The organism is Caproiciproducens sp. CPB-2, from assembly GCF_036287215.1.
Classification (GTDB): Bacteria; Bacillota; Clostridia; order Oscillospirales; family Acutalibacteraceae; genus Caproiciproducens.
This window is the reverse complement of sequence record NZ_CP142860.1, coordinates 1779757-1837427: the sequence shown is the minus strand read 5'-3', so window position 1 is coordinate 1837427 and position 57671 is coordinate 1779757. Positions and strand designations below refer to the sequence as shown.

Sequence of the window (57671 nt, the reverse complement as noted above, 5' to 3'; positions counted from 1 at the left end):
TTCAGCGCTTATGTGGAAGACTGCGGTGACGCGGTCCTTCTGGGCGGAAGATACGACAATCTTCTCGGTTACTTTGACTTTCCGATGCCGGCTATCGGGTTCGCGATCAACGTGGACGCGATTTCCAAGATCATGCTGGAACACGGTACGCTCTATTCCGTTATGCCGGCGGACGTTCTGGTTCACGGAGAGACCAATTTTGAAATGGAGGCCCTGAACTATGCTTCCACACTGATTGAAAAGGGTCTGAAATGCGAAAACAGTATCTTTGAGACAAAAGAGAAAGCGCTGGAATATGCGAAAACGCGCGGAATCAGGCGCGTGGACTGTATCGGAGACCGTATTGAGACCATAAATCTGATATAGGGTTGGGAAAAAATGAAACCACTTAGAATCGCCCTTACGAAGGGCAGGCTTGAAAATGATACCGTTGCCTTATTTGAGAAAATCGGCTTTGACTGTTCCGCCGTAAGAAATAAAGGGCGCAAACTGATTCTGCCGGTTTGCGGGAACCGGTTTGAGGTGGTTCTTGCCAAAGCCGCCGATGTCATCACCTATGTGGAGCACGGCGCCTGTGACCTGGGAGTCGTGGGAAAAGATACGATTCTGGAGCATGGAAGCGGCTTTTATGAAGTGCTGGACCTTGGCTTCGGCAGATGCAAATTTGCCCTTGCCGGTCCGAAGAACCGGGATTTTTTCAGCGGATATTCCTCTAAAACCATTGCTACGAAGTACCCGAATGTCGCGAGAAATTATTTTGAAAGCAAAGGAATGGACGTCAGGATCATAAAAATTGAGGGGTCCGTCGAGCTGGCACCGCTTCTGGGCCTTTCCGACGCGATCGTAGACATTGTTGAAACGGGTTCTACCCTGAAAGAAAACGGGCTCGAAGTGATTGAAAGCATCTATGATATTTCCGCGAGGCTGATTGTCAACGCGGCAAGCCTGAAAATCCGAAAAACGGAAATAGAGAGCCTTGCGGAAGAGATGGACCGGGCAAAGGAGGGAACAGCGTGATACAGCTTGTGAGAAAAGGCGGCAGCCGCGATTTTATCAGTCGGCTGAAACAAAGGAATGAGGAGACCGACAGGGAAGTGGAATCGGCCGTCTCGGAAATTATTGAAAATGTACGCCGTCACGGCGATGACGCGGTTTGCGGCTATACCCTGAAATTTGACGGCAGCCTGCCCGAAAAACCAGAAATTTCCGCCGCGGAAATGAAGGAACTTACCGGCCGGTGTGAACCGGATTTTTTGTCCGCGCTCGCCAGAGCCGCGGAGAACATCAGGGATTTTCATTCCCGGCAGAAACAGCAGAGCTGGTTTCAAACCGATGAAAGCGGAGTAATGATGGGGCAGCGCATTCGCGGCCTGTCAAAAGTCGGTATCTATGTGCCGGGCGGAACGGCGGCTTATCCTTCTTCCGTCCTGATGAATGCGATTCCCGCCAAAATTGCCGGAGTAAAAGAAATCATCATGGTGACGCCTCCCGGAAAGGACGGAAAACCCAATCCGGATATCCTGGCGGCGGCGCTGACCGCCGGGGTCGGCCGCGTCTTTCTGGCCGGCGGGGCGCAGGCGGTCGCGGCGCTTGCATTCGGGACCGAAACCATCCCTAAGGTCGATAAAATTGTCGGCCCGGGAAATATTTATGTAGCCACCGCCAAAAAGCAGCTTTACGGCACCGTCGATATCGATATGATCGCCGGCCCGAGCGAAATCCTGATTATCGCGGACGAAACGGCGCATCCGGAATTTCTGGCGGCTGACCTGATGTCGCAGGCCGAACACGACGTGCTTGCCTCCGCTATTCTGCTGACGACTTCAGAGAAAATCGCGGAGCAGACGGTTGCCCAGATTGACCGGCAGCTTCCCCAGCTGTCGCGCAGGGAAATCATTTCCAAATCACTGGACCGTTTTGGCGCGGTGGTGGTATGCGAAAGCATGGAGGAAGCCGTTTCCTTTGCCAACGAGCTGGCGCCGGAGCACCTTGAGGTTTGCGCCGCAAACCCGATGGAATATATCGGAAAAATCGACAACGCCGGTTCCGTTTTTCTCGGCAACTATTCGCCGGAGCCGCTTGGCGACTATTTCGCGGGACCGAACCACGTTTTGCCCACCAGTGGGACCGCGCGCTTTTTCTCCCCGCTTTCGGTGGACAGCTTTATCAAGAAATCCAGCTTTATCTATTATACGGAAGATGCGCTGAAATCGGCGCAGAAGGATATTATTCAGCTCGCAGAGGCCGAGGGCCTGACCGCTCACGCGAATTCGATTAAAGTGAGGCGCTGAAATGGCTTACCAGTTAAATGAAAAAATCAGAGATCTGCGCCCGTATGACCCGATTACCGGCCACTATCCGATTCGTCTGGATGCCAACGAGTCCTTTCTTCCCATTCCAAACCGGATTGCATTGAAAATCATGGAATCGGCGGCGTTTACCGCTTATAACCGGTACCCGGATCCGTTGGCGTCAGAGCTTTGCGAAAGCTTTGCGAAGTTTTATCAGGTCAATCCCGCCCATGTTACGGCCGGAAACGGTTCCGACGAACTGATATCCGTTATCTGCGGCGCCTTTTTAATGAAGGGCGATGCGATGCTGACGGTGTCCCCGGATTTTTCCATGTATCGCTTTTACGCCTCCATTGTGGAAACGAAAAGCATTGTCTACGCCAAAAATCCCGATCTGACCATCGACGTGGATAAGGTGATTGAATTGGCCAATGCAAATGACGTCAGGCTGATTCTCTTCTCCAATCCTTGCAATCCCACTTCGCTTGGGCTGCCGAAAGAAGAAGTCCGGCGGCTGATAACATCGGTAAAGGCGCTGGTGGTGCTTGACGAAGCCTATATGGACTTTTGGGACCAGTCCCTGCTGGACGAGGTGGAGCAATACGACAATCTCATGATTCTGAGAACCTGCTCCAAAGCGTTTGGCATGGCCGCAATCCGGCTCGGATTTGCCGTAGCAAATCCGACACTGACAAATGCGCTGAAAGCGGTCAAATCGCCCTATAACGTGAACTCCCTCACTCAGAAAATCGGTTCCCTTATTTTAAAAGAACCCGATCTAATCCGTTCCGGTATCAACGACATCGTTGCTTCCCGGAATATGCTCTATTCGGAAATGATGCGCATAGAAAAGAACAACAGCGAAAAAATGCATGTGTATCCCACCGCAACAAATTTTGTATTCCTTCAGATTGCCCAGGCGGAGGAAATTTTTCTCGCCTTATTAAAATCAGGGATTGCCGTCCGCTTTATGGGCGATTTTCTGCGGGTGACGGCAGGTACGATGGAAGAAAACAAAGAGTTTATCAAAGTTTTTGAAACAGTGATTCAATAACAAAGGGAGGCGGAAAAATGAGGACGTCGGTACAAAAACGCAAAACCAAGGAAACGGATATTGTTGTTTCGCTTTCACTTGACGGCGGCGAAGTGAGCATTTCAACCGGAATCGGTTTTTTTGACCACATGCTCAATGCCTTTGCCGTACACGGAGGCTTTGGACTCACCATGGAGGCGGTCGGCGATTTGGAGATCGACGGTCATCACACGGTTGAGGATGTCGGCATCGTTTTGGGAAAAGCCTTTGCAGAGGCCCTTGGCGACAAATCGGGGATCGCCCGTTTCGGCACCTTTTTTGTGCCCATGGACGAAGCGCTTGCCTTTGCCTCTGTCGATATCAGCGGAAGGCCGTACCTTGTTTTTCAGGCGGAGTTCGAGCAGGAACGGGTGGGGGAATTCGATACCTGCCTGACGGAAGATTTTATGCGCGCCTTCGCGGTCAACGCCGGAATCACGCTCCACACCCGTATTGAATATGGCAAAAATGCGCACCATGAGATCGAGGGAATGTTCAAGGCCGTTGCCCACGCCATGCGGCTGGCGGCTACAAGAACTTCCTCGGGGGTGCTTTCAACAAAGGGGTCCTTGTAATTTCATCAATAGGAGACGGCTATGGTTATTTTGCCCGCAATCGATATTAAGGACGGCGAATGCGTACGTCTGGTAAAGGGCGATTACAGCACGGCGCATAAAGTGGCGCAGGATGCAGTGTCCACCGCCAGGGTTTTTGAGTCCGCGGGAGCGAAGTGGCTGCATGTTGTCGATCTGAACGGCGCAAAAGCGGCTCATCCCGTGAATTCGGAAATCGTTTTTAAGGTACTGCAGAATTCCGGGCTGAAAATAGAAATCGGCGGCGGAATCAGAAGCATGGAAACGATTGATTTTTATCTTTCCAATGGCGTGTCGAGAGTCATTTTAGGTTCTTCGGCCCTGAACGATCCCCATCTTGTCAAAGAATCTGTTCAGAGCTATGGCGAGCGCATTGCGGTGGGAATCGACGCTTTAAACGGCAAGGCTGCCGCGCAGGGCTGGACGGAAACCTCAGCAGTGGATTATCTTGAGCTTGCCAAAAGGATGGAACAGTACGGCGTAAAGCATATTATCTTTACAGATATTTCCCGGGACGGCACTTTGACCGGCCCGAATCTGGAAATGCTGGACCGGCTGAATCATGCGGTTTCCTGTAATATTATCGCGAGTGGGGGTGTCAGCAGCCTTGTGGATATCGCGGATTTACTGGATTTGAAGCTGTATGGGGCAATCTGTGGAAAAGCCCTGTATACCGGTGCGCTCGATTTGAAAGCAGCGATTGCGCTTTGCGGAAAGGGAAAAACAAATGGAATGTATTGATGGAAAGGATAACACCTTTATAGATCGCTTTTTTCAAAAATCCGATTTGCTTCCGGCGATTGTTCAGGAATACGGAACAAACGAAGTTTTGATGCTGGCCTATATGAATCGGGAGTCCATGAGAAAAACGCTTGAGACGGGATATACTTGGTTTTACAGCCGTTCCCGCCGGGAGCTTTGGAATAAAGGCGCGACCTCCGGACATTTGCAGAAGGTTGTGAGCGTCCACGGCGACTGTGATGACGACACCCTTCTGGTCGTCGTCAGACAGACGGGCGCCGCCTGCCATACGGGCGCGCACAGCTGCTTTTTTAATGAAATCTGGAGGGATAACGATGCTTGACACCTGGCAGGAGCTTTACAGTACCATACAGAGAAGAAAAGAAACTCGTGCGGAAGGGTCCTATACCTGTTACCTGTTTGACAAGGGCCTTGATAAGATCCTGAAAAAATGCGGGGAAGAGTGCAGCGAGGTGATGATCGCCGCCAAAAACGGAGACAATGCCGAAACCGTCCTTGAACTATCGGATCTGCTGTATCATCTGACCGTTTTAATGGTCAACGAAGGCATCTCCCTGGAAGATATTCAGACTGAGCTGGAAAAGCGCAGTGAAAAAACAGGGAATCTGAAAACCTTTCATCAGGTAGATAAAAACAGCTGAAAAGAGCCGGCGCATTTGCGCCGGCTCTTTTCAGCACAGGCAATCGATCAAGCCGCGCCTGCCGCGCGGCACGTTTTCCCGGCGCCCGGCGAGTTTTTAGTATCTTACCATAAGGAGGTCACGCCCAGCTGTAAAAGTCTTTTAAGAACCAGATATCCTTTGCTTCATATTCCGAACCGTTCAGGTAATTCAAAATTCCCGTGTCCGTGTCAAAGGTGAATTTCAGCTTGTAGGAATAAAGGGCCTGATAGGAAAATCCGGCTTGCTTATTGATCGCGTTTGTGCCGTATTTTCCGTCCCCGGCGAGCGGGTGGCCGACGGAAGCAAGGTGCGCGCGAATTTGGTGGGTGCGGCCGGTCAGGAGCTCCACCTCCAGCAGGCTGAAGCTTCCGCGTTCTTCAAGCACCCGGTAGCGCGTTTTGATCGATTTGGTGTCCGCGGCGGGCCTGTGGGAAATATAGACGCGGTTCTGGCTTTCGTTTTTTTGGAGAAAGCCTTCCAGCACCGCTTCTTTCGGATTCATTTTTCCATGGACAATGCAGAGATACAGCTTCTGCATTTCGCGCTTTTTCACTTTTTCATTCATGATGCGGAGGGTTTCCGCGTTCTTCGCCGCCATTACGATGCCGCCGGTGTTCCGGTCGATCCGGTTGATCAGGGCCGGGGCGAACGAATTTTCGTTTTCGGGGCGGTATTCCCCTTTCTCATATAAATAATGCTGAACGCGGGCAATCAGGGAATCAAAATGATAATTTTCGTCCGGGTGTACGATTAATCCCGGCTTTTTATCTAAAATCATGATATTTTCGTCTTCATAAATCACCGTGAGCTTGTTCGGCGCTTTCAGAAAGTCGTATTCCTTTTGCTCCTGCTGAAAAAATTCGTCTTTTAAATACAGGGTGAGAACGTCGCCCTCGTTCAGGCGGGTGGAAATTTCGCACCGCTTCCCGTTCAGCTTGATATCTTTTTTACGGATGCTTTTATACATCATGGATTGGGGGAGGTTGCCGAAGGATTTCGTGAGAAACTTGTCCAGCCTCTGTCCGGCGTCGTTTGCGCCTACGGTTATTTCTTTCATATGGGAAGACTCCTAACTTGATACATTTTCAGTGCTTCCGTCTTTCCAGATTATATCACGGATCAGGCCGCGGCAACAGTCGGAAATACTTTTCAAAAGAGATTTTTTAGTATATAATAGAATGAAATATGCGAGAAGGAGAACGAATTATGATAACACAGCAAAGGGTCATGGAGATTTTGGAAGAGGCCGGGGTTTTGCTGGAGGGGCATTTCAAACTGACCTCCGGCAGGCACAGCAACAAATACCTCCAGTGCGCCAGGATTTTTCGCAATACAAGGTACAGTGAGGAGCTTTGCGCGGCCCTTGCGGAACAGTATTGTCATGATCATGTTCAGATCGTCATCGGACCGGCGATGGGGGCGGTCCAGATGGCTTACGAAGTCAGCCGCGCGCTCCGCTGCGAAAACTTTTTTACAGAGCGCGGCGAGGACGGGAAAATGGCTTTGCGGCGCGGCTTCTCCGTAAACCCCGGGGAAAGGGTGCTTGTGGTGGAAGACGTGGTGACGACCGGCGGCTCGGTCCGTGAGGTGATCGAGTTGGTGAAGGAAGCCAGAGGCGAAGTGGTCGGCGTCGGTTCCATTGTTGACCGGACAGGCGGAAAAATCGATTTCGGCGTTCCCTTTAAGGCGGTCGTTTCCGTTGAAGTGGAGTCCTGGGAACCGGAAGAATGTCCTTTGTGCAAGGCCGGTGCTCCGGCGCCCGTCAAACCGGGCAGCAGAAAAATCTGATGGATGATTGGGGGTCGGGCGGCGTTGGAGCAAAACAAGGAGCGGCGCAGGGAACAGCCGCCGGAAATCAGTAACGAAGCCCAGCCCGTGCACGGCGGCCACAGGGACCGCATGAAAAACAGATTCCTGAAGGATGGGCTTGACGCTTTTGAGCCGCACGCGGTTCTGGAGCTGCTTCTTTTTTACGCAATTCCCCTTAAGGACACCAATCCCATCGGCCATGCGCTCCTGCAGAAATTCGGGTCGCTGTCGGGGGTGTTCGACGCGCCCTATGGAGAACTGATGAAAGTGGAGGGCGTGGGAAAGTCGGCGGCAATGCTGATAAAACTCATTCCGCAGCTGTGCCGCCGCTACCAGGAAAATTTGGATAAAGACAAAAATGTGATTTTCAGTTATAATGAAGCAGGCAGTCTTTTAACCAGCAAATTTATCGGCCGTTCGGACGAGGTCATCGTACTGATGCTCCTCGACAGCAAAAACCGGCTGATTTACTGCGGTGTGGTCAATGAAGGCACTGTCGCCACCGCCAATATTTATATCAAGAAGATTGTCCGGCTTGCGGTGGAGTATAACGCGGCTTACGCGATTCTGTCACATAATCATCCGAGCGGAGACTGTCTGCCGTCAAAACAGGATTTAAGCTCCACACAGTGGGTCTATGAAGCGTTGAACATTGTGGAAGTGAAGCTTATCGATCATATTATCGTGAGCGGAAACGATTATTTTTCAATCGCGAAAAGCGGAATCATGCCGGGAATTTTTGATGTCGGATTTGATACGGAGTAAAAAATGGATTTTAAATTAGTTTCACAATATCAGCCGAAGGGAGACCAGCCCAAGGCGGTTCAGCAGCTTGTTCAGGGATTGCAGACCGGCTACCGCGAGCAGACGCTGCTTGGCGTGACCGGTTCCGGAAAAACCTTTACCATGGCGAATGTCATCGCGCAGATGAACCGTCCCACTTTGGTTCTGGCTCACAACAAAACGCTTGCCGCTCAGCTTTGTTCCGAGTTCCGGGAGTTCTTTCCGGAAAACGCGGTCGAGTATTTTGTATCCTATTATGATTATTATCAGCCGGAAGCCTATATTGCGACGACGGACACCTATATTGAAAAGGATTCCGCGATCAATGATGAAATAGACAAGCTGCGCCATTCGGCTACCTCGGCCCTTTCGGAGCGCCGGGACGTCATCATCGTTGCCAGCGTGTCCTGCATTTACAGCCTGGGCGACCCGATCGATTACCGCACCATGGTGATTTCTCTGCGCCCGGGGATGGAGAAGAGCCGCGACGATTTGCTGCGCAAGCTCGTTGAGCTTCAGTATGAACGGAACGACATCAATTTTATCCGTAATAAATTCCGGGTCCGCGGCGACGTGGTGGAGATTTTTCCCGCTCAGTCGAACGATACGGTGATCCGTGTGGAATTCTTTGGCGACGAAATTGACCGGATCAGTGAAATCAACGCGCTGACGGGGGAACTCAAGGCTGTCTTAAAGCACGTTGCCATTTATCCGGCGTCCCATTACATTGTCCCGCGGGAAAAGATGCAGCGCGCCATCGGCGATCTTGAACGGGAAATGGAAGAACGGGTCGCGTTTTTCAAAGCCAACGGCAAGCTGATTGAGGCGCAGAGAATTCAGGAACGTACCCGGTACGACATGGAAATGCTGGCCGAAATCGGATTCTGCAAAGGGATTGAAAACTATTCGCGCGTTCTGTCCGGACGTGCGCCGGGCAGCTCGCCGTTCACCCTTCTGGATTACTTTCCGAAAGACTTCTTGCTGTTTGTGGACGAGTCCCATGTGACGCTGCCGCAGGTCCGCTCCATGTACGCGGGCGACCGGGCCAGAAAACAGTCGCTGGTCGATTTCGGTTTCCGCCTTCCGTCCGCGTTTGACAACCGTCCGCTGAATTTTGACGAGTTTTACAGCCATGTCAATCAGGCCGTCTTCGTCAGTGCGACGCCGGGCGATCTGGAAAAGGAAAAATCTGCCCAGGTCGTGGAGCAGGTGATCCGTCCGACCGGACTGGTCGACCCAGAGATTATCGTCAAACCGACGGATGGGCAGATTGACGATCTGATTTCCGAAATCAACATGAGAACCGCCGACGGAGAGCGCGTCCTCATTACCACCCTGACCAAAAAAATGGCGGAAGACCTCACCTCCTATCTGGAGGGAATGGGAATCCGCGTCAGATATATGCATCACGATATCGATACCGTGGAACGGATGGAAATTCTCCGTGACCTGCGCCTGGGAGAGTTTGACGTGCTGGTCGGAATCAACCTGCTGCGGGAAGGGCTGGACATTCCGGAGGTTTCGCTGGTAGCGATCCTGGATGCGGACAAAGAGGGCTTCCTGCGTTCCGAGCGTTCGCTGATCCAGACGATCGGCCGCGCCGCGCGCAACGCAAAGGGACAGGTCATTATGTACGCCGATACGGTGACTCCGTCCATGGAATCCGCTATCCGTGAAACGGAACGCCGCCGGTCCATTCAGACCGCGTATAACCGGGAACACGGGATTATTCCAAAAACCATCACGAAAAAGGTTTCCGATATTCTGGAAATCTCCACCCATAAAGAGGACGAGAAGGGAAAGAAACAGAAGCGTCTGAGTCCGATCGAGAGAAAACAGATGATCGAACAGCTCACAAAGGAAATGAAGGCGGCTGCGAAGCTGCTCGAATTCGAGCACGCCGCTTATCTGCGTGACAAAATCAAACAACTGAACGGCGAAAAATAGCCGGCGAAACGCTACGGAGGAAATTATAATCAATGACAGCAAAGAACATTTTTGTTAAGGGCGCAAGGGAACATAATCTGAAAAACATCGATATCGAGATTCCAAGGGACAAACTGATTGTTTTCACGGGACTTTCCGGCTCCGGAAAGTCCTCTCTCGCTTTCGATACCATCTATGCGGAAGGACAGCGCCGCTATGTGGAATCCCTTTCATCCTATGCGCGCCAGTTTCTGGGGCAGATGGAAAAGCCGGATGTGGATTACATTGAGGGGCTTTCTCCGGCCATTTCCATCGATCAGAAGACAACTTCCAAAAATCCCCGTTCCACGGTCGGAACGGTAACGGAGATTTACGACTATCTGCGCCTTTTGTACGCGAGAATCGGAATCCCGCACTGCCCGATCTGTGGACGGGAAATCAAGCAGCAGACCGTTGACCAGATTGTCGACCGCATCCTGAATCTGGAAGAGGGAACAAAGATTCAGGTGCTTGCTCCCGTGGTGCGGGGACGCAAGGGCGAACATACCAAAGAGTTTGACGCCGCGCGCAAAAGCGGCTTTGTCCGCGTGCGTGTGGACGGCAATCTCTATGATCTGTCGGAAACTATTCAGCTTGAAAAAAATAAGAAACATACGATCGAGGTCATTGTCGACAGGCTGGTCATCCACCCCTCGATTCACTCCCGCCTGTCCGATTCCATCGAGACGGCTTCCTCGCTTTCCGGCGGAATTATCGTAATCAATGTCGCCGGGGGAGACGATATCACCTTTTCCCAGAACTACGCCTGCCCGGAGCACGGCATCAGTGTGGAGGAGCTTACTCCGCGCATGTTTTCCTTTAACAATCCGTTCGGCGCTTGCCCAAAATGTACGGGACTGGGTGTCTTTATGAAAATCGATCCCGACCTGATTATTCCGGACAAGTCCCTTTCCATCAGCAAGGGCGGCCTGAAAGCCAGCGGATGGGCGATGGAAGGCAGCACGATCGCCTCCATGTACATGACGGCACTGTCCAAACACTATCATTTTTCTCTGAATACGCCTCTTGGAAAGCTGCCGCCGGAAATCATCGATGTCCTCCTTTACGGTACGAAGGGCGAGAAGATACAGATCGAGCGCAGCAACGAATACGGAAGCGGAATCTATAAAACCGAATTTGAGGGAATCATCAATAATCTTGAGCGGCGTTTCCGTGAAACGCAGAGCAACTGGATCAAAGAGGAAATCGAATCCTATATGAGCGCGATTCCCTGCGATGCCTGCCATGGCAAGCGCCTTTCCCCAATCAGCCTGGCCGTAACCGTGGGCGGCATCAATATCAGCGATTTCTGCGACAAATCGGTCACGCAGGCGCTGGATTTCATCAATCGTCTGGAGCTTTCCGAACGGGACACGATGATTGCGAGCGCTATTTTGAAGGAGATCAGAAGCCGTCTTGGGTTCCTGCAGAGCGTTGGGCTGGAGTACCTTACCCTTTCGCGTTCGTCCGGTACGCTTTCCGGCGGAGAAAGCCAGCGTATCCGTCTGGCCACGCAGATCGGCTCGTCTCTGATGGGAGTCCTTTACATTCTTGACGAACCGAGCATCGGTCTGCACCAGCGCGACAACGATAAGCTCCTTGCCACGCTGAAGCGGCTGCGCGACTTGGGAAACACCGTCATTGTCGTAGAGCACGACGAGGACACCATGCGCGCCTCCGACCATATTGTGGATATCGGCCCGGGCGCGGGCATTCACGGCGGCCACGTGGTATTCAACGGGAGCGTGGACGATATTGTCAACTGTAAGGAATCCATTACCGGACAGTATCTGAGCGGGGTGAAAAGAGTCGAGGTTCCCGCAGAACGCCGCAAGGGCAACGGAAAAAAGCTGAAAATCATCGGTGCGTCGCAAAACAATCTGAAAAATGTGAACGTGGATATCCCGCTTGGGGAATTTGTCTGTGTCACCGGTGTATCCGGTTCCGGAAAATCCTCGCTGATCAATGAAATATTATATAAATACCTGGCGGCGGAACTGAATGGGGCGAAATCCCGTCCCGGTGCTTTTAAAGAGATCAAGGGGATCTCGGAGCTGGACAAGGTGATTGAAATCAACCAGTCTCCCATCGGCAGAACGCCCCGTTCCAACCCCGCTACCTATACCGGTGTCTTTACGGATATCCGCGAGCTGTATGCCTCCACACAGGACGCCAAGCTGCGCGGGTTCAATTCCGGCCGGTTCTCCTTTAATGTGAAGGGCGGCCGCTGCGAGGCCTGCCAGGGCGACGGCATCATCAAAATCGAGATGCATTTCCTTCCGGACGTCTATGTTCCCTGCGACGTCTGCAAAGGGAAACGCTATAACCGTGAAACGCTGGAGATCAAGTATAAAGGCAAAAGCATCTATGATGTGCTGGAGATGACGGTGGAAGAGGGTTTGGAGTTCTTTTCCAGCATCCCGCGCATTGCCCGCAAGCTGCAGACGCTGCAGGACGTCGGACTCGGCTATGTCAAGATCGGCCAGCCGGCGACGACCCTTTCCGGCGGCGAAGCGCAAAGAGTCAAGCTGGCCACAGAGCTTTCCAAGCGCTCCACGGGCAGAACGATTTATATTCTGGATGAGCCTACCACCGGCCTTCATATCGCGGACGTCCACAAGCTGATCGAAGTGCTGCAGAAGCTGGTGGACGGCGGAAACACCGTAGTGGTCATCGAGCATAATCTGGACCTGATCAAAACCGCCGACTATATCATTGACCTTGGTCCGGAGGGCGGGGACGGCGGCGGTGAGGTCATTGCAAAGGGAACCCCGGAGCAGATCGTAAAAGTAAAGGAATCCTATACCGGGAAATATCTGAAAAAATTGCTGTGAGCATAAAAAAGCCTTCCGCGGAGGATGAAAAATCCCCGTGCGGAAGGTTTTTTGTTTTCTATGGATTTATTCCGCGCTGTCTTCCTGCAGTTCCGTCCTTTTTTGATTCCATCTGAAAAAAGACGGCTTTGTTTCCGAAATCAGAATGGAAAGCAGAATCAGCAGGGATCCGGCTAAGATTTTGGGCGTCAGCGCTTCCTGTAAAAAGATAATGCCGAAAACCGAGCCGAACAGAGATTCCAGCGACATAATCAAAGAAGCTCTTGCGGGCGGGGTGTACTTTTGACAGACGGTTTGCAAAACCAGTGCGATCAACGTGCTGAATACGCCGATGTATAAAAGAGACAGGACGGAGTCGGTTCCCAGGCCGGCGGGGAACGTTTCCGTGCAGAGAGCCACTGCCAGGCCAATCACTCCGGTAACGGCAAATTGCGTGTAGGAGAGCAGAATAGGATCATTCTTTTCGGTTAAAATACTGGTACCTACGATCTGTGAAGCAAAAGCGATTCCGCACAGCAGAGAGAGAATATCCCCGATGTTTATGGTGAACCCTGCGTGCAGCGATAAAAGCCCGATTCCGGCAATGCATATTAATGCAGCCGCTATATTGTACAAATCCGGCTTTTTATTGCGCAGCAGCCAATAAAGGAACGGCACCACCACAACATAGACGGCCGTTAAAAACGCATTGTTGCCCGCCGTTGTATATTTTACGCCGGTTGTCTGCAAATAATAGGCGATAAAACTCAGGACCCCGAGGACGGCACCCGACTTGATACAGTCGGCGTCTATTTTTTTCAGCCTTTTGAAGAAAAAAACAGTCATGAGCAAAACGGCGATCCCGAAACGGATCGCAATGATGTAGCTCGTCGGAACGGCGCCGGTAGCGTTTTTTACGACGACAAAAGCGCTGCCCCAGATGATTGTGACGAAAACCAGCCCCAAATCCGCGGCCAGTGCCTGATTTTTAATTTTCAATAATGCCACCTCGTTTTTATGTTCCCGGATATTATAACATTATTCTATTTTTATCGCAACAGAAAAGCGACTGATTCCGGCAGGACACAGCATGAATTTTGTATGTTCATAAATAATTTAGAATATTATTTCTTTGCTAAAGCAGAGGATTGTGATATAATAAAGCTTGATTTTAACCGAGTTTAATATGGAGATGAATAATCGAATGACAGAAATAGAACAGCGTTCCGTTTGTGACGGCGTCAACTTCAGAAGCGTCCGGGATATGAAATTCAAAACGGTGCGCATGTCCGTTAATTTTTTACTGCCCCTTCAAAAAAAAGCTGTGGCTTCCAATGCCATTCTGCCTTTCCTTCTCAGCCGCGCCAGCAGGGAATATCCCGACTTTACAAAACTGGGTGAACGTCTGGCCGAGCTTTACGGAGCGGATCTGAGTGCCGACGTTCAGAAAATCGGCGACGTCCAGATGCTGTCTCTTTATGCTTCTGGAATTGCCGACAGGTATGCTTTGCAGGGGGAGAGCACTTCGACTGAGCTCTCAAAGCTGCTGTGCAGCGTTCTGTTTGACCCGCCGTTTGAAGACGGCCTTTTCCCGAAGGACGGATTTGAGCAGGAACAGCGCCAGACGATTGAACTGATCGACTCTGAATTCAATGACAAGCGTACCTATGCCAGACAGCGCTGTGAAGAAATCATGTGTAAAAACGAGCCGTACGGCATCAGCCGTTATGGCAGCAAGGAAGATATCAGGAATCTGAAGCGTGAGGAACTGACCGGGGTATGGCGCTATCTGATTCAGAACGCAAGGATCGAAATCATGGTTCTGGGCGACTGTGATCCCAAGCCCGTTTATGAAGGGTTTTATAACGCTTTTCAGAAGCTTGGCAAAAGATCCACGGTGGAGTGTCCGACTGTCAATGTCAAAAAAGCGGATCAGGCCAATGAAGTCACCGAAAAAATGGATATTGCCCAGTCCAAGCTCGTTCTCGGCTTCCGCACCGCGGCCTCCCTTCGGGATGAGCAGGTGGAGGCGGTCAAGCTGATGGTTGCCCTTTTTGGCGGCACCCCGAACTCCAAGCTGTTTCTGAATGTCCGCGAAAAGCTCAGCCTTTGCTACTATTGCAGCGCGCTGTACGTTTCCATGAAAGGAATCATGCTTGTACAGAGCGGCGTTGAGACGAAGAATATTGAAAAGGCCAAAGAGGAAATTTTATTCCAGCTGGGAGAAATAAAAAAGGGCAATTTTGACGATAATGAAGTCAATGCGGCAAAACTCAGCATGTGCAACAGTTACCGCTCTCTTTCCGATTCCCTTGGCGGGCTGGAGGCGTGGTACCTGTCGCAGACTTTTGCCAATTATGTTAAACGCCCGGAGGAAGCGGCGGCGCTGATCAGCGCCGTTACGCGTCAGCAGATTATCGACGCCGCTAACAATGTCACTCTTGACACAGTGTATCGCTTGGTCGGAAACGGGGTAGAAAAAGAATGAATGTAATGAAGGAAATCAAAAGCTCACGGATCGGCGACCGGTATTTTGAGATCAACCATTCGTCCGGGCTGAAAATCTTTGTATATCCGAAAGAGAATTACAGCTCCACTTATGCTGTATTTGGCACCAAATACGGTTCTGTGGACACCTGCTTTAAAACTTCGGAAGAAACCGAGCTGAATACGGTCCCCAACGGCATCGCGCATTATCTGGAGCACAAGCTTTTTGAAAGCGAGGATGGGGACGCCTTTGCCCGTTACGCAAAAACGGGGGCTTCCGCAAACGCCTATACTTCTTTTGACAAAACCTGTTACCTGTTTTCCTGTTCGGAAAAAGTATACGAATCGCTGGGAATCCTTCTGGATTTTGTTCAGTCCCCTTATTTTACCGAGCAGACCGTACAGAAGGAGCAGGGCATTATCGGCCAGGAAATCAGGATGTACGACGACGACCCGCAGTGGCGCGTGATGTTCAACCTTCTGCGCGCCATATACCATAAGCATCCGGTCAGGATCGATATTGCCGGAACGGTCGAAAGTATTGCGGAGATTACGCCGGAGTTGCTTTATAAGTGCTATCATACCTTCTATAACCTCAACAATATGGTGCTGTGTGTCGCGGGAAACGTCGACGTTTACAAGGTGCTGGAACTTTGCGATAAAATGCTGAAGCCCTCTAAAAACGTCACCATCGACCGCTTTTTTGAAGAAGAGCCCGAGGGGGTTGTGGAGAGCAGGGTGGAACAGAAGCTTTCCGTGGCCGCCCCGATCTTTCAACTGGGCTTTAAGGAAAAGGCGGGCAAGAACCGCCTGTCTGCCCGCGAAATCGCGGACACGGAAATCCTGCTGGAAATCCTGGCTTCCGACGCGTCCCCGCTGTTCCGCAGGCTGCTGGACGCCGGGCTGATTAATCAGTCCTCCTTCTCCTATGAATATTTTGAGGGACCGGGTTATGCGTCGGTGATCTTTTCCGGGGAATCAAAGGACCCCGATGCCGTTGCGCAGGAGATCAAAAAAGAGGTTGCCGGGCTGCGTGAACACGGACTGGACCCCGCGGCTTTTGAGCGCTCCAAAAAAGCGGTTTACGGCCGTATGGTCTCGTCTTTCAACAGTGTGGACAACATCGCCAATACCATGGCCTCACTGGCGTTTACCGGCCATGAACTGTTTAACTATATCGATACGATTGCTTCGGCGGATATTCAGTCCGTGCAGAACAGGCTCAATGTCCAGCTCAGACCGGAGTATTCCGCACTTTCCATTGTAAGACCGGTTGAAGAATAAGCTTTTCTTTATTCTTACCGCCAGAACATCCCACGCGAAGTTTTGGCCGGGGTCTAATCTGTTTTTGCGCGTGGAGAAATGGTGGAGTATATGTTAAATGTTCAATTTCCGGGACTAGGCATTCACTTTACAATCAATCCGGTTGCATTTTCAATCGGTTCGCTTACCGTCAGATGGTACGGTGTGATTATTGCGGTCGGTTTTTTACTGGCTTTCCTTTATGTGATGGCAAGCTGCAAAAAATTTAATATGGATCAGGACAGGCTCATCGACGCCGTGATTGTCGGTATTATCGGCGGAATCATCGGCGCAAGGGCCTACTATGTCATTTTCGATACCAGCGACCAGTATCTGAGAAATCCGATCAGCGCCCTTTATATCTGGGAGGGAGGACTTGGAATTTACGGCGGAATCATCGGCGGCCTGCTCTGCGGCGCGCTGATCGCCAAGCTGCGCAAAATCAGCGTTCCGGCCATGCTGGACCTGGCCTCGCTCGGCTTCCTGATCGGACAGACGATCGGCCGCTGGGGCAACTTTGTCAATCAGGAGGCGTTTGGCCGCGAAACCACTCTGCCGTGGGGCATGGTCAGCGAAAATACTTCCGCCATTGCGAACGGCCCTGTGCATCCCTGCTTCCTTTATGAATCCTTATGGTGCCTTCTGGGCTTTGTCCTGCTACATATTTTCAGCCGCAGGTTCAGAAGATATGACGGACAGGTTTTTCTTGGCTATTTAATCTGGTACGGCGTCGGCCGGTTCTTTATTGAAGGACTGCGTACGGACAGCCTGATTACCCCGGTTATTCCTCTCAGGGTCTCACAGGTAGTTGCTGTAATAACGGTTTTAACCGGTATCGCATTGTTGATTGTTTTCCGCAACAGAACCGCTCTTACCGGATGCGGTTCCCCGAAAGTCATGGCTCTGAATGCCGTGGTGGATGAAGTACCGGAAGAATTGATTGACGACGATACAAGCACTATTTTTGACACAGACGCTTCTGAAGATACGTCGGACGGCGCGGTACAGGAAGAGCCTGCTGCGTCCGAACCAGTCGCGGAGCCGGAAGAACCCGTTTCAGCTTCTTCCGAGGATACGGCGGAAGAAACCGAGAAATCATGATTTTGGAGGCAGGTTATGGCGAAATACATTGACGGGAAAGCGGTTGCGGCCGAAATTCGGGCTCAGCTGGCCCTTGAAGTTGAGAAAATGGTCCGGTTCGGCGTAACGCCGGGCCTTGCCGTGGTGATTGTCGGAGACGACCCCGCGTCAAGAACGTATGTAAACAATAAAAAAAGGGCCTGCGCTCAGGCGGGAATCTATTCCGAAGAATACGCCCTGCCCGCGTCCGCCTCTCAAAAAGAAATCATGGACCTAGTCGCGAAACTGAACGCTAAAAAAGACATTAACGGTATTTTGGTTCAATCCCCGCTGCCGGACGGATTGGATGAAAAGGCGGTGGTGGAAGCCATTGATCCCGAAAAAGACGTGGACGCTTTCCACCCTTCCAATGTGGGCAGAATCATGATCGGAAACTATCATTTCCTGCCCTGTACTCCCGCGGGGGTCATTGAGCTTCTCCGCCATGAAAAGATCGGGATCGAAGGAAAAAACTGTGTCGTAATCGGGAGAAGCAATATTGTCGGTAAGCCGATGGCCATGCTGCTCCTGCATCATAACGGGACGGTGACCATCTGCCACAGCAGAACCAGAAATCTGAAGGAAGTATGCAGACAGGCCGATATCCTTGTCGCGGCGGTCGGCAAACCGAAATTTGTTACCGCGGATATGGTGAAACCGGGTGCGGTGGTGATCGATGTGGGAATGGACCGCGACGAAAACGGAAAACTGTGCGGAGACGTTGACTTTGCCAATGTGGAGAAAACAGCTTCTTACATAACTCCTGTTCCGGGCGGTGTCGGTCCCATGACGATTGCGATGCTCCTTAAAAATACAGTTGCCGCGGCGAAGCGTCAGAACGGGATGACTCTGTAAAATGCGGAATCCCGGTATACTGCGTCCGGCGGCTGCCAGTTGAGGTACGGAATGGACAACCTTTTAAATCAAATTAATTTTCCGGAAGACTTGCAAAAGCTTTCCCTGGATGAACTTTATGAATTGTGCGATGAAATTCGCGAAAAAATCATTAAGACCGTTTCCAACAACGGAGGACATCTGGCTTCCAACCTGGGGGTCGTTGAATTAACGGTTGCGCTGCACCGTGTTTTCAGTTCCAAGGACGACAGGATTGTCTGGGACGTCGGGCATCAGGCCTATACCCATAAGATTCTGACCGGCAGGCGCGACACCATTTCCACCATTCGGATGCAGGGCGGTCTTTCCGGCTATCCGAACCGCATGGAAAGCAGTTACGACGCTTTTAACGCGGGGCACAGCAGCACCTCTATCTCCGCAGCGCTGGGAATCGCCAACGCAAAGCTTCTTGCTGGAGAGCCAGGCCACGTTATTTCTCTGATCGGCGACGGCGCGCTGACCGGCGGTCTGGCTTATGAAGGCCTGAACAATGCCGGACGCTTCAAGAAGAATTTTATTGTCATTTTGAATGACAATAAAATGTCTATTTCGCGCAATGTCGGTTCCATCGCCCGCTATTTGGCGCACATTCGCACAAAGCCCGGTTATTTCAAGGCAAAGGGCAATATTGAAACCGCGCTGAACCGGCTTCCTCACGTAGGAAAGCCACTGCATCATTTTCTTTCGAAATCAAAGGCTGCTTTAAAGCAGATATTATATAACAGTACCATTTTTGAAGATATGGGCTTTTATTATTACGGGCCGTTTGACGGTCATGATTTGGGAAAGCTGATTGATGTTCTGGAAAATGCCAAGAATATCAACCATCCGGTTTTGCTCCATGTGATTACCCGCAAAGGAAAGGGCTATCCGTATGCGGAGCAGAATCCGGGAGCTTTTCACGGGATATCCAGTTTCGATATTAAGACGGGAAAATCCGCCCCTGCCGGTGAGAATTTTTCCAGTGTTTTCGGCAGCCATCTTTGCGCGCTGGCGGGTAAGGATGAAAAAATCTGCGCGATTACCGCAGCGATGCAGATGGGAACCGGTCTGACGGGTTTTGCGAAGCAGTTTCCCGGCCGTTTTTTCGATGTGGGGATTGCGGAAGAGCATGCGGTAACCTTTGCCGGCGGTCTTGCCGCGGGCGGCATGCTTCCCGTATGCGCGATTTATTCCACGTTTTTACAGCGCGGCTACGATCAGATTATTCATGACGCAGCCATCCAAAGGGTAAAGGTGACGTTTGCCATTGACCGGGCGGGTGTTGTCGGCGACGACGGCGAAACGCATCAGGGTATTTTTGATGCGGCTTTTCTGAGCACCGTTCCCGGGATTACCGTTTATTCTCCGGCTTACTATGACGAGCTTTATTTTTCTTTCCAGCAGGCGCTTTACCAGTGCGAAGGCGTTTCCGCCGTGCGCTATCCGCGCGGAAAGCCAATGTTTAAGCCCTTCGACTTTGAGAGTACCGGGAAAGCTTACGACATTTACGGACAGGATGAGGCGGAGCTGGTGATTGTGACCTACGGCCGTTTGTTTTCCATGGCCTGCAAGGCCGTCACATCGCTGAAAGAGTCCGGGATCCCTGCGAAAATTATCAAGCTGAACCGGATTACTCCGGTGGACAGGGATGCGGTAGCGGAAGCTGCGGCCGCAAAAAAAGTCTTTTTCTTTGAAGAGGGAATCCAGCAGGGAGGAATCGGAGAGCATTTCAGCTATCTGCTGTCCCAGAGCGGGTACCGCGGCGAGTTCCGCTTACGCGCGATCACCAGCTTTGTTCCCCATGCGACAATGCTGCAGTCGCTCAGCGCTCTTGGCCTTGACGACAAGGGAATGGTAAATATGATATTGACGGAGTACAAAAAGTGATAGAGAAAAAAAGACTGGACTGCCTGCTGTTTGACCAGGGTCTTACCGAAAGCAGGGAAAAGGCCAAGGCAATGATCATGATGGGCAATGTCTATATCGATCATCAGAAGTCCGACAAGCCCGGGACCATGCTTCCGGTCGATACGAAAATAGAAATCCGCGGGGAGACCATGCCCTATGTGAGCCGCGGCGGCTGGAAGCTGGAAAAGGCCATGTCTGTTTTCCCGATTGAACTGAAAGAGAAAATCACGATGGATATCGGCGCTTCTACCGGCGGTTTTACGGACTGCATGCTGCAGAACGGCGCGAAAAAGGTCTATTCCATCGACGTCGGCTACGGGCAGCTCGCGTGGAAGCTGCGTACGGACCCAAGGGTCGTGAATCTGGAGCGCACCAATGTCCGTTACCTTACACGGGAGCAGGTGCCGGACGACATCGATTTTTTCAGCGTGGACGTCTCTTTTATTTCCCTTTGCCTGGTCCTTCCCGTCGCAAGGGAGTTCATGGCGGAAAACGCGCAGGCCGTCTGCCTGATCAAGCCCCAATTTGAAGCGGGGCGGGGGAAAGTAGGCAAAAAAGGCGTGGTGCGCGATCGGGCGGTTCACCAGGAAGTGATTGAAAAAATAACCGGCTTTGTGCTGGAACACGGGTTTTCCGTTCTGGGCCTGACTTATTCCCCGGTAAAAGGGCCGGAGGGGAATATTGAGTATTTGGTTTACCTTCAAAAATCGGAGAAACCGGAAAGTGTTCCGTTGAACATAGAAGCATTGGTGGAAGAATCCCATCATACATTAAACGGTGGTGAATAATTTGAAAATAGCGATCATGCCGAATCTAAGCAAGCACAACGCACAGCTTCATACTACGCGGGTAGCGGAAACGCTGCAAAAATTCGGTGCGGAGGTATGCATGCGATTAAACCTGAAAAGCTGTTTTCCAAATTCACACATTGTTTTTTACGATGATTTTGATAAAATGATGTCCGACTGCGACGCTGTCATTGCCGTTGGCGGCGACGGAACCATCATTCACTCTTCCCGGCATGCCGCCGTGGCGGAAAAGCCGATTTTGGGCATCAATGTGGGGCGGCTTGGTTTTGTCGCCGGGCTGGAAACGGACGAGCTTGACAAGCTTAAAAAGCTGATCGACGGGGACTATACCATCGAAAACCGTATGATGCTGGAAATCCAGCTGGTCAATCAGGGGAAAGAGGAAACCCATTTGGCGCTGAACGACGCGGTAATCGCCCGCGGAGCGCTTTCCCGGATCCTGGATATCACCGTTCACTTCAATGATAAAAATGTCTGTGAATACAGGGCGGACGGCCTGATTATTTCCACTCCCACCGGCTCGACCGCGTATTCCCTTTCCGCCGGCGGCCCCGTGATCGACCCGAGCATCAACTGTATTCTGCTTTCGCCGATCTGTCCGCATTCCCTGCTGACAAGGCCGGTTATTTTCGGGCCGGACGCTAAGCTGAGCGTAACGGCGTGTTCCCACTATAAAAGCGAGATTATTTTGTCCGTGGACGGAGACACTTTTATTCGGATTGCGGATAATCAGAAAATTAATTTTTGCCGTTCGGAGCGTATGGTGAGAATTATTAAACTAAAAGACGATAATTTTTATGAGGTAGTGAACGAAAAATTAGCCGAGAGGAGAAATTGAATTGAAAACACGACGACACGCAAAAATCCTTGAATTGATTAACGAATACGCGATTGATACTCAGGAAGAACTGCTGCGCCGCCTGCGCGAAGACGGTTTTGAAGTAACCCAGGCCACCGTTTCCCGCGATATTAAAGAGCTCAGGCTGATCAAGACTCTGTCCCACGACGGAAAATACAGATACTCCACCGGCAGAAGCAACACGGCCGATTACTCCTCTAAATTTTATTCCCTCCTTTCCGATTCTGCAGTGCAGATTGACTACGCATGCAATCTGGTGGTAATCAAATGCCATGCGGGCATGGCGCAGGCTGTTTGTGCGGCAATGGACACCATGCACTGGCAGGGCTCCGTCGGCACTCTGGCCGGGGACGATACCATTTTTATTGCGATGAGGGACGAAGACCATGCACAGCAGCTGGTTGCTGAACTTAAAAAAATGGTTGGGTGATTGCAATGCTTTCTCAGCTTTACATCGAAAATATTGCTGTGATTGAAAAGACCGGGATCGATTTTCACCCCGGCCTGAACGTTCTGACCGGAGAAACCGGAGCCGGAAAATCCATTGTTATTGATTCCATCAACGCAATTTTGGGGGAAAGAACCTCGCGTGAGCTTGTGCGGACCGGGGCTCATTCCGCTTTTGTCACCGCCGTTTTTTCCGACCTTGGGGAACAGGCCGTCCATAAGCTGGCGGAATTCGGCTATGCGCCGGAAGAAGACGGTTCCGTCATGATTCAGCGCGAAATCCATACCGACGGCAAAACCGTGTGCCGAATTAACGGCCGCCCGGCAACCGTATCCGTTTTGAAAGAGATCGGGGTCGTGCTGATCAGCATTCACGGCCAGCACGAGAGCTACGACCTGCTGTCGCCCGATTTACATATCCGGTACATCGACCGCATGGGCGTGCCCGAGGCACTGCTCTCGGAGTATCGCGCCGCTTTCAGCAATATGCAGCATATCAAAAGCGCTTTGGACGCTTTTGATATGGACGAGGCGCAGAAAGCGAGGCAGATTGATCTGCTGACCTATCAGGTCAACGAACTGGAGGCCGCCGGTCTGCGGGCCGGCGAGCAGGAAGAACTGAATAAAACCCGTACCCGCTATTTAAACAGCGAAAAGATTGCCTCGGCGATTCATACGGCGCAATCGGCCCTGAACGGGGAAGAAAGCTTTGACGGAGCTTTGTCCGCTGTTGTTTCGGCTTCGGACGCTCTGTCCGAAACGGAAAAATACCTGCCGGAAATCCATGAGCTTTCCGAAAGAATCAAAAATATCCGCTACGATCTGGAGGACTGCGGCGAAGAGCTCCGCGGTTTTTCCTCGGAACTGGAATATGATCCCGCAGACCTTGAAAGGATAGAGGACAGGCTGGACGTCCTCTATCGCCTTGGCCTGAAATACGGCGGCTCCGTGGAAAATATGATCGGTTTTCTCGAAACATCGAAGGCCCAGCTGGAGGACATCCAGCTTTCGGATGAAAAAATCCTGCAGATGACAAAGGAATATCAAAAGGCGAAGGCGGAAGCGGAAAGACTTGCGAAAAAGATTTCCGGCTGCCGCAGAGAGGCGGCACGGGCCTTTACGAAAAGGGTAAAGGAAGAGCTCCGCTTTCTCGATATGCCGAACATCGATTTTCAGGTACAGCAGGAGGACTGCCCACTGAATCCGTTCGGCTGCGACAAGCTTCAGTTCCTGATTTCGGTGAATGCGGGCGAACCGGCCAAGCCGATCGCAAAAATCGCTTCCGGCGGCGAGCTTTCCCGCATTATGCTTTCCATTAAGACGGTGCTTGCCGGGAAAGACGACATTGACACGTTGATTTTCGACGAGGTCGACACCGGCATCAGCGGAAGCGCGGCGCAGAAGGTCGGTTTAAAGCTGCATGAGGTCGCGGGCCACCGTCAGGTGATCTGCGTAACGCATCTGGCGCAGATAGCCGCTTTGGCCGACACACAGTTCTTAATCAAAAAGCAGGTCCGGGAGAACAGAACCTTCACCGACGTGGCTGAGCTGGATTACGAGGGAAGGAAACAGGAACTGGCAAGAATTATGGGCGGGGCGCAGATCACGCCGCTGCTGCTGGAAAATGCGGCCGAAATGCTCAGGCTTGCCAAAAAGCATGGCTCGTCTTGACAATGCGGAGGGAATTGGGTATAATGCAGTATAATGACATTGATGGGAAGAAGTAAGCCAAAAAGACGGCAAAGAGAGCCTGCGGCTGGTGTAAGCAGGCGCGTGATTTGGCTGAAATACATCCCGGAGTCGCCAGATTGAACGGTTTCTATTAGATTTGGCCGTGAAAGCGCACGTTATAGCGCGTGGGTATTTTTGTACCCGTAAGGCCGTATCCGCGAGGCTACGGTGAACTGAGGTGGTACCGCGGTTGATTCCGCCCTCTGCAAATAAGCAGGGGGCGTTTTTTATCCCCCTGAAATGGAGGATTTTTTATGGGAGTTTTCGAAGAACTCAAAGCAAGGGGCTTGATTGCCCAGATGACGGACGAGGAGAAGATTCAGGATCTTCTCAACAATCACAAAACCACATTCTATATCGGGTTTGATCCGACAGCCGACAGCCTGCACGTAGGCCACTTTGTGCAGATTATGGTCATGGCGCACATGCAGAGAGCCGGCCATACGCCGATTGCGCTGTTCGGCGGCGGAACGGGCATGGTCGGCGATCCTTCCGGAAAATCCGATATGCGCAAAATGCTGACCAAAGAGGAAATCGACCACAATATCGCCTGCTTCCAAAAGCAGATGTCCCGTCTGGTTGATTTTTCGGAAGGCAAAGCGATTATGGCCAACAACGGCGACTGGCTTCTGAATCTGAATTATATTGAGTTTTTGCGTGATGTCGGCGTGCATTTTTCCGTCAACCGCATGCTTGCCGCGGAATGCTATAAGCAGCGTCTGGAAAGGGGACTCTCTTTCTTTGAGCTGAACTATATGATTATGCAGAGCTACGACTTTCTGGAGCTGAATCACCGGTACAACTGCCAGCTGGAGCTTGGCGGCGACGACCAGTGGAGCAATATTATCGGCGGCGTCGAGCTCATTCGCCGCAAAGAGGGGAAGGAAGCCTACGGCATGACGTTTACCCTGCTGACGACCAGCGAGGGCAAAAAGATGGGCAAAACCGAAAAGGGCGCCGTTTGGCTGGACCCCGAAAAGACCACGCCGTTTGACTTCTACCAGTACTGGCGAAATATCGGTGACGACGACGTTATCAAATGCCTGAAAATCCTTACGTTCCTTCCGCTGTCGGAAATCGATGAGCTTGCGAAGCTGGAGGGCGGGGAGCTCAACAAAGCCAAGGAAATTCTTGCGTTTGAGGTCACTAAGCTGATTCACGGCGAGCAGGAAGCGTTAAAGGCGCAGGAAGGTGCGCGCGCGCTGTTCGGCAGCGGCGAGAACACGGACAACATGCCTTCCACGGATATTACTTCATCCGATTTTACCGATGGGGAAATCGGCGTGCTTGATCTGCTGGTCCTGACAAAGCTGGCGCCTTCCAAAGGAGAGGGGAGACGTCTGATCGATCAGGGCGGTATTTCAGTCGATAGCGTGAAGATCCTTTCCAGCACGGAGAAACTTTCCCTGAACCGTTTCGAGAAAAAATATGTGGTGATCAAAAAGGGGAAAAAGGTGTTCCACAAAGTCAATCTGGTTGATTAACGCAAAAATTTGCTTTGCCCGCCGCCGAAATTTCGGCGGCGGGCTGTTTTGATTGATTTTCATCCGGTAATTCCTTATAATAGGTACATTGACAAATGTTGGAGGATTCATCCAGATGAAAAAAAACGGCTCTTTGTTGTTGGCGCCTGCTTCGGTGATGGTGATTATGCTTTCGGTATTTTTTGTAAGCAGGATGTTTCCTTTTGGATACAACACTCTCTCATGGTGCGATATGGACCAGCAGGTCATCCCTTTTCTGATGGACTTTAAAGATATCCTGTCCGGAAAAGCAAACATGTTTCTGAATATGCAGAACGCCGGGGGCATGAGCTTCTGGGGCGTATTCCTGTTTTTTATCAGCAGCCCGTTCAGCTTTCTGGTTGCCTTTGTCAATAAGGCCGATTTCTATCTTTTCATGAATATTCTGGTCCTTCTGAAAATGATGGCATGCGCGTTTACGGCAAGCCTCTTTTTTCGCTTTCGATTCAAAAAGCTCGGTGTGCTGCAAAACACGGCGATCTCCGTGATGTATGCCTTCTGCGGCTACGCCATGTTTTACTACCAGAACCACGTATGGCTGGACGTCATGTACCTTTTCCCGATTCTTCTGATCGGCCTGATCAAGCTGGCTGACGAAGGAAAAATCCTGTGGTATGTCCTGTCTTTTTCAGCGATACTGACAGTGAATTTCTATCTAAGCTATATGGTATCCATTTTTTTGGTACTGGCATCCGGAGTCTATGTCTGTTTCTTCGCGAAAAAGGGGACACGCCGGAAAAATATTTTGCTTCTGGGAGTTTCCACCCTGATTACCGCTTTGATTACCGCCGTGGTCTGGCTTCCCTCCCTGATGCAGTATACGGCTTCCGCCAGAACCAGCGACCTGTTTACGAGCTTAAGAGTGGGTGGGCTGATTTCCAGACTGGACACGACGTTTACCGTGATTCTGTGCTCGGGTGCGATCTTTGCCGCGCTGATTGTCTATTTGTTTTTTGCGAAAAGGCTTCCGCCGAATACGAACTTTGTGTTTTTCCTGTTTATCCTGACAATGATACCGGTTTTCATAGAACCGATCAATAAAATGTGGCAGACCGGAAACTATCAGGCTTTTCCGGTCCGCTACGGATATATCACCATTTTTTTCGGCCTGATTCTGCTTGCCGCCGTATTATCGGAAATCAATCAGGAAAACCGCCTTACGTCAAGCAGCCCGCTGGCCGTATTTGGCGGGATGCTGGCGGTCAGCGCCGTATTCCTTGCGGAATGCCTGATTTTTTATAAGGAGTATGATGTCGTCAGGATTTACACGGAAACCCTGTGGGGAAACAGCGCAAGCTTCCGGCTTCTGCTCCTGTTTTCTCTGGTCGCGGGACTTGCGTATCTCGTCCTTCTGCTGCTCTACCAGTTCAGGCTGCTGGGTAAAACCGCATTTTCCGTCCTGCTGTGCATCATGGTTGTACTGGAATGCGTATTTAATTCCGGCGTTTACGTGGCTTCCGCCGCCAACAACGGGAAAACCGAGGCAGCCGTCATCGATCTGAGCGGCCGGATCGGGGATGACTCCCTTTACCGCGTAAAATCCGAAGAAAAATACTTCGACGTAAACCTGATGGGCAGCCTGGGGTACCATACACTGAGCCATTATACGTCGCTGACGGGCGAAAACTTTATGTATACCATGAAGAAGCTCGGCTATTCGTCCTACTGGATGGAAGTCAACTCAAACGGCGGCACCAAGCTGACTGACGCCATAATGGGGAACCGGTACACGATTCTCCGCAGGGGAACTTCCTTCAGCAAGGAGCAGAAGGTTTTTTATCAAAATGAGAAATATGAGATCAGAGAAAAAGAGGACACTCTTCCCGTCGGATTTGTTGTTCATTCCGATGACATTCAGGCATTCAGCACTCTGCCGGACACGACCCGCCTCAACATTCAGCAGTTTGTCTTTGAATCCCTCTTTCATACACAGGACAAGCTGTTTACCTATTACGAGCCGACCCTTCTGAATAATATCGCCTATACTGCCGGCGAAAGATATTCTCTTACTTTTCCGGACAACAGCGCCGAGGGGTCGGTGGTTTACCGGATTCCGGTTCAGGGAACGGAAACGCTTTATTTCGACTGCTTTGACAGGCTGTCAAACAGCCTGATCGAGCATATCAACTCAAGCTTCAATATCCTAATAAACGGGATGACCGTACAGGACGATTATCCGAATCAAAGCAGTAACGGACTCCTGAATCTCGGCACCTTCCGCGACCAGACGGTGGAAGTGGAAATCCAGGTTTTAAAAGAAGTCGACGTGAAATCCTTTGGAATCGCCGGACTTAAGGACGATGTTTTAAAGAAAGCGGTCAGCGGTACCGCCGCCGCGCAGCTGAAGCAGTCCGGGAACCGGATTACCGGCACTGCGGACGCGGCCGACGACCAGTCCTATCTCTTCCTTCCGATTACGGACGGCAGGGGATATACCGCGACTGTAAACGGGAAAAAGACCGATATCAACTGCGTGCTGGATTCCATGATGGCGATCAGGCTGGACAAAGGAAAAAACGAAATCTCCGTTTCTTATATTCCGCCCGGGTTTTCCTTGGGAAGCTGTTTATCCGCCGCGGGGATCGCTGCTCTGATTCTTTTCCTGATATTTCTGAGAAAAGGACTCTACCGTAAAATTCGGTTCCTGGAACTGCCGGCGGTTTTCTTATTTACGGTTTTGTTCATCGGCGTTTTTGTCGCGGTTTATATTTTCCCCGTAGTCATCTATTACTGGAGGTAAAAAATCCCTTCCGCTGCCAGCAGATCATACTGCCTGACGGAAGGGATTATTATTTTATAGAAAACAGGAAGCAGGCTTTTATTTCTTCAGACACTTTTCGATTTCGTTCAGCGTCTGGTCAAAATCCGCCGCCGTAACCAGCAGGGAGATGTCTACCTCAGAGGTTGTGATAATCCGTACGTCCGTTTCGCTCTTCGCCGCCGCCGCAAAAACCTTCGCCGCCACGCCGGGAGTGTCCTTCATTCCCTGGTCATAGACGGAAATTTTGCAGTTTCCGCTGCTGACAATGGTCTTAATATTGGAATTGTCATGAAGATCGGATGTAAAGGTCAGAATTTTATCCAGATCGTTGTCGGAAATCGTAAAGGAAATGGAAGTGAAAGCCCCGTGCGTCGGCGCAAGTGAAATCATATCCACATTGACTCCGAACCCCGAAATTTTCTGAAAAACATCGGCGGTAAAGGTCAGCTCGGAAGGACAGTTCTGCAGCGTGATCAGGGTAATTTCATTTGAAGTGGTGATCATTGGTTCCGTACTCATCATGCTACCTCCTATTTTAATAAATCAGACATGTTATAAAGTCCTGCGGGCATCTTTGCCAGATAAACGGCCGCGTTGATCGCCCCGACGGCAAAAACCTCTTTTGACTGCGCGGAATGAGCAAGCGTGATCACTTCATGATGTCCGGCAAAAATCACTTCATGTTCGCCGACAATGGTTCCCCCACGAACGGAATGAATCCCTATTTCGTTTGCTTCGCGCTTCTTCCTCTGGGAATGCCGGTCGTAAATATAGTGCGCATTTTCGTTCATGACGGATGAAATGCCGTCAGCCAGCATGAGTGCGGTGCCGCTCGGCGCGTCGACTTTCTGATTATGGTGTTTCTCTATAATCTCCACATCGAAGCCGCTGCCCAGCACTTTCGCCGCCTTTTTGGACAATTCGATCAGCAGGTTGATCCCCAGCGACATATTGCCCGAATAAAATACGGGGACATCTTCGGAAACACGGGTGAGCGCTTCCACCTGCGCTTTGTTATAACCGGTGGTGCACAGAACAAGCGGCGTTTTATGAATCTGCGCATACTGGAGCAGAGAAGCGAGAAGGGCGGGGTTGGAAAAATCGACAATGACATCGGCGTCGACATTGATATCCGCCGGTTTCGCAAAAACCGGATAATCCTCCTTCGCCTCCGTATTCATATCGATTCCGCCTACGACCCTGCAGTCGTCCCGCAGCGCCACACAGGCCGAAACCTCACGGCCCATCTTGCCGTTGCATCCGCAGATAATCATCCTTGTCATTTTCACATTCCCTCCGGAAAGGTCAATTTATTTTAATAAATTATATTTTTTAAGAACCATTGCGAGTTTTACTTCCGCTTCTTCACTCATCGCCGTTAACGGCAGGCGGCAGCTTCCGCTGTTGAATCCGAGCATTTTCATGGCCGCCTTCACCGGGATCGGGTTCACATCCATGAACAGTGCGTCCATCAGCTCAAGGTATTTCAAAAAGGCCGCACGGCTGGCGGCAAGGTTGCCGTCAAAGAAATCCGCGCAGATTTGGTGCATTTCTTTTGGCATGATATTCGCGAATACGGAGATGATTCCCTTTCCGCCCAAAGAAAGAATGGGCAGCGTCTGATTGTCTTCTCCGGAGTAAATATGCAGCTCGTCGCCGCAAAGGGAAATGGTTCTCGCCAGAGCGGAAATATCCCCGTTCGCCTCTTTTGCAGCATTGATATTCGGGTGTTTGGAAAGCTCCAGATACGTTTCCGGTTTGATATTGCAGCCCGTTCTGGACGGTACGTTGTAGACGATGATCGGAAGCTTTACACGGTCCGCCACATAGTGATAATGCTTTACCAGACCCGCCTGAGAGGTTTTATTGTAGTAGGGTGTAACCATTAAAAGAGCGTCCGCGCCAAGCTCCTGAGCGGTCAGGGACAGCTCTGCCGCGTAGCGGGTGTCGTTGCTGCCGGAGCCCGCAATGACCGGAATCCGTTTCTTCGTCTTTTTAATGATGTATTCGATGACCTTGCAATGCTCTTCGTGGTCTAATGTTGCCGATTCCCCTGTTGTACCGCAGGCGATAATGGAATCCGTCCCGTTGGCGATATGAAATTCGACGAGATCGCCCAAAACGTCATAATTCACGGAACCGTCCTCGTTCATCGGCGTAATGATCGCGACGCCGGAACCGCTGAAAATAAGCTTTTTCATGACACTTTACCTCCAAATTCGCAAATTCTTCAATCGATATAACCTTTTGCGCAAAGAAGCTCCGCCATCAAAACAGCTCCGCCTGCGGCTCCGCGCAGAGTGTTGTGGGACAGACAGACAAATTTTACATCGTACTGCGTATCCGGGCGCAAACGTCCGATGGAAACGGCCATGCCGTTCTCCAAATTACGGTCAAGCCTTGACTGCGGACGGTCGTCCTCGCGGAAATAATGCAAAAACTGCTTTGGGGCGCTGGGAAGCTGAAGCTTCTGAGGAACTCCCTTAAAGTTTTCCCATCTTGCAATAATTTCTTCCAACTCGACCTTTTTTTCATAGGAGAGAAAAACCGCGGCGGTATGCCCATCGGAAACGGGAACACGGAGACACTGGGAGGTAATGGACGGGGAAGTGGCGTTGACGATTGCGCCGTTTTCGACATGTCCCCAGATTTTCAGCGGTTCATTTTCAGATTTTCCTTCTTCGCCGCCGATAAAGGGAATGACGTTATCGACGCTTTCCGGCCACGTCTGAAAGGTTTTTCCCGCGCCGGAAATGGCCTGATAGGTGCAGGCGAGCACTTTCGTTACGTTCAGGTCCATCAGAGGGTGGATAGCCGGAACGTAGCTCTGCAGAGAGCAGTTCGATTTCACGGCGATGAATCCGCGTTTTGTGCCGAGACGTTTGCGCTGCGCGTCGATGACCCCGGCATGATCCGCGTTGATTTCCGGAATGATCATCGGTACGTCGGCCACCAAGCGGTTCGCACTGTTGTTGGACATCACCGGACACTCCGCTTTGGCATAGGCTTCTTCCAGTGTTTTGATTTCCTCTTTTTTCATGTTGACCGCGCAGAACACGAAGTCAACAAGGGAAGTGATTTTTTCAATATCCTGCTCCGCGTTGAAAACGACCATATTTTCCATTGATTTCGGCATCGGTGTTGTCATCAGCCAGTGGTCCCCGACAGCCTCTTTATATGTTTTTCCGGCGGAACGCGCACTCGCTGCGAGTGCGGTAACCGTAAACCACGGGTGGTTCTCGATCAGCGTAGCAAATCTTTGACCAACCATGCCGGTTGCGCCGATAATTCCTACATGATACTTTTTCATTGGTAGCCCTCCTGTAATATATATGTTTGAAGAATGAGAAAATATATACATAAGAAAAAAACCGGTTGAAAACCGGTCATCAGGCAAATATAATAGGTAGTGTTCGACATTGATAGGGTCCGGCATCTGCCGAACCAAATGTTAGCCGATAGCGCTCCATCATATCAACATGATGACAGTTGTTCTGCTGTTCACAAAAACAACCAGGCGGTTCCCTGCCCCGAAACCCCCTTCGGCGAGTTTACCTTTCACGGACGATAAACGGCTTTGGCAGCCTGAGATCCGTTACTTTTTAAAATCGCGCCTCTATCTTTGAATTATAATAACATGGGTTGCTATTACTTGTCAATTTATTTATAATAAAGAATCGGTAGTATATTATGTGGGAGATATGGAAATGACATTGGATTTAAAAAATTTGCAGACAAAAGATTTTTTTTATGATTTACCGAGAGAACTGATTGCGCAGACCCCGATTGAACCGCGCGATTCCTCCAGACTTTTGACACTGAACAAGGAAACCGGCGAGATTACCCATAAACACTTTTTCAATATCATTGACTGCTTAAATCCCGGCGACTGTCTTGTTCTGAACGATTCGCGCGTTCTGCCGGCCCGGCTTTATGGAATCAAGGAAGGGACGGGGGCCCGCGTGGAGTTTCTGCTTTTAAACCACCGGGAAGGGGACGTATGGGAAGTTCTCTGCGGTCCCGGCAAGCGTGCGAAGCCCGGTTCCCGTTTCGTTTTCGGCGACGGCCTTCTCAGGGCGGAAGTGCTGGAAATTATCGACGAGGGCAACCGTCTGGCGCGCTTTACGTATGAAGGGAATTTCTATGAAATCCTGGATCAGATCGGGGAAATGCCGCTGCCGCATTACATCACGGAGCATCTGAACGACAATGAGCGCTATCAGACCGTGTATTCCAAGGAAGTCGGTTCCGCGGCCGCTCCGACCGCCGGACTGCATTTTACGCCGGAGCTTCTGGAAAAGGTAAAGGCCAAGGGCGTGAAAGTGGTGTTTGTCACGCTGCACGTCGGGCTGGGCACGTTCCGCCCGGTCACGGCGGAAAAGGTACTGGATCACAAAATGCATTCGGAACATTACTATCTCCCGAAGGAAACGGCGGATGCCATCAATGAAACAAAACGGAACGGCGGCCGCGTCATTGCGGTGGGAACGACAAGCTGCCGCACGCTGGAGTCCGTCGGGACCGCGGAGGGCTGTATCAGGGAAAGCGCCGGATGGACGGATATTTTTATTTATCCCGGCTACCGGTTCAAAGTGCTCGACGGCTTGATCACCAATTTCCACCTGCCGGAGAGCACGCTCATCATGCTGGTTTCCGCCCTCGCTGGTTACGAGCATATTATGAACGCGTACCGAATCGCCGTTCAGGAAAAATACCGATTTTTCAGCTTCGGCGACGCGATGCTGATCATTTAACAGGCTTGAAACAAGGCATATGCATCGCGACGCCAGTCTTGCCTGCCATGCATATGGCCGACGCGATGTTCATTTACTGATACGAAAGGATAAACAAGGATTAAAATATGTATAAGCTAATCAGCAATACGGGAGCGGCAAGGCGCGGCGAATTCACTACGCCGCACGGGACGGTTCAAACTCCGGCTTTTATGAACGTGGCTACCTGCGGCGCGATTAAAGGCGGTGTGTCCGCGCTGGATCTGAAGGACCTGAAATGCCAGGTACAGCTCTGCAATACCTATCATCTTCATCTGAGGCCGGGCGACGAAAACGTGAAAAAGCTGGGCGGCCTGCACCGGTTCACCCGGTGGGACGGGCCAATCCTGACCGACAGCGGCGGATTTCAGGTGTTCTCGCTGGCAAAGCTCAGGAATATTACCGAGGAGGGCGTGACCTTCGCTTCTCATATCGACGGCCATAAAATCTTTATGGGACCGGAGGAAAGCATGAGAATTCAGTCCAACCTGGCCTCTACCATTGCAATGGCCTTTGACGAATGTGTGGAGAATCCTTCGGAATACGATTACGCGCGCAGCTCCTGTCAGCGCACGGTTCGCTGGCTGTATCGGTGCAAGGCGGAAATGGACAGGCTGAACACGCTGCCGGACACGATCAATCCCCGCCAGATGCTGTGGGGAATCAATCAGGGCAGCACCTACGAGGACCTGCGCATCGAGAATATGAAACAGATCCGCGAGCTCGGCCTCGACGGGTACGCGATCGGCGGGCTGGCGGTGGGGGAGGCCGCGGAAGAGATGTACCGCATCATCGAGGCGGTGGAGCCCGAAATGCCGAAGGACAAGCCCCGTTATCTGATGGGGGTGGGAACCCCGGCCAATATTCTGGAGTCGGTCAGGCGCGGAGTGGATATTTTCGACTGCGTTATGCCGTCCAGAAACGCCCGTCACGGGCACACCTTTACCTGGGACGGCTGCCGGAATATGATGAACGCGAAATACACGCTCGATGAGAAACCGATCGACGAACACTGCGACTGTCCCGTTTGCCGCAATTTTACGCGCGCATACATTCACCATCTTTTTAAAAGCGGAGAGATGCTCGCTATGCGGCTTTGCGTCATGCACAACATCTATTTTTACAATTCCATTCTGGAACAGATCCGTCTTTCTCTTGATGAGGGGCGTTTTGAAGAATTCTATAGCAATAATATCTTGAAATTGAGCTTGAGGATATAAGAAATCCTTGCAAGACGACGAATAAGTTGCTATAATCATTATATTAAATTGGAGGTGCAGTTCTATAATGAATTTCAACACTTTGACAGGAACCACTGCGGCCGGAGGAAGTACATGGACCATCGTTCTCCTTTACGTGGCCATTATCGGCGCTTTTTATTTCTTTGGAATCCGTCCCCAGTCCAAGAAAAAGAAAAACGAAGAGAAAATGCGCAATAATATCCAAATCGGCGATGATATCACCACAATCGGCGGAATTGTCGGACGAGTAGTCGGCATTAAGGACGATTCTGACACCATCGTTATCGAAACCGGTACGGACCGCGTCAAAATCCGCATCAAGCGCTGGGCGATCGGAAGCATCGATACCGTTCACGCGGACGCCGAATAAGCCGAAAAAGCGGAATAATTAGTATATCTTCGGCGCCTTCTGAATATCTATGGTATTAGATATTTGAGGGGGCGCTGGTAATGAAAAGCAAGAAGCATTTAAAGCATTTAAATGAAAATCCGATGTTTGGAGCGCTGCGCTCCATTCTCCTCGGGACTGTCGTCGGGGCCGTAATTTGTGCTGCCCTGCTGGGTGTTTTTGCCTTGGCCTTTGTGTCGGCGGGACATATTCCGCAGAATCTGATTTCCCCTATGATGCTCGGATTGTCCGTGCTCGCGTCCTTTGTGGCGGGGTTTGTCACAGCGAAAATTTCCCGTAAACGCGGTTTGGCCTACGGCGCTTTGTCCGGTTTGCTGCTGTTTGTATTGTTTCTTGTTTCCGGTATGATTGCGTCCCATGAGCCTGTTTCCCTTACGGCCGGAATCAGGATGCTGGTAATGGTTCTTTCCGGCGCGATCGGCGGGCTGCTTGCGGTCAGTAAGAAGTCAAAAGTAAAATAATACTTTTATTCTTTCCGTCAGTGTGATATAATCATGAAGCGAAAATGATCAGTAATATTGAAATGGAGGTTTCAAAAAATGAAACAGATTAAGACTTTGAATAAAGCCAATTTAAAAGAGAGCGCGGTCAAAGGCGGATGCGGCGAGTGCCAGGCGTCCTGTCAGTCGGCCTGCAAAACTTCCTGCACTGTCGCAAACCAGAAATGCGAAAACGCCGGCAGATAAATCAATTGATTTGAATTTCATTCAAACCTTAAGGGACAGCAATGTCCCTTAAATTTTGTGTAAACGGAGAAAATACATGATTCACAAGTATTCTTTAAATGGTTTTCATATCGTACTGGACACCAACAGCGGGGCAGTTCATCTTTTTGACGACGCGCCGTTTGATATGCTGGACTATTTAAATGACAGCGTGCCGGAGAATCCTCCCCGGGAAATGCTGAACGGCCTGAGCGGAAAATATGACGGCGAAACCGTTCGTGAAGCCTATGAGGAGCTGAAAGAGCTGTACCGGATCGGTCAGCTTTTTTCAATGGACGAATATGGAAAGTTCGCTGAAATGATGAAGGATGCCCCGGTAAAATCCATGTGCCTGAATATTGCCCACGATTGCAATTTAAGGTGCGAATACTGCTTTGCCGCCAAGGGAGACTTTGGCCGCGGCAGAATGCTGATGCCCTTTGCGGTAGGGAAGAGAGCAATCGATTTCCTGATCGAGAAATCAGAGGGAAGGCATAACCTTGAAGTCGATTTCTTCGGCGGCGAACCGCTGATGAATTTTGAGGTTGTCAAGCAAATCGTCAATTATGCCCGCAGTATCGAAAAAGAACACAATAAAAACTTCCGGTTCACCATTACGACAAACGGCATCTTGCTGACGGACGATAAGATCGATTTTATCAACCGGGAAATGTCCAACTGCGTGCTGTCCCTTGACGGAAGAAAAAGCGTCAATGATCTTTTGCGGGTCAGGGCCGACGGTACGGGCAGCTATGATACAATTGTTCCGAAGTTCCAAAAGCTGGTCGCGTCACGCGGCGACAAGGACTATTACGCCAGAGGAACCTTTACCAAACACAATCTTGATTTTACCAACGATGTGTTACATATGGCCGAGCTTGGCTTTGAGCAGATTTCCGTTGAGCCGGTGGTCTCGGACGTGAAGCTGGATTATTCGATCAGGGAAGAGGACTTGCCCCGCGTATTTGAAGAGTATGAGCGTCTGGCAAATACGATCATTGACCGCAAAAAGGCGGGGAAGGGGTTCAATTTCTTCCACTTTATGCTGGATCTCGATCAAGGCCCGTGCGCCATTAAGCGCCTTCGCGGCTGCGGCTGCGGCAACGAATACATTGCCGTAACGCCCGAGGGAGATATTTTTCCCTGTCATCAGTTCGTAGGGGACGAGAGCTTTAAAATGGGGAATGTCATGGACGGAACCTTGAATACCGATATGAAGCATTCCTTCGCGCTGGCAAACGTCTATTCAAAACCGGAATGCAGAAACTGCTGGGCCAAATTTTACTGCAGCGGCGGCTGCAACGCGAACAGCCAGCAGTATGAAGGGGATATCCATAAAGCCCATAAGATCTCCTGTGATCTTGAAAAAAAACGCCTGGAATGCGCCATTATGATCAAGGCGGCCATGGCTGAATAGCAAGAAAACGGATGAGCGGCGCACGCTTGCTTTAAAAATGTAAGCGTGCGTATTTTTATTCATAAGGTTTACATAACGTTTATTACATAATTTCTGTTAGTTTACATAATACAGTTTACATAAATTATTTGAAAATGCATAAAAATGGTTTTCTTGTATATTTTTGTATTGCTAACTGGTAAAAAATGTATTATAGTATATAGTTACAAGGCAGGTGTTTTTTTTTGAGTGATAAAATACTGGGGTTTATCGGCGCCGGCAATATGGCAGGCGCTATTATTAATGGGATTGTCGGGACAAAAACCTTTCCGGCACAGCAGGTTTTTGTTTATGATATCAACCGGGAGAAACGGGAAGCGCTGCGGCAAAAGGCGGGAGTACGGACCGTTGACTCGATTGAACAGCTAATTGAAAAATGCGATATCGTTTTTCTGGCGGTCAAACCGCAGAATTTTGCTGAAGTATTGGCTTCGATAAAACCTGTTGTAAATCAAAAAATTCTGTTTGTTTCTATTGCGGCGGGCATTTCGACCCACTATATCAACAGTGCTCTTGGCTGCCGGTGTCCAGTTATCAGGACCATGCCCAACACGCCCCTTTTGATCGGCAAGGGCGCAACCGCATTAAGCAGGACGGAAAATGTAACGGACGAAGATTTTCAGCTGGTTCTGTCATTATTCGGAGCCTGCGGAACGGTAACGGTTTTGGATGAAAGTCGGATGAACGCCGTCATTTCCGTAAACAGCAGCAGCCCGGCGTATATTTATCTGTTCGCCAAAGCGATGCTGGACAGCGCCGTTAAACAGGGGATCGCCGCCGACACGGCTTTGCAGCTGATCTGCCAGACGCTGGAGGGCAGCGCGGGGATGCTGCGCCAGCCGGAACTGACCCCGGAAATGCTGATTAAAATGGTCTCTTCACCCGGTGGAACCACCTTAAAAGCACTGGATGTTTTTTATGAGCATCATTTTGAGCAAATCGTGGACGAGGCGATGAGGGCCTGTACAAAAAGAGCGGAAGAGCTGGGCAAGTAATCATATAACACAAATCATTCTCATACATTTATGAATGGTTCCTTATATCTGTTAAGGGGATGTTTGAGTATGATTGTTGTAAAACACAGCTTTCGGCACAGGCCTGTTATCAACAGCAGGATTCTTTTAAAAGCACTGCGTGAAAATTATGTTCTGGTGCTGTTCTCGCTTTCTTTAATCATCGGCATGATTTTTGGAGCGGTTTTCGCCAGAAATGCGGATTTCACAGCGTTAAATAAACTGGATTTTCTATTTTACAGCAATTATAAAGCCAGGGCTGTACAGCCGATTATCTCCATTTTCTCCGCTTCCTTTGCTTCCTCCTTTCTTTTTATACTGGCCTGTTTTCTTTGCGGGCTTTCCGTGTGGGGGATGTTTATCATCCCTGCGGTTCTGTTTTTCCGGGGTTTCGGCTTGGGGCTGACATCCGGATATCTGTATGCGGCGTATGGCTTTATGGGCGTATTATTTAATCTGGTGGTTATTTTGCCCGGGGCATTTGTGTGCTGCCTTGCAATTCTGCTTGCGGCAAGGGAGGGGACACGATTTTCCCGAATGATTGCGTCATGCAGTGTCGTGTCTCAAAGAGGGACAATCAGCCCGCCAAAAATGAAACCGTATTTACTGAATTTCGGTGCCATTCTGATGGTTGCTTTTCTGGCGGCGGTGATTGACGTTATATTTTCAGGATGTTTTGCGGGTATGTTTTCTTTTTAAAATAGAGGGGATAGGACAAAATGAAGGACTACTGTTCGGATTTCAGCAATTATCTGGTCAATAAAAAAGCTGTGTCTGCAAACACACTGGATTCGTATATTCGCGACGTCGGGCATTTCTTATCATTTCTGGATGAGAACGGGCCGGGCGATCCAGCTCAGGCGGATTCCGACTTTATCAATACATATGTTGCAAATCTGACAGAATTAAAAAAGTCAAACGCTACGATTACGAGAAATGTCGCTTCCATCCGGTGTTTTTATCAGTACCTGATTATTACCGGCCAGGCGGACAGCAATCCCGCAAAGGCCGTTAAACTGGAAAAGACGGTAAAAAAACTCCCACAGATCCTGTCCGGCAAGGAAATTGAGCTTTTGCTGTCCCAGCCGGATACTCAGGAATCGAAGGGCTGCCGCGACAAAGCCATGCTGGAGCTTCTGTATGCAACCGGAATCAGGGCTTCGGAGCTGGTTGATTTGAATATTCAGGATATTAACATCCACACGGGGATGCTGAGCTGCAAAAATGACAAAAGCGAGCGGTTGATTCCGGTTTATCCCACGGCGGTAAACGCCATATCGGAATATATTATCAGAGTCAGGAGCCTGATCATCACGCCGGATGGGGGACAGGCACTCTTTACGAATCTGAACGGCCGCAGGCTTACCCGTCAGGGCTTCTGGAAAATTGTAAAAGGATATGCGGAAAAGGCGGGAATCGTCAAAGAAATTACTCCCCATACGCTCCGCCATTCCTTTGCACTGCATCTGCTGGAAAACGGCGCGGAGCTGAAAGATATACAGATGATGCTCGGCCACGCGGATATTTCCTCCACACAGGTTTACGTACACTTATTAAACGATCATTTTAAAAAAGTGTACAACAACTGCCATCCGCGTGCAAAGCTGGGTTAAATACAAAAAAAGAACCGGTCATTCCGGTTCTTTTTTTATCGTCTTTTTTAAATCAGCGGAATCTCGCCGCCTTACCTGTGACAGAGGATTCGCCTTTGCCGCGTTGGCCATCTGTTCGTCGGACAAATGGGTGTAAATCTCTGTGGTACCCAGATTTTCGTGGCCTAAAATATCCTTTAAGACCCGGATGTCGACATGTCCGTGCTGATACATCAGGGTCGCCGCCGTGTGGCGGAGCTTATGTACGGAAAGGTTGCCGAGTTCAATTTCCGAAAGGTACTTTTTGACGAGATACTGTACGGTTTTCGGGCTGATGCGTTTCTTCTGCTTACTGATGAACAGTGCGTTTTTGTCTGTCAGGGCATCGTTGGGCCGCACCGCGACATACCGGTCGATCGCGTCAAGACAGGCGTCGTTCAGATAAACGATCCGTTCCTTGTTGCCTTTGCCGACGATCCTGACCGTCGACGTGCCGTGGCGGACATCGCTCAGATTCAGGCCGACCAGTTCGGACAACCGCATGCCGCAGTTTAAAAACAGTGTAAGGATACAGTAGTCCCGTTCTTTGGCAGGGCCGTCCACTTTGGACAAAAGCTCCAGACTTTGCTCCAAAGTCAGATATTTCGGCAAAGCTTTCCTTTGCTTGGGCGTTTCCAGCTCCTGAACCGGGTTTACAGCCAGTTTTCCGGTCTTATTCGTCAGATATTTAAAAAAAGTCCGTAAACTGGAAACCTTTCTGGACCGGGTCGAAGCTTTGTTCTGGCGTTCTGTGGACAGATAATTCATGTACTCAAAAACATGCGTCAGAGTAATGGTTTTAATGAGATCGAGATCAATGTCGGAAATACTGATTTTCTCGAAATCGGTTTCCGGTGGCACAAGGTCCCGGGATTTTTTAATATACCTGAAGAACGTACGTAAGTCAAGATAGTATTCATCAACGGTTTTTGGAGATTTTCCTTTAATCGTCCCGACGTATCCCAGAAATTCTTTGATGACCGGCGGCGCTTCAGACATCCATTCGGATTTTATTTCTGATTTCATGAGCCAATTCAAATCCTTTCTTTGGTTTTCCAGTCCCCTTAATTATACAAAATTTTTATTTTGTATAATTGTATCATTTTTTAGAGGGACAGTCAAGGATTTCTATTTCTTTCTAAGGTTTCTTTTTCGATACGGTTTACGGCTTTTAACGGAAGAATTCCCCCAATGTCCAGCAGCGGACCGTCCGTCAGAGAAATCAATTCCACCTTTTTCTGATCACAGAAGCTTTTCATACCAGAATAATCAGGATGATTTTTGATGCTGCCTGTAAAAGCCAGTTTTCCTTTTCCAATCATTCCGCAGGCGCCTCCAAGAAACCCATATTCGTATCCCTCTAAATTTACATAGCCCGGCGTAATTTTCAGAACATCCATCCTCATTCTTTCCGCCGCTTCCGCTATGGACGGGTCCGCCGTGATTACAGACCGGCTATCGACAATGATTGTGGAGCATTTCGCGTATCCTTGCCTTACGTCCGTTATTTCTATCCGGTTCGCGCTGCAGTACTCATAAATCGTGCTGTCGATGGCCTTCCAGTTGGCCAATAACCGGTTTCCGATACGGGCGCAATTTAAAATGACATCCTGCGGATAAGAATTGGAAATACATTTGTTCGAATAGGATACCTCGAACCCTAATTGTTCCAGTCTTATTTTCAGATCCTCTTCCCCATTTGCCGCAACGATTCGATTGCCGCCCAGGTGGTGCAGCAGCATATCGGCGTGACAGCATACCGGCACGCTCAAAGCCTTACACGGCTTTATCGGAAGAACTTCTATATTCCGCGCTCTGAGCGCGTCCGCAACTGCGGGATATGTACCGGACATGGCCGCTGCGGCCACGTCCGACTCCGGAAGGTTCGGAGTTTGGATAAAACCCATATTTTTACTCCTGTCTGAGCGCGTCGACGGGCTTCAGCCTTGACGCTTTATAAGCCGGATAAACCCCGAAAACAGTGCCGGATGCAAGGGAGAATTCTACCGCGATCATCATGATATCCGCCCTTGTACTCAGCTCCACGCCAAAATATTCAGCGCCGGCGAAGGAAATGACATATCCCGCCGCGATACCGCAGACGCAGCCGATCAGGGAGATCAGAACGGCCTCGAACATAAATTCCAGCATGATGGAGCTTTGCTTTGCCCCGATCGCTTTCTTGATTCCGATTTCCCGGGTCCGTTCGTTAACCGAAACCAGCATGACGGTCATGATGCTCAGGCTTGCCACCAATAAGGAAACGGAGCCTACCGCGGAAAGAATCAGAGTAACAATTCCCAGCATATTGGTAAGGCTGTCCTTCTGCTTGGCAAGATTATTGGATACGAACGCGTCCGCTGTCCCGTTGTCGCGGTTGAGCGTGTCTACGATTGTTTTTCCGATGCTCTCTACATTGCCGCCGGATTTCACTTTGACCACGATCTGGTCGAAATCGTTTCTTCCGGACGTGGCCTGAACAGTGGTGTAAGGAACATAGACGAAGGTGGGGATATAGTTCCCGATCATGTTCTGCAAAAGGCCGCTGCCCGTTTTAATAATCCCGATCACCTTATAATTTTCTTCGACTCCGCCGCTCATAATGGACACTGTTTTCCCAATGATATTGCTTCTCATATAGGTGCTTTTTGAAAAGGCTTCATCTACCAAACATACGTTTGCGCCTGTGCTGATATCCTCCGAATTGAACAGCCGGCCGTATAGCAGATTAATGGAAATAATCTGGCTTGCGTTGGTGTCTATCCCCCACACCAGAGCTTTGGAACTCAATTTTCTGGCCGAGATATCCGTGCTTTCCACCATCACGGGAGCTGCCTGTTCCACCTGATCGCACCGCTTGATAATACTCAGGTCGTCTTCATTGAGAGAAACCGGGGCGGCGGTATCCGACGAAGAGGAAATGGTAAGACCGCTCAGACCGAGGCTTTCCAGCTCGTTGCTGAGCGCGTTGGTTCCGCACTGGCTGATATTGCCGATCATCACGACGGAGGCCACACCGATCGCGATTCCCAGTATGGTAAGCACCGTCCTGACACGCTTTCTGCCCAAATTCTGAAATGCAGATTTCACATAGTCACTCATCGGAGCTCACCGAACTTTCTTTGGGGATGACGTGAGCCCCGTTTGACACGGAATCCGGGTTGGCGATGACTTCATCGTTTTCGGACAGACCGCTGGTTATTTCAAAACCGTCGTCAAATTCTCTGTCGGTCACCACAGGAGTTTTGACGGCCTTCTTTTCTTTTAACTTGAACACATACTCATTTCCATTTTTATCGGCTCTGACAGCGTTATAGGGCGCAATAAGGACATTGGGGTTTTCAGATGTAATAATTTTTGCCTTCGCGGTATAACCGGGCTTGATATCGCTCCCCGGTTTTTCGACGCTGACGATTACCTCTACCACCGTTTCCTGCCCCGTTGTGGAAACCATCTGTTTCGCTTCGGCGGAAATGCTTTTGACAGTGCCGGTATACGCCGTGTTTTTAAATCCTACGCCGGTAATAATCGCCTTTTGCCCTTTCTTTATGTCGGAAATCTGCGATTCATTGACCGAAAGCCTTACCTGAAGCATATCGGAGTTGTCCGATATGACCGCGACCGGAGTGCCGGCCTGGACGTAGCCCTGGTTGGCAACCGAGAGCGACGTGATTTTTCCTTCGTACGGAGAAGTAATCGTCCTGGTCGTAATCTGGCTCTGTCCGCTGTATTGATTGAGAAGGCTTTCGTACGTTCCATCCAATTCGGAATCGGAAGAACTGGAAGAATCGGAAGCGGAGGAAGGCACCTGAATGTCCATTAAGCGCTGTCCCTGGGTAACTTTGTCCCCCAGCTGAACATAAACCTGGCTGACAAAAGCCGCGGACGGCGAGTAGACGTTGTGCGTCGAAACCCGCTCTACCCTGCCGCTGCACGTCACAGAATTTTCGACTGTAACTGGGTTCACCTTTACAATACTGACAGGAACGACCGAATTTCGCGAAAAAACACCCCATGTGAGGATTCCTACGACCATCATAGATGTAAAGGATAATAGCATTGCATACTTCTTCATTCTCATTCCCCCATTCCTGTTTATTCTGTGATGGAAGAGGGAAAATATTAGCTCAATTTTAAGCAAATCAATGAATAATTTTCACGCTTATCCCCCAAAATATAATTGAGGTGAACATAAATGAGCATCATTCAATGTGATGAAGACTGTATTTATCAGCATGACGGCTACTGCAGTCTGGAAATGCCCTCTGCGATTACCAATTATACCGGAGACGGCTGTGTGCACTGCATCAAAGTCACTCCCCGGGCTCCTGTCAGCAACCAGATAAAGCCTCAAACGCCTCCCTCACGCCTTTGACCCCGATCAATTGAATGCCGTTCCCTTTGACGTTGGCCTGCTTCAGGCTGTGAAAGGGTAAAATGCATTTTGTAAAGCCCAGCCGGGCAGCCTCGCTGATTCTGGCGTCGACATGGGTAACGGCGCGTATTTCCCCGGCAAGGCCGATCTCGCCGAATACAATGGCGTCATCGCTGACGGGGATATCCTTCAGACTGGACACGAGCGACATGGCTACCGCAAGGTCGGCCGCGGGCTCGTCCAGTCTTAATCCTCCTACAACATTGACATAAGCGTCCAGATTGGAAAAATAGTATCCCGCCCGTTTTTCAAGTACGGCAAGCAGCAGAGACATTCGGTTGTAATCAAAACCGGTCGACATCCTTCTGGGATTTCCAAAGCCGGTCGTCGTTGCAAGTCCCTGTATTTCGGCCAGAATCGGGCGGGAACCTTCTATTACGCAGGTGACGCAGGTGCCCGATACATTTTTCGGCCTTCCGTCCAGCAGAGCGAGCGAAGGGTTGTCCACCTGATGAAGCCCATTGTCGCCCATGTCAAACACGCCGATTTCATTGGTGGAACCGTATCTGTTCTTTGCGGCCCGCAGAATCCGGTAGGACATTTGGCGGTCCCCCTCAAAATAAAGCACCGCGTCGACGATATGCTCCAGCACCTTCGGTCCCGCGATGGCCCCGTCCTTATTGACATGGCCGACGAGAATGGTTGGGATTTCCAGCGCTTTTGCGGTGTGCATCACGGCGTTGGTGCATTCCCGCACCTGTGTGACGCTGCCGGGCGACGAATTCAGATCGGTATCATTCATCGTCTGGATGGAATCGATCATCACCAGATCGGGTTTTTGGGCTCTCATTTGCTCTATAACGCATTGAATGTCCGTTTCGGTCAGAATATAGAGATTATCGCTTTGAACGCCCAGACGGGCCGCACGGAGCTTTATTTGCCGGTTTGATTCTTCTCCCGATACATATAGGATCTTCAGGGATTGCCCGAGATATTCGCAGATCTGCAAAAGGATCGTCGATTTGCCGATTCCCGGCTCTCCGCTGATCAAAATCAGGGAGCCTTTTACAATCCCGCCGCCGAGCACTCTGTCCAGTTCCGTTAAACCGGTATGATAACGGGCTTCCTCCGCGGTACTGATTTCATTGATGGAAACGGGGACGGTATTTTTGCGCGCCGCACCCGCCGAATTCTTTTGGGCGGTCGATTCCCTGATTTCTTCTGTCATCGTGTTCCACTGCCCGCAGCCGGGACATTTTCCGAACCATTTTGCAGATTCAAACCCGCACTCGGAGCAGATATAAATACTTTTTGATTTGGAAGCCATTTTTTGTTCCTCTTATTTCCTCTGTTTTTTAAATTATAGCCCAACCTGTGGACGAATACAAGACACTACTCCACGGAATGAAGGTAATCCAGCAGTCCGCTGTAGACGCAAAACGCCATTTGCTGCTGATAAGTTTTATCATTCAGTTTCGCAGCCTCGGAATCGTTGGAAAGGAAACCGCACTCGACCAGCACAGCGGTAACTTTTGTATTCCACAGGAGATAAATGGAACTGGTGGCCGGCTTTGTCTCCCGCTTGTTTTCCGGCTGAATCAGCTCTACAATCCGGCTTTTGATATTTTCGGCCAGAATTTTACTTCCGTCGGTATTTTTTGAGTAGAAGATCTGCGCTCCGCTGTAGCGGCTTTCCGTGAAATGGTTTTGATGAATGCTGATAAAGATGCAGTCACCCTGCTCCTCAATGATTTTCAGGCGGTTATGGAGGTCGCTGACCTTTCGTTCCCTCACGGTGTCAAGGTGATCGTCACAAATGGAAGCATCCGTGGTCCTTGTCATCACGACACGCATTCCGGAGCTTTTCAAAAGTTTTTCCAGCTGCAGGGCAATTGCCAGGTTAATGTCCTTTTCAGGCGCGGAGTTTTTCCCCGCGGCTCCCCCGTCTTCCCCGCCGTGACCGGGGTCGAGCACAATGACGGGATTGCGTTTTTCCGCCAAGGCCAAAGCCATTTTATCGATTTTATGATAGGAGATGTAGGACAGCAGCAAAAAAGCAAGACAGCATAAAACCAGGACGGCTATCGGTATAAAATAGGTTTTGGCTTCTTTCTCGTTCAACGCAATCACCCCATGCAATCTATATGCATGGGGTGATTGTGATATTAAAAAAGTCCGTAAAACAAAAACCTGTTTTACGGACTTTTCCCTTTGCTTGGAGGCGTCACCCAGATTTGAACTGGGGAATCAGGGTTTTGCAGACCCATGCCTTACCACTTGGCTATGACGCCAAAAATGGAGCGAACGACGAGGCTCGAACTCGCTACCTCCACCTTGGCAAGGTGGCGCTCTACCAGATGAGCTACGTTCGCATGCTTGGTGCCTCCGGGCGGAATCGAACCACCGACACGGGGATTTTCAGTCCCCTGCTCTACCAACTGAGCTACAGAGGCAAATGGCGACTCGGATCGGGATCGAACCGACGACCTCTAGCGTGACAGGCTAGCGTTCTAACCAGCTGAACTACCGAGCCAACTTTAAGTGGTGGGAACAATAGGACTCGAACCTATGACCCCCTGCTTGTAAGGCAGGTGCTCTAACCAGCTGAGCTATGCTCCCATTCGCGTGTGCCGCGTTCATCAGCGACGTGTTATATAATACTATATATTGTGCCAGTTGTCAACACTAAAATTACATTTTTTTCATTTTCCCCGGATTATTTTGCCTGCTTTTTTTCCGCCAGCTCTTTCAATTCCTGTTCCGACAGCTGATAGGTATGACCGCAGTACTGACACTTCGCCTCGGCAAAGCCCTTCTCATCCGCCAGCGACAGAATATCCTCCGGTTTCAGTGTTGAAATCGCACGGAGCACACGTTCCTTGCTGCAATTGCAGACATAACCGATTTGAAACTCGTCCAGAATTTCCATTTCAAAGCCTTCCAGCGCGGTTTTACACATCTCTTCTATCGACATTCCCGCGGCCAGCATGGTCGTGACCGGTTTTAATCCGCCTGCATTTCGTTCCAGCCTGTCTATTGCCGCCTGATCCGCCCCGGGCAAAACCTGTATCAGCATCCCGCCCGCAAGGAGCCGGCGGCTGTCCCCTTTGTCGAGCAGCACCCCCAGCGCGCAAACGGTGGGAATCTGTTCGCTGACGGCATAATAATTGGTAAGGTCCTCCGCGATTTCTCCTGATTTAATTTCCACATGGCCCATATAAGGGCTTCCCTCGCCAAAATCGCGTAGCACACCCAGAATACCGTTCGCACCTACCGCCGTGCCGACATCGAGTTTTCCGTTTGGCTTGAGCGGCAACTCAACTGCGGGGTTGTCAACGCAGCCCCGGCAGTTGCCGTGGCTGTCCGCAATGGCGACCACTGTGCCCAAAGGTCCGCCCCCGTTGATTTTCAGCGTAAGGGAAGCGTTTTCCTTTTTCAGCATCGAGCCCATCAGCGAAGCGCCCGTGAGCAGCCTGCCGAGCGCCGCGGTTGCGACCGGGCTGGTGCCGTGAATCTGCTGGGCCGTGGCAACCAGATAGGTGGAATCGGCGGCGGCGGCCATGATGCTGCCGTCGGAGGTAATGCATCTGATCATTCTATCCATATTAAAAATCCTTTTATTTTATCTTTCTTGCTGCAACGACAATTCGTTCCGTTTGATCGTCCGGTTCTTCAAAACTGAGTTCGCGAAACAAACCCACGGTTTCCAGTCCCGCTTTGGACAGCATGGAAACAATCCGCTCCGTATCGTAAGCGCGCTCATAGAAGTGCTCTGAACTTCTGTGGTAGGCTTCGCCCTCCCGGCCGAAAAAGTCCAGAGTGATTCCGACCCGGCCGGTCTTTTCTTCAAAACGGTTCTGCCAGACACAGTAAACATCGTCCGTGTCATAAACGTATGTCTGATTTCCGAGAACATACCGGTGCTTATACAGTGTATTCATGTCAAAAACAAAATATCCGCCCGGATTCAGAAAAAGCGAAACGCGTGAAAACGTCTTCATCACATCGCTTTCACGGGTCAGGTGGTTGATGCTGTCCAGCATACAAATCACCGTATCGACCGTGCCGTACAGGTCGATACTCTGCATCTGCTGACGCAGAAAAAGGATATCCAGCCCACGGTCCGCCGCTTTTTGCTTTGCAACGGAAAGCATGGACTCGGAGCCGTCTATTCCGTAAATATCGATTCCGCGCTCAGCCAGTTCAATGGTAAAGCTGCCTGTGCCGCAGGCCAAATCGAGCGTCAGTCCGGCCTTATGGTTCAGCCTGTCCAGCAAACCGATCAGATACTCCGCCCGTTCCGGATAACTGACATTTTGTGTAAGGCTGTCATAATAGAGGGCAAAAGACGAATAGCTCATTTGCTCTTTTCGTCTTTGTCGATCCTGTTAAATACCAGCTCATAGCCGTCGCAGCCGTAGTTCAGCGAGCGGTTGACTCTGCTGATGGTGGCTGTGGAAGCGCCGGTTTTGGCAACGATGTCGCTGTAGACCCGTTTGGTGCTCAGCATATGGGCCACAAGCAGACGCTGCGACATTGCTTTGATCTCTGGTACTGTGCATAGGTCCTCAAAAAAATTATAACATTCGTCAACCGTCTTTAAAGAAAGAATCGCTTTGAACAAAAAGTCCACACTCTCATCTTTAATTTTTGAATTCAAACGGTTTCACTCCTCATTCATTTAATAGGATAAAATTCTAACACACAAAAGTCCAAAAGTAAAGCGAATCGGGGCGGACATTAGGACAGGAACCCTTTAAATATCATTCCGGATCAAATCTTCATACGTTTCGCGTTTTACGATCACACGGGCCATTCCGTTATGTACCATTACGACGGCAGGCATTGGAATGCGGTTGTAGTTTGACGCCATAGAGTAATTATACGCGCCGGTGGAAAGCACGGCAAGCGTGTCGCCCGGCTGCGCGGGCTGGATCATTGTATTTTCCTGAATCAGGTCGCCGCTCTCACAGCATTTTCCGGCAATCGTGACTTCTTCCGCCGCCGCAAGGGACGCTTTGTTCGCTACCAGAGCGGTATAGCCCGCCCGATAAAGGGCATAGCGGGGATTGTCGGTCATTCCCCCGTCGACCGAAACATAGGTGCGCACATCGGGAATTTTTTTGACCGCTCCGATCGTATAGAGAGTGATCCCGGCTTCGCCGACGATGGAACGGCCCGGCTCAAGATAGAGAAACGGGATATCAAGGCCAAGCGCTTTACAGCAGGAACGAACCTCTTCCGATATGGTTTCCATATATTGATCGTACGCAACAGGGGTGTCGGAATCGGTGTATTGAATCCCGAAACCGCCGCCGAGGTTCAGTTCCCTTACAATGATTCCGGTTTCCCGTTTGATCCGGTCAATAAAGGAAAGCATCACTTCTGCGGCAAGCACAAACGGCTGAATGTCGAAAATCTGGGAACCGATATGACAATGCAGACCGGTAAGATTGATATTTTTGCACCGAATCGCCGCTTTCACGGCTTCCATCGCCTCCCCTGTTTCCAGCGCGAAGCCGAATTTCGAGTCGATTTGCCCTGTGCGTATGAATTCATGGGTGTGGGCGTCGATTCCGGGCTTGACCCGAATGGTAATGTCAGCGGTCTTCCCCATTGCCAACGCCATTTCATTCAGGGTATGAAGCTCCGTCAAATTATCTACGACGATATGTCCCACACCGGACCGTAAAGCAAAGGCAATTTCATCGGTGGTCTTATTATTTCCGTGAAAATGAATCCTTTCCGCGGGAAATCCGGCGCTGAGGGCGGTGTAAAGCTCTCCGCCCGAAACAACGTCCAACCCCAGCTTCTCTTCGTTGACAATCCGGCAAATTTCCTTACAGCTGAAGGCCTTGCTCGCGTAAAGCGGCATTCCGTGCCCGTTGTAGTACCTGTCAAACGAGGAACGGTACATTCTGCAGTTCCTTCTGATACTGTCCTCATCCATCATATACAGAGGTGTCCCGTATTCCTGAGCAAGCTCTACCGTATCGCATCCGCCGATAGTCAGATGTCCAAGCGTATTCGTGTTTAAACTCTCTTCATTCAGCATTTTATTACTCCATTTTTAAGAATGATCGCAAATCTCTGAAATCATATTCCGAATTTCCTCTACTCCTTCCCCGTTGACCGATGAAAAAGGAATCAGCTTCAGCCCTTCGGCCCGACTGAACATCTCCTGGAACAGCCGAAGCTGATTCATTCGTTCCATCTTGTTCAGCTTGTCGCTTTTTGTAGCGGCAATCAGAAAACGCGTGCCCGAATTGATCAGATATTCGATCATCTCCAGATCGTCGGCGGAAGGACTGTGCCTCATGTCGATAATCTGGATGACAAGCCCGACATTGCGCTGTGCGCTGAAATAGCCTTCGACCAGTTCAGACCAGCGCAGTTTTTCCGACTGAGAGACTCTTGCGTAGCCATAACCCGGCAGATCCACCAATCTGCAAGCCTGCAAATCGTAAAAGTTGATGGTTCCTGTTTTCCCGGGTTTCGCGCTGACCCTGGCAAGGGATTTACGGTTGACCAGTTTATTGATCAGAGAAGATTTTCCCACATTGGACCGTCCGGAAAATACGATTTCCGGGACGGTGGATTCTGGCAGCTGATCCGGTCTCCCCGCCGCGAATTCAAATAAAGCTTTATCAAAATTCAATGCTTCACCCCGTTACTGCGGAATGCCGGGCGTCAGAATCGCCGGCTGGCTGGAAGCATTCATCGGAACAAGCGAATCCGTGTTCTCTTCCTTTTTATTTTCCGGCATCTTGGTTAAAGCCGCTTCAAGCACCTGGTCGATTTTCTCAACCGGCAGAAAATCCACCGCGTTTTTTACCGCAGCGTCAATTTCAGCTAAATCGGAAACGTTGTCGGCCGGAATAATGACCGTCTTGATTCCCGAGCGGTAAGCGGCCATCGTCTTTTCCTTTAACCCGCCGATAGGAAGCACCCTGCCCAGTAAAGTGATTTCCCCTGTCATTGCGACGTCGTGCCGGATCGGGATGTTGGTCAGCGCGGAGGTAATCGCGGTCGCCATTGCGGTTCCGGCGGACGGTCCGTCCTTGGGAATGGCCCCCTCCGGCGCGTGGATGTGAATATCGTATTTGCTGTAGAAATCATGGCAGATGCCGAACGAATCGGCTCTGGTCCGGATACAGCTGATCGCGGTTCGGGCGGATTCCTTCATCACGTCGCCCAGCGAACCGGTCAGCTCGATTTTTCCCGTGCCGTCCATGACCGCCACTTCAATTGGCAGAAGCTCGCCGCCGACGCTGGTCCACGCAAGACCGTTGACCAGGCCGACCATATCGGACTTCACAAGTTCGTCTTTTTTGAACCTCTTCGGACCTAAAAGGTCCTCCAGATTCTCCGGCTTGACAACGATTTTCGTCTGGTTGTCTCCCACGATCTTTTTCGCGCATTTTCTGCAGATGGAAGCGATCTGACGTTCCAGATTACGCACGCCGGCCTCTCTGGTATAGCCGTCAATCAGCTCGTGAACGGCGGCCGGAGTCACTTTCAGCATTTTAGAATTGATCCCGTGTTTCTTGAACTGCTTCGGAATCAGATGCTTCAGGGCAATGTTGTATTTTTCCTCATGGGTATAGCTTCCAAGGGTAATCACGTCCATTCTGTCCAAAAGGGGCTCCGGAATGGCGCTGTAATCGTTGGCGGTGGTAATGAACATCACCTTGCTCAGGTCAAACGGCATATCGATATAGTGATCGAAGAAGGAGGAATTCTGCTCCGAATCCAGCACTTCCAGTAAAGCGGAAGCGGGATCGCCGCGGAAATCGTTTCCCAATTTATCGATTTCATCCAGCAGGATCAGCGGATTGTTTGTGCCGGCCTGTTTCATGGCGGAGATAATCCGCCCCGGCATGGAACCCACGTACGTCTTCCTGTGTCCCATGATATCGGACTCATCCCTCACGCCGCCGAGCGATACGCGCACATAATTTCGCCCGATGGCTTTGGCGATCGAACGCGCGATGGATGTTTTGCCGACGCCCGGAGGACCCACCAAGCAGATAATCTGTCCTTTGATATCGGGGGCAAGCTTTTTGACAGCCAGAATCTCAATAATCCGTTCCTTTACCTTTGTCAGACCGAAATGGTCGCGGTCAAGCACCTTTTGTGCTTTTGCAAGGTCGATATGCTCACGGCTTGCGGCGTTCCACGGCAGTTCCAGACAGGTTTCCACATAGCTGACGATCACACTTGCTTCGTGGGAACCGTAGGGCATTTTGGAGAGCCGGTCACATTCCTTCAGCAGCTTCTCATCCTGCAGCTTGGGAAGCTTCATCTTCATGATGCGTTCCCGCAGATCGTCGGCCTCGCTCAAGGGGCTGTCGTCGTCTCCAAGCTCGTTGGAGATGGCTTTCATTTGCTCACGCAGGAAATATTCGCGCTGATTTTCGTCAATCTGTTCCTTTGCCTTTTCGCTGATCTGGCTCTCAATGGAGAGCACCTGAATTTCATTCTTTAAAATCTCATTCAGCTTTTCCAGCCTTTTTACCGGATGGAGCTCTTCCAGAATCGCCTGTTTCTGCTCATAGTCGAGCATGATGTTGGAGGTGATATAATCCGCAAGCTCTCCGCAGTTTTTCTTTTGCACCACGCCAATGATAATATCCGGAGGGATACGGCTGTAATTCTGAATATATTCTTCAAAAAGCGTCTGCGTGTAACGGATCAATGCCTCGGTCTTATGGCTGGTCCGGTATGGTTTGGTTTCGCATGGAATGATGTCGGCGAGAATAAAAGGGTTTTCGCTGACAACGGAGGAAATTTCAGCGCGGTACATTCCTTCCGCGAAAAGCCGCACACCTTCGTCGGTATGGCGAATCACCTGTTTGATTTTCGCCACGATCCCCATTTTATAAAGATCCTCGCCGCCCGGTTCGTTTGTATTTAAATCCTTTTGGGCAACCAGGAAAATCTGCTGGTTTTCTTCCATCGCCTGGGAAAGAGCCAGTATGGACTTTTTTCTTCCCACATCAAATTGCAGAAGCATGCCCGGAAAAATAACCAGTCCCCTGAGCGCAAGCACAGGGATGGAACTATTTTCAATTTTCTTCAGTTCTTGATTTGTACTCATAGTTTGCTCCTTGGCAGAAAAGGCTGTTGCAAGTGGACAACAAAAAGTCTGCCACGTGCAACAGCCAAGATTTCTATCGTTATGACGCTGTATCCTTACGGCCGCGCTTCCTGGGAGTTGTTATTTTAATCCTGACCGGTTTACGGTCCTGATTATACACGATCTCCGGTTCCGTGCCCTGATTCACCGTATCCGCGGTAATGGTGACCTTTTCAACGGTGTAGTCAGACGGGACCTTATACATGAGATTGGTCAACAAATCCTCCATGATGGATCTCAGCCCTCTTGCGCCCGTGCGGCGGTCAATGGTCCTTTTGGCAATTGCTGTCAGTGCTTCGGGTTTGAATTCCAACTCAACCTTATCCAGCTGAAACAGCTTCTTGTACTGATTGATTAAGCAGTTTTTCGGCTCAGTCAAAATCCTTACAAGAGCATCCTCATCCAGTCCGTCGAGCGCGGCAATGACAGGCAAACGGCCGACCAGCTCAGGAATCAATCCGTATTTCACCAGATCATGCGGCACGACATCCTGCATCCAGGCTGTGGAGTCAAGCTCCACCTTGCTTTTGACCTGTGCGCCGAAGCCCATAGCGGAGGACGCCGTGCGCTTCTGGACAATTTTATTCAGGCCGTCGAAAGCTCCGCCGCAGATAAACAGGATATTGGAGGTATCAATCTGCAAAAATTCCTGCTGGGGATGTTTTCTGCCGCCCTGCGGGGGAACGTTGGAAACAGTTCCTTCCAGAATCTTCAGAAGAGCCTGCTGTACTCCCTCTCCGCTGACGTCACGTGTAATGGAGGGATTTTCGGACTTTCTGGCGATCTTGTCGATTTCATCGATATAGATAATGCCGCGTTCGGCTTTTTCAATATCGAAATCCGCGGCCTGGATCAGGCGCAGCAGGATATTTTCAACATCCTCACCGACATAGCCGGCTTCCGTCAGTGTGGTGGCGTCTGCAATCGCAAACGGAACATCCAGTATCTTTGCCAGCGTCTGTGCCAGCAGGGTTTTTCCCACACCGGTCGGACCGAGCAGCAGCACGTTGCTCTTTGTCAGTTCTACGTCGTCTTTACCGTAATAGATTCTTTTATAGTGGTTATAGACCGCAACAGAAAGCGCAACCTTTGCTTTTTCCTGTCCAATGACGTATTCATCCAGCTGCTTTTTGATCTCGTGCGGTTTGGGAAGTTCGGCCGAAGCTTCACTGTAGCTGGATTTTCGGTTGGACAGGTTTTTTTCGTCGTCAAGGATCGACATGCACAGCTCTATGCATTCATCGCAGATATAAACACCGGGGCCTGCAATCAGACGGCGAGCTTCGTTCTGCGGCTTTCCGCAGAACGAACAGCAGATTCCCCTGTCCTTGATATCGTCATTATTTGGCATCTAATTAATCACCAACCTCAACTCATCGAATTGTAGATGACCTTGTCGATCAGGCCATATTTCACGGCAGCCTCCGCCGTCATAAAGTTATCGCGCTCGGTATCTTTCGCAATCACTTCAATCGGCTGCCCCGTTCTCTCAGCAAGGATTTCGTTCAGCTTCTTTTTGGTAGCAATAATGTGGTCGGCGTGGATCATCACATCAGTCGCCTGACCCTGTGCGCCGCCGCTCGGCTGATGAATCATAATATCGCTGTTGGGAAGGGCGTACCGTTTGCCTTTGGTACCCGCCGCAAGCAGGAACGCGCCCATGCTGGCAGCCATGCCCATGCAAATAGTGGAAACGTCGCATTTAATATACTGCATCGTATCGTAAATTGCCAATCCCGCGGTTACGGACCCTCCCGGGCTGTTGATATAAAGACTGATATCCTTCGACGGATCTTGGCCCTCCAGATATAAAAGCTGAGCAACCACCAGACTGGAAGTGGTATCGTTTACCTCTTCCGTAAGCATTACGATTCTGTCATTCAGCAGGCGTGAAAAGATATCATAGGAACGTTCTCCCCTGTTTGTCTGCTCAATAACATATGGGACTAAACTCATTATTGCGTACCTCCAATAAAACTAAACAATAAATTAATAATTGGCAGGAAGGACTTTTCTTATTCAGCAGCTTTTGCAGTTTCGGAAGGATCTTCTTTTTCCGTTACGACCGCGCTGTCACGAACGAGGTTGATTGCTTTTTCAACAGAGATGTCTTTTGCCAGTTCCTCTTTGGGAATAAAGGTCTTCACCTTTTCAGCGTCGATTTCATAGCCCTTGGCAAGCTTTTCAAACTCTGCCTCAATTTCTTCCTCGGTCGGATGAATGTCTTCCAGCTGGGCGATCTTTTCGAGCGCCAGACGGACCTTTACCGCGCGTTCCGCCTGCGGCTGGAACTGCTTGCGGATAGAATCCTTGTCCATACCCGTGTACTGCAGGTAGGTATCGAGGTTCAGGCCCTGGGACTGAAGACGGTACCCGAATTCGCGGATATCCTCGTTGATTTTGTTTTCATACATTGCCTGCGGAATTTCGGCTTTGAGATTTTCCACCAGCTTATCGATCAGCTGGTTTTCCACATCGTCTTTCGCCTTTTTTTCCTCGGCTTCGGTCAGCTTTGCTTTCATGTCTTCCCTGTATTTATCGAGCGTATCGAAATCGCTGACATCCTTGACAAAGTCGTCGTCAACTTCCGGCAGCTCCTTCATTTTGATTTCATGCAGCTTGATTTTGAAAACGGCGTCCTTACCGGCCAAATCCTTCGAGTGGTAATCCTCCGGGAACTTTACGTTTACATCAAATTCGTCGCCTGTTTTATGGCCCACAACCTGCTCTTCAAAGCCCGGGATAAACTGGCCCGCACCGAGAGTCAGGCTGTAGTTTTCCGCTTTGCCGCCGTCAAAAGCAACGCCGTCCACGGAACCGTCAAAATCAATGACGGTGATGTCGCCGTTCTGAGCCGCTCTGTCTTCTACGGTCACCATTCTGGAATTGCGCTCCTGAACCTTTTTGATCTCCGCGTCAATGTCCTCATCGGTTACCTTAACCGGCTTTTTGGTTGCGGCCAAGCCTTTATATTCATCAATTTCCACTTCCGGCTTTGTTGTGATGGTCGCCTTAAAAACAACGCCTTCCTTGCCGGCGGAAACCAGATCAAAATCAATTTTATCCTCGATCATTTCGAGTTTCGCCTCGTTGATCGCCGCATCCAGCGCATCAGGGTAAACCGTATTGATCGCATCCTCATAAAACACCTGCTCGCCGTAATACTTCTCAACGAAAGCACGGGGAGCCTTTCCCTTCCGGAAGCCGGGAATCGCAATCTTTTTGTTTTCTTTATGATATGCCTGATCAAGCGCTTTTTCAAATATAGCAGCGTCTACTGCAACCTCAAGCTGGTAACGGTTCGTATCAACCTTATTGGACGATTGTAAGCTCATTATTAACTTCCTCCTGCAAAATGCAAATTATCTAAATTATTATAGCACATGGAAAATAAATATTCTATATATTAGATAAAATATTCAAAAATTGTTCACTTCACCAGAACAGGCATGAATTTCAGATAGTCACAGGAAATCAAATGCATTTTGATGCCGTCATAAACCCCGGTGATCGCCCGCCGGGCTGCCTGATTCCCGTGAATGTGTCCGAAGTAGCATTCCGTGATGCCGTGCGACTTTAACACGCTGAGGATCTCTTTGCACTCCGCCCCGTCGTAGACGGGCGGGTAGTGCAGAAACACGACCGGCTTTACTCCCATCTTTTCCGCCTCGTTAATCGAGGTATTGAGGCGGCCGGCCTCGCGGTTGACAATCTTGATATCCTCCGCGGTTTCGGAATTGTACAGCCACCCGCGCGTACCGCAGACCGCAATATCCCCGACGGCCACCGCGTTGTTGTGAATGATGCCGATGGAATCCAGCCCGTGCAGCTTCAGAAAATCGTCGATCTTCTTTTTTGTGGTCCACCAGTAATCATGGTTACCCTTCAAAAACAGCTTACGTCCGGGCAGGGAGTGGATAAACCCGAAATCCTTCACCGTTTCCTCAAGCTTCATCGCCCATGAAATATCCCCGGCGACGACGACGGTGTCGTCTTCGCCGACCACGGCGCGCCAGTTTTTTTCAAGACGGACGGTATAGTCCCGCCAACCTTCAAATACATCCATCGGCTTGTCACAGCCGAGAGACAGATGCAGGTCTGCAATAGCAAATAGTGACATGTGATCCTCTCTTAGACAGTATACTTTATTCCGGCTGTTTTCAGCACAGCTTCGCCCATTTTATCTTTCGGGCAAATTTCAGTAAATCTGACTTTTCTTGATTCCAGCTGTGCAATCGGCGTCGGAATCGGGGTGCCTGTGACAGCGGAAAGCGCCTGAACCTTTTCAAACTCAGAGGCATCCGCGCGGTAATCGGCCGAAACGGCGCTCAACACACTGTCGGCGAATTTATACGGGCT

The 57671-nt window shown here is 50.4% G+C and carries 55 protein-coding genes, 5 tRNA genes, 1 riboswitch and 1 other annotated feature (2 of these 62 only partly in view); of the genes, 32 read left to right on the top strand and 28 right to left on the bottom strand.

Annotated features, from left to right (window positions below; all coding sequences use genetic code 11):
- The 8 genes in view from hisZ to hisE are tightly spaced (at most 21 nt apart) and all read left to right on the top strand, a layout consistent with a single transcriptional unit that may run on beyond the window.
- Positions 1-366, top strand: partial view of an ATP phosphoribosyltransferase regulatory subunit gene (gene hisZ, locus VXK30_RS09160; protein ID WP_275715922.1) — the final stretch only. Its footprint begins 831 nt before the window's first position; 366 of the gene's 1197 nt are visible here — the last part of the coding sequence; its start codon lies off the left edge, out of view; it ends in the stop codon at positions 364-366.
- Between the two features lie 12 nt (positions 367-378).
- Positions 379-1017 carry an ATP phosphoribosyltransferase gene (hisG, locus tag VXK30_RS09155; protein WP_275715920.1) on the top strand — a complete coding sequence of 213 codons (639 nt, stop codon included), beginning with the start codon at positions 379-381 and terminating at the stop codon, positions 1015-1017.
- The gene (gene hisD / locus VXK30_RS09150; RefSeq protein WP_275715918.1) at positions 1014-2291 is read left to right on the top strand and encodes a histidinol dehydrogenase; all 1278 of its coding nucleotides are present in this window, start codon (positions 1014-1016) and stop codon (positions 2289-2291) included. The genes hisG and hisD overlap by 4 nt, the downstream gene beginning before the upstream one ends.
- A gap of 1 nt (position 2292) precedes the next feature.
- The gene (gene hisC / locus VXK30_RS09145; RefSeq protein ID WP_275715916.1) at positions 2293-3345 is read left to right on the top strand and encodes a histidinol-phosphate transaminase; all 1053 of its coding nucleotides are present in this window, start codon (positions 2293-2295) and stop codon (positions 3343-3345) included.
- A gap of 17 nt (positions 3346-3362) precedes the next feature.
- Entirely contained in the window at positions 3363-3938 is a 576-nt protein-coding gene (gene hisB, locus VXK30_RS09140; protein WP_275715914.1) for an imidazoleglycerol-phosphate dehydratase HisB, read from the top strand.
- A 21-nt stretch (positions 3939-3959) separates the two neighbouring features.
- A complete protein-coding gene (hisA, locus tag VXK30_RS09135; protein ID WP_275715912.1) occupies positions 3960-4697 on the top strand; it encodes a 1-(5-phosphoribosyl)-5-[(5-phosphoribosylamino)methylideneamino]imidazole-4-carboxamide isomerase in 738 nt (245 codons plus the stop codon).
- Positions 4684-5040 (top strand): phosphoribosyl-AMP cyclohydrolase, encoded by a 357-nt coding sequence (gene hisI / locus VXK30_RS09130; RefSeq protein ID WP_275715910.1) that lies wholly within the window; start codon positions 4684-4686, stop codon positions 5038-5040. Before hisA ends, hisI begins: the two co-directional genes overlap by 14 nt.
- Positions 5033-5359 (top strand): phosphoribosyl-ATP diphosphatase, encoded by a 327-nt coding sequence (hisE, locus tag VXK30_RS09125; RefSeq protein WP_275715908.1) that lies wholly within the window; start codon positions 5033-5035, stop codon positions 5357-5359. The genes hisI and hisE overlap by 8 nt, the downstream gene beginning before the upstream one ends.
- 118 nt (positions 5360-5477) lie before the next feature.
- Here the strand turns inward: hisE and VXK30_RS09120 are convergent, their stop codons facing one another.
- Complete coding sequence (locus tag VXK30_RS09120; RefSeq protein ID WP_275715906.1) at positions 5478-6437, bottom strand: RluA family pseudouridine synthase; 960 nt, start codon at positions 6435-6437, stop codon at positions 5478-5480.
- Positions 6438-6586: 149 nt separating this feature from the next.
- Between VXK30_RS09120 and pyrE the strand changes: the two genes are divergently transcribed.
- From pyrE to uvrA, 4 genes are read left to right on the top strand one after another with little or no spacing between them, the layout of a single operon-like run.
- Positions 6587-7168: an orotate phosphoribosyltransferase gene (gene pyrE, locus VXK30_RS09115; protein ID WP_275715904.1), complete on the top strand. Its 582-nt coding sequence runs from the start codon at positions 6587-6589 to the stop codon at positions 7166-7168.
- A gap of 24 nt (positions 7169-7192) precedes the next feature.
- Entirely contained in the window at positions 7193-7954 is a 762-nt protein-coding gene (locus VXK30_RS09110) for a JAB domain-containing protein (protein ID WP_275715902.1), read from the top strand.
- Positions 7955-7957: 3 nt separating this feature from the next.
- A complete protein-coding gene (gene uvrB / locus VXK30_RS09105; protein WP_275715900.1) occupies positions 7958-9919 on the top strand; it encodes an excinuclease ABC subunit UvrB in 1962 nt (653 codons plus the stop codon).
- A gap of 32 nt (positions 9920-9951) precedes the next feature.
- On the top strand, positions 9952-12771 hold the full coding sequence (gene uvrA / locus VXK30_RS09100; RefSeq protein WP_275715898.1) for an excinuclease ABC subunit UvrA: 2820 nt from the start codon (positions 9952-9954) through the stop codon (positions 12769-12771).
- Positions 12772-12837: 66 nt separating this feature from the next.
- Here the strand turns inward: uvrA and VXK30_RS09095 are convergent, their stop codons facing one another.
- Positions 12838-13749, bottom strand: coding sequence for a DMT family transporter (locus VXK30_RS09095; protein WP_275715896.1), 912 nt, complete (start codon positions 13747-13749; stop codon positions 12838-12840).
- A 205-nt stretch (positions 13750-13954) separates the two neighbouring features.
- Between VXK30_RS09095 and yfmF the strand changes: the two genes are divergently transcribed.
- The 11 genes from yfmF to VXK30_RS09040 all read left to right on the top strand — a co-directional run bounded on the left by yfmF (position 13955) and on the right by VXK30_RS09040 (position 28551).
- Positions 13955-15238, top strand: coding sequence for an EF-P 5-aminopentanol modification-associated protein YfmF (gene yfmF / locus VXK30_RS09090; RefSeq protein ID WP_275715894.1), 1284 nt, complete (start codon positions 13955-13957; stop codon positions 15236-15238).
- Positions 15235-16521, top strand: coding sequence for an EF-P 5-aminopentanol modification-associated protein YfmH (gene yfmH, locus VXK30_RS09085; protein ID WP_442868002.1), 1287 nt, complete (start codon positions 15235-15237; stop codon positions 16519-16521). Before yfmF ends, yfmH begins: the two co-directional genes overlap by 4 nt.
- A gap of 90 nt (positions 16522-16611) precedes the next feature.
- On the top strand, positions 16612-17640 hold the full coding sequence (gene lgt, locus VXK30_RS09080) for a prolipoprotein diacylglyceryl transferase (protein WP_275715892.1): 1029 nt from the start codon (positions 16612-16614) through the stop codon (positions 17638-17640).
- 15 nt (positions 17641-17655) lie between these two features.
- The gene (folD, locus tag VXK30_RS09075; RefSeq protein WP_275715890.1) at positions 17656-18513 is read left to right on the top strand and encodes a bifunctional methylenetetrahydrofolate dehydrogenase/methenyltetrahydrofolate cyclohydrolase FolD; all 858 of its coding nucleotides are present in this window, start codon (positions 17656-17658) and stop codon (positions 18511-18513) included.
- 51 nt (positions 18514-18564) lie between these two features.
- Positions 18565-20421, top strand: coding sequence for a 1-deoxy-D-xylulose-5-phosphate synthase (gene dxs, locus VXK30_RS09070; RefSeq protein WP_275715887.1), 1857 nt, complete (start codon positions 18565-18567; stop codon positions 20419-20421).
- Positions 20418-21230 carry a TlyA family RNA methyltransferase gene (locus VXK30_RS09065; RefSeq protein ID WP_275715885.1) on the top strand — a complete coding sequence of 271 codons (813 nt, stop codon included), beginning with the start codon at positions 20418-20420 and terminating at the stop codon, positions 21228-21230. The genes dxs and VXK30_RS09065 overlap by 4 nt, the downstream gene beginning before the upstream one ends.
- Before the next feature lies 1 nt (position 21231).
- A complete protein-coding gene (locus VXK30_RS09060; protein ID WP_275715883.1) occupies positions 21232-22089 on the top strand; it encodes an NAD(+)/NADH kinase in 858 nt (285 codons plus the stop codon).
- Between the two features lies 1 nt (position 22090).
- Positions 22091-22540: an arginine repressor gene (locus VXK30_RS09055; protein ID WP_275715881.1), complete on the top strand. Its 450-nt coding sequence runs from the start codon at positions 22091-22093 to the stop codon at positions 22538-22540.
- A 5-nt stretch (positions 22541-22545) separates the two neighbouring features.
- On the top strand, positions 22546-24228 hold the full coding sequence (gene recN / locus VXK30_RS09050) for a DNA repair protein RecN (RefSeq protein ID WP_275715879.1): 1683 nt from the start codon (positions 22546-22548) through the stop codon (positions 24226-24228).
- A 30-nt stretch (positions 24229-24258) separates the two neighbouring features.
- Positions 24259-24495 (top strand) — a binding site (T-box leader).
- A 47-nt stretch (positions 24496-24542) separates the two neighbouring features.
- A complete protein-coding gene (gene tyrS, locus VXK30_RS09045) occupies positions 24543-25772 on the top strand; it encodes a tyrosine--tRNA ligase (protein WP_275715877.1) in 1230 nt (409 codons plus the stop codon).
- A 115-nt stretch (positions 25773-25887) separates the two neighbouring features.
- Positions 25888-28551: a YfhO family protein gene (locus VXK30_RS09040; protein WP_275715875.1), complete on the top strand. Its 2664-nt coding sequence runs from the start codon at positions 25888-25890 to the stop codon at positions 28549-28551.
- A 78-nt stretch (positions 28552-28629) separates the two neighbouring features.
- On the opposite strand, the gene VXK30_RS09035 is transcribed toward VXK30_RS09040, so the two are convergent.
- From VXK30_RS09035 to asd, 4 genes are read right to left on the bottom strand one after another with little or no spacing between them, the layout of a single operon-like run.
- Entirely contained in the window at positions 28630-29091 is a 462-nt protein-coding gene (locus VXK30_RS09035; protein ID WP_275715873.1) for an ACT domain-containing protein, read from the bottom strand.
- Between the two features lie 11 nt (positions 29092-29102).
- Positions 29103-29855 carry a 4-hydroxy-tetrahydrodipicolinate reductase gene (gene dapB / locus VXK30_RS09030; RefSeq protein ID WP_275715871.1) on the bottom strand — a complete coding sequence of 251 codons (753 nt, stop codon included), beginning with the start codon at positions 29853-29855 and terminating at the stop codon, positions 29103-29105.
- A gap of 27 nt (positions 29856-29882) precedes the next feature.
- Positions 29883-30773, bottom strand: coding sequence for a 4-hydroxy-tetrahydrodipicolinate synthase (dapA, locus tag VXK30_RS09025; protein WP_275715869.1), 891 nt, complete (start codon positions 30771-30773; stop codon positions 29883-29885).
- A gap of 29 nt (positions 30774-30802) precedes the next feature.
- Positions 30803-31882, bottom strand: a complete 1080-nt coding sequence (gene asd / locus VXK30_RS09020) for an aspartate-semialdehyde dehydrogenase (RefSeq protein ID WP_275715867.1) — start codon at positions 31880-31882, stop codon at positions 30803-30805.
- Positions 31883-32023: 141 nt separating this feature from the next.
- Positions 32024-32199: riboswitch (Lysine riboswitch) on the bottom strand.
- 80 nt (positions 32200-32279) lie between these two features.
- Between asd and queA the strand changes: the two genes are divergently transcribed.
- From queA to VXK30_RS08975, 9 genes are all read left to right on the top strand, one after another.
- Positions 32280-33326 (top strand): tRNA preQ1(34) S-adenosylmethionine ribosyltransferase-isomerase QueA, encoded by a 1047-nt coding sequence (gene queA / locus VXK30_RS09015; RefSeq protein ID WP_442868001.1) that lies wholly within the window; start codon positions 32280-32282, stop codon positions 33324-33326.
- A gap of 107 nt (positions 33327-33433) precedes the next feature.
- Entirely contained in the window at positions 33434-34564 is a 1131-nt protein-coding gene (gene tgt / locus VXK30_RS09010; protein WP_275715865.1) for a tRNA guanosine(34) transglycosylase Tgt, read from the top strand.
- A 67-nt stretch (positions 34565-34631) separates the two neighbouring features.
- Positions 34632-34955 carry a preprotein translocase subunit YajC gene (gene yajC / locus VXK30_RS09005; RefSeq protein ID WP_275715863.1) on the top strand — a complete coding sequence of 108 codons (324 nt, stop codon included), beginning with the start codon at positions 34632-34634 and terminating at the stop codon, positions 34953-34955.
- Between the two features lie 80 nt (positions 34956-35035).
- Positions 35036-35455, top strand: a complete 420-nt coding sequence (locus VXK30_RS09000) for a TIGR04086 family membrane protein (protein ID WP_275715862.1) — start codon at positions 35036-35038, stop codon at positions 35453-35455.
- A 78-nt stretch (positions 35456-35533) separates the two neighbouring features.
- Entirely contained in the window at positions 35534-35680 is a 147-nt protein-coding gene (gene scfA / locus VXK30_RS08995) for a six-cysteine ranthipeptide SCIFF (protein WP_081928276.1), read from the top strand.
- Between the two features lie 76 nt (positions 35681-35756).
- The gene (scfB, locus tag VXK30_RS08990; RefSeq protein WP_275715859.1) at positions 35757-37115 is read left to right on the top strand and encodes a thioether cross-link-forming SCIFF peptide maturase; all 1359 of its coding nucleotides are present in this window, start codon (positions 35757-35759) and stop codon (positions 37113-37115) included.
- Positions 37116-37339: 224 nt separating this feature from the next.
- Positions 37340-38149 carry a pyrroline-5-carboxylate reductase gene (gene proC, locus VXK30_RS08985; protein WP_275715857.1) on the top strand — a complete coding sequence of 270 codons (810 nt, stop codon included), beginning with the start codon at positions 37340-37342 and terminating at the stop codon, positions 38147-38149.
- Between the two features lie 30 nt (positions 38150-38179).
- On the top strand, positions 38180-38866 hold the full coding sequence (locus VXK30_RS08980) for a stage II sporulation protein M (protein WP_329493089.1): 687 nt from the start codon (positions 38180-38182) through the stop codon (positions 38864-38866).
- Between the two features lie 20 nt (positions 38867-38886).
- Complete coding sequence (locus VXK30_RS08975; protein ID WP_275715853.1) at positions 38887-39780, top strand: tyrosine recombinase; 894 nt, start codon at positions 38887-38889, stop codon at positions 39778-39780.
- Between the two features lie 18 nt (positions 39781-39798).
- Here VXK30_RS08975 and VXK30_RS08970 read toward each other — a convergent pair whose 3' ends face one another.
- The 22 genes from VXK30_RS08970 to thrC form a co-directional block, all read right to left on the bottom strand.
- The gene (locus VXK30_RS08970; protein ID WP_275715851.1) at positions 39799-40824 is read right to left on the bottom strand and encodes a tyrosine recombinase XerC; all 1026 of its coding nucleotides are present in this window, start codon (positions 40822-40824) and stop codon (positions 39799-39801) included.
- Positions 40825-40916: 92 nt separating this feature from the next.
- Positions 40917-41705 (bottom strand): DUF6873 family GME fold protein, encoded by a 789-nt coding sequence (locus VXK30_RS08965; RefSeq protein ID WP_275715849.1) that lies wholly within the window; start codon positions 41703-41705, stop codon positions 40917-40919.
- Positions 41706-41709: 4 nt separating this feature from the next.
- Positions 41710-42900 carry an ABC transporter permease gene (locus VXK30_RS08960; RefSeq protein ID WP_275715847.1) on the bottom strand — a complete coding sequence of 397 codons (1191 nt, stop codon included), beginning with the start codon at positions 42898-42900 and terminating at the stop codon, positions 41710-41712.
- The gene (locus tag VXK30_RS08955) at positions 42893-43873 is read right to left on the bottom strand and encodes an efflux RND transporter periplasmic adaptor subunit (protein WP_275715845.1); all 981 of its coding nucleotides are present in this window, start codon (positions 43871-43873) and stop codon (positions 42893-42895) included. The genes VXK30_RS08960 and VXK30_RS08955 overlap by 8 nt, the downstream gene beginning before the upstream one ends.
- Before the next feature lie 256 nt (positions 43874-44129).
- Complete coding sequence (gene radA / locus VXK30_RS08950; protein ID WP_275715843.1) at positions 44130-45500, bottom strand: DNA repair protein RadA; 1371 nt, start codon at positions 45498-45500, stop codon at positions 44130-44132.
- Between the two features lie 65 nt (positions 45501-45565).
- Complete coding sequence (locus VXK30_RS08945; RefSeq protein WP_275715841.1) at positions 45566-46294, bottom strand: N-acetylmuramoyl-L-alanine amidase; 729 nt, start codon at positions 46292-46294, stop codon at positions 45566-45568.
- A 95-nt stretch (positions 46295-46389) separates the two neighbouring features.
- Positions 46390-46464, bottom strand: a tRNA-Cys gene (locus tag VXK30_RS08940).
- A gap of 5 nt (positions 46465-46469) precedes the next feature.
- Positions 46470-46545: transfer RNA gene (locus VXK30_RS08935), tRNA-Gly, on the bottom strand.
- 5 nt (positions 46546-46550) lie between these two features.
- Positions 46551-46626: transfer RNA gene (locus VXK30_RS08930), tRNA-Phe, on the bottom strand.
- 3 nt (positions 46627-46629) lie between these two features.
- Positions 46630-46706: transfer RNA gene (locus tag VXK30_RS08925), tRNA-Asp, on the bottom strand.
- 9 nt (positions 46707-46715) lie between these two features.
- Positions 46716-46792: transfer RNA gene (locus VXK30_RS08920), tRNA-Val, on the bottom strand.
- Between the two features lie 97 nt (positions 46793-46889).
- Positions 46890-47777 (bottom strand): Hsp33 family molecular chaperone HslO, encoded by an 888-nt coding sequence (hslO, locus tag VXK30_RS08915; protein WP_275715839.1) that lies wholly within the window; start codon positions 47775-47777, stop codon positions 46890-46892.
- Between the two features lie 13 nt (positions 47778-47790).
- Positions 47791-48534, bottom strand: a complete 744-nt coding sequence (locus VXK30_RS08910; protein WP_275715837.1) for a class I SAM-dependent DNA methyltransferase — start codon at positions 48532-48534, stop codon at positions 47791-47793.
- Positions 48531-48833: a YerC/YecD family TrpR-related protein gene (locus VXK30_RS08905; RefSeq protein ID WP_038324176.1), complete on the bottom strand. Its 303-nt coding sequence runs from the start codon at positions 48831-48833 to the stop codon at positions 48531-48533. Before VXK30_RS08905 ends, VXK30_RS08910 begins: the two co-directional genes overlap by 4 nt.
- A 96-nt stretch (positions 48834-48929) precedes the next feature.
- Positions 48930-50228 (bottom strand): diaminopimelate decarboxylase, encoded by a 1299-nt coding sequence (lysA, locus tag VXK30_RS08900; RefSeq protein ID WP_275715833.1) that lies wholly within the window; start codon positions 50226-50228, stop codon positions 48930-48932.
- A gap of 15 nt (positions 50229-50243) precedes the next feature.
- Positions 50244-50831: a ribosome biogenesis GTP-binding protein YihA/YsxC gene (yihA, locus tag VXK30_RS08895; RefSeq protein ID WP_275715831.1), complete on the bottom strand. Its 588-nt coding sequence runs from the start codon at positions 50829-50831 to the stop codon at positions 50244-50246.
- 12 nt (positions 50832-50843) lie between these two features.
- Positions 50844-53273 (bottom strand): endopeptidase La, encoded by a 2430-nt coding sequence (gene lon, locus VXK30_RS08890; protein WP_275715829.1) that lies wholly within the window; start codon positions 53271-53273, stop codon positions 50844-50846.
- A 79-nt stretch (positions 53274-53352) separates the two neighbouring features.
- The gene (clpX, locus tag VXK30_RS08885; protein ID WP_275715827.1) at positions 53353-54663 is read right to left on the bottom strand and encodes an ATP-dependent Clp protease ATP-binding subunit ClpX; all 1311 of its coding nucleotides are present in this window, start codon (positions 54661-54663) and stop codon (positions 53353-53355) included.
- Positions 54664-54680: 17 nt separating this feature from the next.
- Positions 54681-55268 carry an ATP-dependent Clp endopeptidase proteolytic subunit ClpP gene (gene clpP, locus VXK30_RS08880; protein ID WP_275715825.1) on the bottom strand — a complete coding sequence of 196 codons (588 nt, stop codon included), beginning with the start codon at positions 55266-55268 and terminating at the stop codon, positions 54681-54683.
- A 59-nt stretch (positions 55269-55327) separates the two neighbouring features.
- On the bottom strand, positions 55328-56647 hold the full coding sequence (tig, locus tag VXK30_RS08875) for a trigger factor (RefSeq protein WP_275715823.1): 1320 nt from the start codon (positions 56645-56647) through the stop codon (positions 55328-55330).
- A 95-nt stretch (positions 56648-56742) separates the two neighbouring features.
- Positions 56743-57432 carry a metallophosphoesterase gene (locus VXK30_RS08870; protein ID WP_275715821.1) on the bottom strand — a complete coding sequence of 230 codons (690 nt, stop codon included), beginning with the start codon at positions 57430-57432 and terminating at the stop codon, positions 56743-56745.
- 11 nt (positions 57433-57443) lie between these two features.
- A protein-coding gene (gene thrC, locus VXK30_RS08865) for a threonine synthase (RefSeq protein ID WP_275715819.1) crosses the window boundary here: on the bottom strand, positions 57444-57671 show its 3' end. 1296 nt of this gene lie beyond the right edge of the window; the window shows 228 of its 1524 coding nt (coding positions 1297-1524); its start codon lies off the right edge, out of view — the gene reads right to left on this strand; its stop codon occupies positions 57444-57446.

Bases quoted from the DNA above. Each gene is read 5' to 3' on its own strand.
- hisG (WP_275715920.1), top strand. From the start codon at position 379: ATGAAACCACTTAGAATCGCCCTTACGAAGGGCAGGCTTGAAAATGAT.
- hisC (WP_275715916.1), top strand. From the start codon at position 2,293: ATGGCTTACCAGTTAAATGAAAAAATCAGAGATCTGCGCCCGTATGAC.
- hisB (WP_275715914.1), top strand. From the start codon at position 3,363: ATGAGGACGTCGGTACAAAAACGCAAAACCAAGGAAACGGATATTGTT.
- hisA (WP_275715912.1), top strand. From the start codon at position 3,960: ATGGTTATTTTGCCCGCAATCGATATTAAGGACGGCGAATGCGTACGT.
- hisI (WP_275715910.1), top strand. From the start codon at position 4,684: ATGGAATGTATTGATGGAAAGGATAACACCTTTATAGATCGCTTTTTT.
- hisE (WP_275715908.1), top strand. From the start codon at position 5,033: ATGCTTGACACCTGGCAGGAGCTTTACAGTACCATACAGAGAAGAAAA.
- VXK30_RS09120 (WP_275715906.1), bottom strand. From the start codon at position 6,437: ATGAAAGAAATAACCGTAGGCGCAAACGACGCCGGACAGAGGCTGGAC.
- pyrE (WP_275715904.1), top strand. From the start codon at position 6,587: ATGATAACACAGCAAAGGGTCATGGAGATTTTGGAAGAGGCCGGGGTT.
- uvrB (WP_275715900.1), top strand. From the start codon at position 7,958: ATGGATTTTAAATTAGTTTCACAATATCAGCCGAAGGGAGACCAGCCC.
- uvrA (WP_275715898.1), top strand. From the start codon at position 9,952: ATGACAGCAAAGAACATTTTTGTTAAGGGCGCAAGGGAACATAATCTG.
- yfmF (WP_275715894.1), top strand. From the start codon at position 13,955: ATGACAGAAATAGAACAGCGTTCCGTTTGTGACGGCGTCAACTTCAGA.
- yfmH (WP_442868002.1), top strand. From the start codon at position 15,235: ATGAATGTAATGAAGGAAATCAAAAGCTCACGGATCGGCGACCGGTAT.
- lgt (WP_275715892.1), top strand. From the start codon at position 16,612: ATGTTAAATGTTCAATTTCCGGGACTAGGCATTCACTTTACAATCAAT.
- folD (WP_275715890.1), top strand. From the start codon at position 17,656: ATGGCGAAATACATTGACGGGAAAGCGGTTGCGGCCGAAATTCGGGCT.
- dxs (WP_275715887.1), top strand. From the start codon at position 18,565: ATGGACAACCTTTTAAATCAAATTAATTTTCCGGAAGACTTGCAAAAG.
- recN (WP_275715879.1), top strand. From the start codon at position 22,546: ATGCTTTCTCAGCTTTACATCGAAAATATTGCTGTGATTGAAAAGACC.
- tyrS (WP_275715877.1), top strand. From the start codon at position 24,543: ATGGGAGTTTTCGAAGAACTCAAAGCAAGGGGCTTGATTGCCCAGATG.
- VXK30_RS09040 (WP_275715875.1), top strand. From the start codon at position 25,888: ATGAAAAAAAACGGCTCTTTGTTGTTGGCGCCTGCTTCGGTGATGGTG.
- VXK30_RS09035 (WP_275715873.1), bottom strand. From the start codon at position 29,091: ATGAGTACGGAACCAATGATCACCACTTCAAATGAAATTACCCTGATC.
- dapB (WP_275715871.1), bottom strand. From the start codon at position 29,855: ATGACAAGGATGATTATCTGCGGATGCAACGGCAAGATGGGCCGTGAG.
- dapA (WP_275715869.1), bottom strand. From the start codon at position 30,773: ATGAAAAAGCTTATTTTCAGCGGTTCCGGCGTCGCGATCATTACGCCG.
- asd (WP_275715867.1), bottom strand. From the start codon at position 31,882: ATGAAAAAGTATCATGTAGGAATTATCGGCGCAACCGGCATGGTTGGT.
- queA (WP_442868001.1), top strand. From the start codon at position 32,280: ATGACATTGGATTTAAAAAATTTGCAGACAAAAGATTTTTTTTATGAT.
- tgt (WP_275715865.1), top strand. From the start codon at position 33,434: ATGTATAAGCTAATCAGCAATACGGGAGCGGCAAGGCGCGGCGAATTC.
- yajC (WP_275715863.1), top strand. From the start codon at position 34,632: ATGAATTTCAACACTTTGACAGGAACCACTGCGGCCGGAGGAAGTACA.
- VXK30_RS09000 (WP_275715862.1), top strand. From the start codon at position 35,036: ATGAAAAGCAAGAAGCATTTAAAGCATTTAAATGAAAATCCGATGTTT.
- scfA (WP_081928276.1), top strand. From the start codon at position 35,534: ATGAAACAGATTAAGACTTTGAATAAAGCCAATTTAAAAGAGAGCGCG.
- scfB (WP_275715859.1), top strand. From the start codon at position 35,757: ATGATTCACAAGTATTCTTTAAATGGTTTTCATATCGTACTGGACACC.
- VXK30_RS08980 (WP_329493089.1), top strand. From the start codon at position 38,180: ATGAATGGTTCCTTATATCTGTTAAGGGGATGTTTGAGTATGATTGTT.
- VXK30_RS08975 (WP_275715853.1), top strand. From the start codon at position 38,887: ATGAAGGACTACTGTTCGGATTTCAGCAATTATCTGGTCAATAAAAAA.
- VXK30_RS08970 (WP_275715851.1), bottom strand. From the start codon at position 40,824: ATGAAATCAGAAATAAAATCCGAATGGATGTCTGAAGCGCCGCCGGTC.
- VXK30_RS08965 (WP_275715849.1), bottom strand. From the start codon at position 41,705: ATGGGTTTTATCCAAACTCCGAACCTTCCGGAGTCGGACGTGGCCGCA.
- VXK30_RS08960 (WP_275715847.1), bottom strand. From the start codon at position 42,900: ATGAGTGACTATGTGAAATCTGCATTTCAGAATTTGGGCAGAAAGCGT.
- VXK30_RS08955 (WP_275715845.1), bottom strand. From the start codon at position 43,873: ATGAAGAAGTATGCAATGCTATTATCCTTTACATCTATGATGGTCGTA.
- radA (WP_275715843.1), bottom strand. From the start codon at position 45,500: ATGGCTTCCAAATCAAAAAGTATTTATATCTGCTCCGAGTGCGGGTTT.
- hslO (WP_275715839.1), bottom strand. From the start codon at position 47,777: ATGGATAGAATGATCAGATGCATTACCTCCGACGGCAGCATCATGGCC.
- VXK30_RS08910 (WP_275715837.1), bottom strand. From the start codon at position 48,534: ATGAGCTATTCGTCTTTTGCCCTCTATTATGACAGCCTTACACAAAAT.
- lysA (WP_275715833.1), bottom strand. From the start codon at position 50,228: ATGCTGAATGAAGAGAGTTTAAACACGAATACGCTTGGACATCTGACT.
- lon (WP_275715829.1), bottom strand. From the start codon at position 53,273: ATGAGTACAAATCAAGAACTGAAGAAAATTGAAAATAGTTCCATCCCT.
- clpX (WP_275715827.1), bottom strand. From the start codon at position 54,663: ATGCCAAATAATGACGATATCAAGGACAGGGGAATCTGCTGTTCGTTC.
- clpP (WP_275715825.1), bottom strand. From the start codon at position 55,268: ATGAGTTTAGTCCCATATGTTATTGAGCAGACAAACAGGGGAGAACGT.
- tig (WP_275715823.1), bottom strand. From the start codon at position 56,647: ATGAGCTTACAATCGTCCAATAAGGTTGATACGAACCGTTACCAGCTT.
- VXK30_RS08870 (WP_275715821.1), bottom strand. From the start codon at position 57,432: ATGTCACTATTTGCTATTGCAGACCTGCATCTGTCTCTCGGCTGTGAC.